Raw genomic sequence first — 57,671 nt, forward strand, 5'->3', positions numbered from 1 at the left:
TGTGGAAGCATAGTGATATGTTAAGCTAACTTGTACTAATTACCCGTGAGGCTTAACCATACAACGCCAAACGCGTTTTATGTGATAGTTGATAGCGCAAGAAGTTAATAGACTAAAGTAGATTTACTGAAAACTTTTATTATCAGAATTCCAAATTTATAAGGTGACTCTTAGCGCGTAGCGTTAAAGTTGAGGCACCTTGCGCAAAGGAAATGTAAGCACTACGTGCTTTGTCATTACTCCTTTGCACCGTATTTGCTTGGTAACAATAGCGTTTTGGACCCACCTGACCCCATGCCGAACTCAGTAGTGAAACGAAACAGCGCCGATGATAGTGTAGCATTTGCTATGTGAAAGTAGGACATTGCCAGGCTCCAAATTGAGAAAGCCGCTTCAGAAATGAAGCGGCTTTTTTACCTCTGTAGGAAAGTGAAAATGCAGGTGAAAGGTAAAAGGCATCAGGTAAAAGGAAAAGAATAAGAGCCTAAAGCCGACTCTATATATTTGCTATGTGGCTCTCTACCGCTGTGGGCACCACGACATCCTAAGGCGTAGCGCACCATGGCTCCAAATTGAGAAAGCCCGACTAGCAATAGTCGGGCTTTTTTACGTCTGTAGGAAAGCTAATGGCTTTGAGCTGTCAGTGTTAACCTTTGACATGCGTGCGCCATTTTTAATCTTGAGAAACTAGCGCCCTTTAAAAGGAACTGCTATCTAGAAAATGCACTTCTAAAACAACCCATATTCTGCTGTTTCTTCAGCATGTTGATGCATTAAGTGATCAGGTCTAAAGATTGCACTTGGGTCTATGAGTACGCTATGTTTATGCTCAAGTTTTATTAATCCTCGCATCATATTTTTGGTCTGCGGGTCAATGTCAAAACCTACATCTGTTAGCTTATCTAAAGGCTTGATATCTTCTTTTTTATAACTGATATTATCCTCGACTTTATCAACAAGTAGTCCTATATGTGGGTTTCTACCATCTTTAGTTGTGAAAATGATGATTGGTTTATAATCTAAAACAATTTGTTCTTTGGCTGATTCGAACAGTCTAATTAATTGCATAAAATTGCTGTTTCGCTCAATATTTAGGTCAATAAGAGCTTGCTTTGGATTACCTTTTTTTACTAGTTCAATTAGCTTATTAGCGCGACTATACAGGCGTGCATGAGGGATCTTAAATCGTTCTATAATTGCTTTAAGATCTTCATTTTCGGTTTTAAAGCTGCTGTACCATTTTGCAAAGTTAGATTGCTGAATGTCAGTGTTGTGATTAAAGGACTGATTTTGGCTAATACTATTTTCAAGTGCGAAAAACCATTCGTGTTGTTTTTGTTCCCACTCACTAAATAAATTCACTAATGATAAGTTGGTATCTTGTGTTGATTGTTTGTTGAGAATAATACCTAGATCAAATATTGGAGTGGGGGTTTCCATATAGTCTTTAACACCAATAAAACTTTTATTATCGTTAGGTAATGAGGTTAAATTATCTTCAAAGCGTTCAGTTAAAAGTATGTCGAGAATTTTTAATGAAATTGTTTTCTGGCCTACTCTAAAATTAATTAAGTCCATAGTGTCCTCACCTCCTAAATATATAACTTAATAATAGAACATTATTTAGAAAGCGCAGCTATTTTGTTAAAACACAGAGCGATAGATAATATGCTTATTTTTATCAGTTTTATTGACGAATAACGCGTTAACTTGTTTATCTTCACTGAAAATAATATTTAGGCGCTGCATTAAGCAATCATGTTGCAGTGGTTGCGGGCAGCGTTGTGCTGCGGCGCTAAACACCATTGCATTGAGATAGCCTTCAAAGTGCAGACGATTAGGTGTGTTAATTTGCGCTGCAGCCATATCTTTTAAGAATTCAGTGCACCAATAGGCGTCACATTTATTAGGGTTAGGGACTACTTCGGTCGCCATAAGTTTACTGGGGTATTTTAGGCGAGCAAATAAGTCATTGCTTGAGGCAAAAGATATGCTGGTGTAGTCAGGTATAAACTGTTGTTCATGGGCACTATTTATAAATTCAGCCAGTGGTTTATAAGTGCCTACTAAGCAAATGGCAGTAGCACCACTGGCTTTTAGTGCTTTGAGAGCATCCTTAATATCATTACTATTTCGTTGATAGCGCGCGACTTTAACTGGCTTTAGATTGTGTTTGGCGAGCGATTCTCGCAATCCAGATTCTACTACAAGACCAAATTCATCTGCTTGAATTAAAAATCCAATACGTGTGTGATTGTGTTCTTCGACTAGGTATTTTATTTGCTCGTTAGCTTCATCATCGTAGCTAGCTCGTATGTTGAATACATTAATTGTTGGCTGATAATGCAAAAATTTAGCGCCGCTATAAGGCATTAAATATGGAATTTGCAGTTGTTCAAGGATTGGTAAAACAGCAAAGCTTGTTGGAGTTCCCATTGCACCGAATAGCGCATCTACTTTGTCTTGATAAATAAAGCGACGAGTATTACTTACTGCGCGTTTTGGTTCATAGCCATCGTCGGCGACTATTAATTCTACGTGTGCTCCGTTGATACCTCCGTTTTTATTTAGCTTGTTAAAATAGATATTACTACCTAGGTAAAGTTGTTCACCAATTTGTTTAGCAGGTCCTGTTAACGCGGTAGACATGCCTAATTTTATCGCTGGCTTGTTCTCGGCATAGGCGAAATTGCTATGTGAAAATAAAAAGAAGAAAAGAACGCTAAGGTAATTTTTTAAGTAAGTATTGTTCATACCAATTAGTAACAGCCTGTTTGAATAGTTTATCGAGTGATTTTTTACCACGGATCTGTAAAACTATTTGTGCCTTTTGTGATGACCAGTTTTGTAATATTAGTCTAATAAAAAGACATTTGGTATTTTCATCGCAATTAGATAAGCTGCTTGGTGTGCACCAAAGTGTCCGCCACAATAAAGGTTTGATGGTAAAAATTTGGTAATCTGTTGTTAGTAATGCAGCTAGACGTGTATCTTGGATGTTATCAGCGTTATGTTGAGCACAGTCACGCAGTACTTGTTCGACTAATTGTTGATCTAACTGATTGAAATGATCAAGTAGTTGCAATGCAAAGTCTGATTGAAAATCAGTTTTCAGATTTTTAATTAGCGAGCTGCGATCAGTTAAACTTTTAGCCACAAGAGCTGCATGTTCTGCAGTCGCTTTATCTTGCACAAAGCCTAGTTTAACTAAACTAAATCCCGCCATTTGCCAAAACTTGAGTAGGCTCGCATTAGCGCCAAAGCTGGCTCCAAACCAGTCACAGCTTGATGCTAGTTGCTGTTCACAATGAGCAATAAGTTGTGAACCAATACATTTACTATGCTGTGATGGAGCTACAGCAATGCGCACAACACGAGCACACAACCTTGTTAGTACGTCAGCATTAGCACTTAACTGTGCTAATGTTTGCGCCATCAAATGCCCCTGTGGGCGACGTTGACCACTAACAACCTGTTGACTCAAGTCTGCGGTTAAACCGCCTTCAATCGCAATTAGGCATACTGCAATAATAACGCCTTGTTGCTGACATACAAAGATGCGTTGCTCTGTCGCGTCAAGTAAGTGACGCAAGTCATTCACGCTAGTTTGATAATGCGCTAATGCTAATAGCCCAATGACTTGACGCAGTAGTGCTTCATTTTCAGCAAGGTGTTGGGGAGTCAGTTCAGAATAGAGCAGAGCGCTGGTGTCTAGCGTAATATCTTGATAATCGGCGTCAAGTGCTAACAAATTACAAATATGCTGTTCTAGCGGATCATTCGCTGCGAAGCGAATTGGTTGCTCTAGAGTAACACTATGCATATTTTTATAATGTTGCTCTAGGTAACGTTTGAATTTTAGAGTATACCCGCGGCCATTCCCTTCATAACCTACCATAGTGCTGGCAAATATAATGCGGGGATAATGCGTGAGCATTTTAATTAATAATGGTACTGGGATCGCAGCAGCTTCATCAACCAATAATACATCACAGTCAGGTAGTTCATTTAGTAATTGATCCGGAGCGATATAATGCAAGTTGGCGAGTTGTTTATCCCGAGTTTGATAGCTTAATCCTCGTGCTGCGGCAAAGTGTTTAAAACAGCTGTGTAGGGCGTTAAACTGCTGTGCACAAATGAGTATTTTTTTATCGTTAAGTGTTGCAGCAGCAAGCCCTAAAGCCGCCGATTTTCCACGGCCACGATCGGCGCTGATCAATAAAGGCCGATTGGCTCTACCGTTGGCAGTTCTAATGATTTGCTCGATGCAAAATTGCTGTTCAGTTAGGTTTATTTTACCTGCTAGCTGGCTTGTTTCTGGTAACGTTTGCCAGCCTGATTGTTGGCTCAGGTGCAGATACAAATTACTCTGGAGTAAGCGTGCCAAGCGTTGGTTAAAATAACTCTGCTGTTGTTGTTGAGCAAATGATTGAAAGGCGGTCAGTGCTGGGTCACACCAATAGTGTAAATCATCAAGTTCTGGTAACAATACAATAAATAAACCGCCAGCCTGAACAGTGCCACTAAGAGCGGCAAATTTGTCTGGCACTAAGCCACTAAAACCGTCATAAATAACATGCTGAAATTCTTGGCCAAGAATTTGATGAGTATGTTCAGGCCAGCTACTGTCAGTGAGTTCGCCACTAGTTGATAATACCTTAACAAGCGGATGGCAAAGTTGCTTGAGTAACTCATTAGCCTGTTGATAACACCAGTTTTGTTCGCCAGTAATGAGTAGCAATTGCCTATGTTTAGCATAGGCAATTTGCGGTAGGATATTACTTATTAACGAGTTAAATGGCTTGTAGTCGTGCATAAACAGTTACTAACCACTTACTACCAAAGTCATCAAAATTCACTTGTACGCGAGATTGAGCGCCACTGCCTTCGTAATTAATAACCGTTCCCATACCAAATTTTGCATGTAATACGTGTTGTCCTAAGCTAAAGCCACTTTCTTCAAATACGGCATGACTAACTGATGAGCTAAATCGTCCTGCTGCGGGTGGTCGCGATACTTGAGTTTTAATACGAATTTCTTCAATACAATCTTCAGGCATTTCACGTAAAAAGCGTGATGGACTGTGGTACTTTTCTTGACCATAAAGACGGCGGCTCTCGGCATGGCTAATATAGAGTTTTTCCATCGCACGAGTCATCCCGACATAACAAAGACGACGCTCTTCTTCTAACCGACCTGATTCTTCATTACTTTGTTGAGATGGGAACATGCCTTCTTCAACACCAACCATAAATACGAGTGGAAACTCTAAGCCTTTCGCTGAGTGCAACGTCATCATTTGCACTGCATCTTCATGTTCTTCAGCTTGGCCATCACCTGATTCCAGTGAGGTATAAGCCAAGAATCCTTGCAGTGGTGAGCTAAACTCTTCATCTTCCGGGAGTTCGTATTGGCCACAGGCGCTGATCAGCTCTTCTAAGTTTTCTACCCGAGCGCGGCCCTTTTCGCCTTTTTCTGCTTGATACATCGCCATTAAACCAGATGTTTGAATAGCGTATTTCGCTTGCTCTTCTAAAGTGAGATCACCAATTTTATCTTCAATATGTTCTACCAGTTCAACAAACTTAGTAACAACCGTCGCCGCACGTCCTGATAAATGTTGTTGTTCTACGATGGCTTTGGCGGCGTACCATAATGGTAATGATTCGCTACGCGCACAATCGCGAATATGGCTTAAGGTCTTATCGCCAATGCCACGAGCAGGAGTGTTAATCACTCGCTCAAATGCAGCATCATCCTGACGATTACCTACGAGCCGTAAATATGCCAGTGCATCTTTAATTTCCTGACGTTCAAAGAAGCGCATACCGCCGTAAATTCGGTACTTCAAGCCTTCTTGTAACATCGCTTCTTCAAGTACCCGCGATTGCGCGTTACTACGATATAAAATCGCCGCATCTTGTAGGGCATTACCAGCGTTTAACCAGCTGCGTAATTTGCTGCTTACAAAGCGCGCTTCGTCTAATTCGTTAAAAGCGGCATAAACAGAAATAGGTTCACCATCATTGCCATCAGTCCAGAGGCTTTTACCCATTCGGTCTGAGTTATTTTGAATAAGTGCATTAGACGCTTTTAGAATAGTGGCAGTAGAGCGATAGTTTTGTTCAAGGCGAATAGTTTCGGCTTTAAAATCGGTCAAAAAGCGCTTAATGTTTTCAATTTTAGCACCACGCCAACCGTAAATACTTTGGTCATCATCACCTACGATCATGATGCTGTTGGTATCGCCAGCTAATAATTTAAGCCATGCATATTGAATGGTGTTGGTATCTTGAAACTCGTCTACTAGCATATGGGCAAAACGTTGCTGGTAGTGACGTAGTAAGGTTGGATTGTTTTTTAGTACTTCAAAACTACGTAATAAGATTTCGGCAAAATCAACCAATCCGGCTCGATCACATGCTTCTTGATAAGCGGTGTAAACTTTGAGCATCATTTGTTCGTTGATGTCGTAAGCTTGGATATCTTTGGGGCGCAGACCTTCATCTTTCTTGGCGCTGATATACCAGCCAAACTGTTTTGCAGGCCATTTTTTGTCATCAATATTCATGGCTTTTAATAAGCGTTTGATCATTCTAAGTTGATCATCAGAGTCTAAAATTTGAAACGCTTCTGGTAAGTTTGCTTCGCGATGGTGGGCGCGCAATATACGGTGTGATAAGCCATGGAAAGTACCAATCCACATACCACCTACTGGTGCCTGAAGGGCCTGTTCAACGCGCGTGCGCATTTCTTTAGCTGCTTTATTGGTAAAGGTTACTGCAAAAATACTATAAGCGGAGGCTTGCTCAACCTGCATTAACCATGCGATACGATGAACGAGTACTCGAGTTTTCCCAGAGCCTGCGCCAGCAAGCACCAGCATATTTTGGAGTGGGGCTGCAACTGCATCCCGTTGTTTATCATTTAAACCGTCGAGTAATTCTGAAACGTCCATCATCACGCCTTTTCAATCAATATTAAAAGCAGTATAACAGGTGTTTTTGTTAGGCTAAATAAAATACTGTTTTTATAACCAGTTAATTTAATACATAGTCTAAAGGCTTTAAAAACTTAATGATTCATTTATAGTCATTTTTTAGCTAAGCTAGGTCAATGGTGTGAAGTGATATCGCCAATTTGACTTATATTTAGTAAAAATCACGATTTTAGCTAGTTCTTTGTATTACTGTTGATTTTAACGTATTGATTTTTAATAACTAAATAGTTGGCATGAAGAATGTAGGTAGATAAGAATAAAATTAAATTAATAATTGAGGTTAACATGGCAGAGCAAGGTTCAGGCGGTAATGTTATCGCAGCGATTTGTAATATATTTTTCCCAGGTTTAGGGCAGTTAGTTCAAGGCCGGATCATGGCGGCAATTGGTTTCTTCCTAGCGTGGGTTATTAGTGGTGCGCTTATTTATGTTGCGATTGGTTTTATATTACTGCCGATCGTCTATATTTGGGCAATCATTGATGCCGCGCGGTTTAGATCTTATCGGTAGCTGTATCACTTCAAAGAATAGCGCTTTTTAGCGCTATTTTTGTCACTGGCTTTATTTATTCAGCACTGACTAGGGTATAATCCCGAGCATTAGTTGTATTTAGGTAAAGTTATGGAATACCAATTTATACGCGATCCAATAAGTGGCCTGCGGATTAAAATTAGCAGTGAACATGCGGTTATTGGCCGTTGGTTAAATGAAGAGATCGGCAAAGACAAAATTGCTATGGTACAAGCTTTAATAGCCTCAGTATCAAGTAGTTTTGAGCCGTTAACGCTACAGGGCCAAGAAATTGATTTGATCTTAAATAAAGATGAAGCCATTTTTGAAGCCCATGCCTTGCACCAAGACTCTGAAGATTTATTTGCTTATCAAGATGATGAGCTTATGCTCGAGGAAAATGGTTTAAGTAGTGGCTGTGGTTTTGAAGATTTTGTTGATCTGATTAATTCATGGCAAGAATTTACTACAGGCAGGTAGCCGTCAGTTTTCAGTTAGCAAAATATCCTCGGGTGCCGCGTAATGAAATGCCCTTAGCTATATTGGCAATATTTGTGTTAGCGACCTCTGCGTATTAACCACAATCAGTACGTAGAATCGATTTCATCGAAGAGTATTTATCTGTATTATTACGGCAATTAAAATAGTAACTGGAAGAGATATGTCTGCCAATTTAAACAAACTAGTGGTGATGCTAGAAATGCAAAATGCCATGAACACCAAAGTTCATGATCAATGGTTTAGCCAAGGCTTTGAATGGTATCGCGCTATTTGGGTTGAATGCGCTGAAATGCTTGATCATTACGGTTGGAAATGGTGGAAAAAGCAAACTCCAGATACCGAGCAAGTTATTTTAGAATTGGTTGATATTTTTCACTTCGGTTTATCGTTACGCATTGATGGTGAGACCAGTTATTTAGAGCTTGCTAAGCAGTTGGAACAACAGTTAAGTGCACCGCAACAAGCTGATGATTTCAAACAAACGTTAGAAATTCTCGCCGCGTCAGCCGTCGCTGAGAAAACCTTTAACGCCGCAGCCTTCGCTGGATGTATGGCGCAAATAGGTATGGATATTGATGATTTATATCGAGGCTATGTAGGTAAAAATACGCTTAATTTTTTCCGCCAAGATCATGGTTATAAAGATGGTAGCTACATTAAAGAATGGCATGGCAAAGAAGATAACGAGCATTTAGTTGAGGTCGTTAAAAGCCTGAATACGGAACATGCTGATTTTGCAAAGCTTGTATATCAAGGCTTAGAGGCTCGCTACCCTAAAAATTAAGGCAGCATGTCACGAAAATCAGTGACGCTCAAATAGTCACTGATTTCATTGTGCGGTTGTTTACTATCTGGGTTTGCAACCGCCAATAAATGGCCAATACCATATTCTTTTGCGGCGTTTAGTACCGCTAAACTGTCGTCAACGAACAGCGTACGCTGCTTATCAAAACCTAAATCGAGTTGTACTTGCTGCCATAAGCTTTGCTGCTCTTTACTCACACCATATTGATGAGTCGACACCACACCATCTAAATAGTTATCAATATTGGTTTTTTCAAACTTGAGCATGACACTTTCCGGGTGTGCGTTGGTAAGTAAAATCAACTCTTTACCCGCTTTTCGCAACGACGTTAAAAATGCTGGTACATCCTCACGCATTTTAATGAGGTGCTGATGCTGATATTTTAGCTCCATAATAGGTAAATTAAGTTGTTGTTCCCAGTAATCTAAGCAATACCATTGGATTTGACCGCTAACGGCTTGATAGCGTTTTAATATATCCGCTTGGGCTTGTGCCAAACTAATATTCTTTGCGATAGCGAGTTGCTCAGGGATCACTGTCATCCAAAAGTGATTATCAAAATGGAGATCGAGCAAAGTGCCATCCATATCTAGCAGCACAGTATCGATTTTTGACCAATTTAACATAGGAATTTCATCTTATAGGGTTTATTATTGAACTAACTGCCATGATAGCAAATTAATGCCAATGACACAGAAAAAGCACCCAACACCACCACAAATTCTTCGCACCGAAGTTGTTGCTAAAAGCCGATTATTTACGGTGGAATCACTTGAATTAAAATTTTCAAATGACGAACAGCGTCAATACGAACGGATCCGCGGCGGTGGCCGAGGGGCTGTAATGATAGTGCCATTAACAGCTGATAATGAATTACTGTTAGTACGAGAATATTGTGCTGGCACTAATGATTATCAACTAGGCTTCCCAAAAGGCTTAATTGATCCTGGTGAAACACCAGAACAAGCAGCAAACCGAGAATTAAAAGAAGAAGTTGGCTTTGGTGCTGAGCAACTTCAGCCACTTAAAGTGGTTTCAATGGCACCCAGTTACTTTAATGCGACTATGCACATATTGTTTGCGCAACAACTTTATCCGCAAACTTTAGTTGGGGACGAGCCAGAACCATTAGTGGTTGTTAAGTGGCCATTAACCGATTGGCAGTCATTATTACAACAATCAGACTTCACCGAAGCACGAAGCGTTGCAGCTTTGCTATTATTAACTAAGCATTTAGAATCAGGAGCTGCGAATGATTGAATTACTTGAGCCATGTATTGAGCTTGCGCAAAGCGCTGGTGCTGCGATTATGGCTATTTACAAGAAAGATGATATTGGCCAGCAAGAAAAGTCAGATCACACACCTGTCACTAAAGCCGATTTAGCCGCTAACGATGTGTTAGTTGCTGGATTAAAAGCACTAGCGCCAGATATTCCTATTATGTCAGAAGAAACACCAATCCCTGCTTTAGCAGATAGGCAAGATTGGCAGCGCTATTGGTTACTCGATCCAATGGACGGTACCGGTGAGTTTATTTTAGAAAGCGGCGACTTTGCGGTAAATATCGCTTTGATTGAAAACAATCGCCCAGTGCTTGGGGTGATTTATTGGCCAGCGAAAGAGACAACTTATTTTGCCAGTTATCAAAATGGTGCATTTAAGCGTGTTGATGGCGTAGAGCAGCAGATCAATGTTGCCACTCCAGATAACTTAACTTTGGCTGTTAGTCGTCGTCAAAAAATTGAAGCTGTTAGTCAATACTTGAACGCGCAGTTTACAACAGTTGCTGTAGGTTCATGCTCTTTAAAAGCATGTATTGTTGCTGAGGGTAAAGCTGACTGTTTTTTACGGATAGGGCCAACAGGTGAGTGGGATACGGGAGCATCGCAAATAATTGTTGAAGAAGCAGGTGGCTGTATTACTGATGCTGAATTTAATCCATTAACCTACAATCAGCGTGAGAGTACAGAGAACCCTGACTTTATAGTGATGGGTCACCCTGATTGGGAGTGGCAAAAAATGATCAGTCCACACCAAAGAGCGCTTTAATTACTCTATTTGTTTGCTTTTTGTTCGGTTGAACAGCTTTAAGCAGTTTAACTGTTGCATTATAATATGATTCCTATACTATAGCGCTCTCTTCGAAACAGGCTCGCAAATAACGCGAAACCGTTGAAAAAGAAATTACAGGCGCGGGATGGAGCAGCCTGGTAGCTCGTCGGGCTCATAACCCGAAGGTCGTCGGTTCAAATCCGGCTCCCGCAACCAATTTTCTTAAATGATTTGGTGCATTGGAAGTTTTAAAAGGTCGTCGGTTCACTCTTCACCTTTCACAGCTCCCGCAACCAATTCTTTTAAAGAAGCGGTTACTGTAAACTCTTGGTGAGAGTTAAAAATCACTAGTCGATAGACTTAAAATATACAGGCGCGGGATGGAGCAGCCTGGTAGCTCGTCGGGCTCATAACCCGAAGGTCGTCGGTTCAAATCCGGCTCCCGCAACCAATTCTTTAGTGAGTTGGCTGACTTCTTTAATTAATTAAGTAAGAAGTAAAATAACACTTAATATTTCAGGCGCGGGATGGAGCAGCCTGGTAGCTCGTCGGGCTCATAACCCGAAGGTCGTCGGTTCAAATCCGGCTCCCGCAACCAACTGAAATTACAATTTAGAATATTAAACAGACACGCCTAAAGCGTGTTTTTTTATGCCTGAAACTCAGTGAAATAAATAGCTCGTCGGTCTCAGCTCTACATTAGCCAGCAAAGGCCATCTATTTAAACAACCACTGAAATCAAGTAATAATGAATCGACACTCTTAATGAGTGTTTTTTTATGTCTGAAATTTAGTAACACGCATAAGTTGGGTTACTCATAACCCGAAGGTCGTCGGTTCGCTCTCCATAAACTCAGGCTCCCGCAACAACTGAAATAAAGTAAGACAAATTAAATAGGTATTGTTGATGAGTGCTTTTTCATGGCAGTATTTTGATAGAACCTAGAGCTTTGGCTATTTCCAAAGATCAGGATCTTCTTCTGGACGGGAATCTTTTCTGTCTAATAGCTGCGAAAAGCGATTAGCAAAGATACCTAAGTAGCCCCAAGCGGCGAAGAATAGTGCTATGGCTAAAATTACTAAGCCGATGATTTGTAAGCTGTAGTGGCTATAATAGCCGAGGGTGATTAATATCACGGCTAGCACAAACAGTGCTAGGCCGCGTAAAAAGCGCTTTAAGCTGAGCTTAGGCTCTGAACCTAAGCGATATATCAGCGGCTTTAGCATGACTGCTTACTATTAATAGTAAGAATGATCGCCAGCTTTGTGATCAGTAATATCAGCAACACCGGTGATTTCATCGAACTTAGCAATCATTTCTTTTTCAATGCCTTCTTTTAGTGTGACATCGATCATAGAACAACCATTACAGCCACCGCCAAATTGAAGAACAGCAATACCTTCAGCAGTTACTTCTACAAGGCTTACTTGGCCGCCATGGTTAGCAAGCTGAGGGTTAACCTCTGTTTCTAACATGTGTTGAATACGTTCGTTAAGTCCTGCATCATCACCGATTTTACGGGCTTTAGCATTGGGGGCTTTAAGTGTTAACTGGGTGCCCATTTTATCGGTAACGAAATCGATTTCAGCTTCTTCTAAAAATGGCGCGCTTTCTGTGTCAACTACAGCATCAAAGCCGTTAAAAGGAAGACGAATATCGGTGGCTTCTACTGCATCTTCAGGGCAGTAAGATACACCACATTCCGCTTGTGATGTGCCAGGGTTAACAACAAATACGCGAATATTTGTTTTTTCAGCTTGGTCAGCTAATAATTTTGCAAAATGCGATTGTGCGGTTTCGGAAATAGAAATCATAAAACAACTATACTTGACTAAATTACTCGGATACTGGTTATCATACTCCGCTCATCGCGTTGTCGCCAGTGTTGAGCGTAAAAATTTGGCATCTATTTTAAGCAATGGTAGCGTGCAAACATTGATCATTTACTGAGTGTTTTCTATGCGTTTGATAATAACAATCTTTACACTATTGCTAAGCTTTTCTTGTTTAGCACAACCGCTTTCATATTATTTCAATGATGATGTGAAATTTGATCCAACTATTCCCACTCCAGAGCAGGTTTTAGGCTATGAAGTCGGGCAGTGGCACGTACGTCATGATCAACTCGTTCGTTATATGGAAATATTGGCACAAAAAAGTGACCGTATTAATTTTGAAGTCATTGGTCGTACCCATGAGCAGCGCCCGCTCGTTATGCTAACTATCACCGCAGCTGATAAGTTGGCGAATGTGGAGCAAACACGTAAGGCGCACTTGGCGCGTTTAGCCGATCCAGAAAAAGCCAAAGAAACCGATCAGCCAGCGGTCGTTTGGATGGGTTATAGCGTTCATGGCAATGAATCTTCTGGTAGTAATTCAGCCTTGCTAGTGGCTTATTATTTAGCTGCGGCGCAAGGTAAAGAAATTGATACGCTATTAAATAACACGGTTATTTTACTCGATCCTTCATTAAACCCAGATGGTTTAGCACGCTTTGCGAATTGGGCGAATAGTAATCGCGGTATGAACTTATCGTCTGATCCACAAACTCGGGAGCATATTGAAAGCTGGCCAAGTAGCCGTACTAACCATTACTGGTTTGATTTAAATCGTGATTGGTTGCTGCTACAACACCCTGAATCACGTGCTCGTATTGCTAAGTTTCATTACTGGAAACCCAATATTCTTACTGATTTCCATGAAATGGGTCCCAATAGCACGTTTTTCTTTCAGCCAGGTATTCCATCACGTAAGCATCCGATCACCCCTGATGAAAATGTCAGTCTCACGAAGGCAATAGGTAACTATCATGCCAAAACATTGGATGAACACAACGCGTTATATTTTACCGAAGAAAGCTTTGATGATTTTTACTATGGCAAAGGTTCAACTTATCCAGATGTGAATGGTGGTGTGGGTATTTTATTTGAGCAAGCAAGTTCTCGTGGTCATCTGCAAGAAACCATAAATGGACCGCTGAGTTTTGCATTTACGATTAAAAACCAGCTGCTTACGAGCCTATCTACATTTCAGGCTGCGATAGATAATCGCCAAGCATTACTCGATTACCAAGCTAGTTTTTACAATAATGCTATAGAGCTTGCTAATGATGAAGATTATAAAGGTTATGTAGTGCAAGGCGGTGCAGATACAACACGTAGCGCACTTTTTTTAGATTTATTGAAACAGCATCAGATCAAAGCTTATCCACTTAATAAAGCAGTAAAAGCGGATGGTAAGAATTTTTCTGCTAAAAGTTATTTTGTGCCATTAGCCCAGCCACAATATCGCTTAGTTAAAGCCATTTTTAGTGAGCAAAAGCGTTTTGTTGATAACACTTTTTATGATGTATCCGGTTGGACGTTAGCCCACGCTTTTAACTTGGAGTTTGCAGCAATCAAAAGTGGCTGGGGCTTAGACGTTAGTAAAAATGCATGGCAACAGCCTGAAAAACCACAATTTGCTGAGTTAGATGCACAGTATGCGTTTGGCTTTAAATGGGATAATTATTTAGCTCCGAAAATGCTTAATAAATTATTACAGCAAGGTGTGCAAGCTCGTGTGGCGCTCAGCCCGTTATCAGCTAAATCGCTTGCAAGTACACAGGAATTTGCTGCGGGTAGTATTATTATTCCTGCTGGGATTCAAAAAAATCCGCAATGGGTGTCGTTATTAAATAGTGCACAAAATGAGTTTGGTATTGCGATTACGCCTATTACTTCTGGCTTAACGGCAAAGGGTGTCGATTTAGGCTCGCGGACGTTAGCGGTAGTTAAAGCGCCGAAAGTATTACTCGTTGGTGGCCAAGGGACTAGTCAATATGAAGTAGGTGAAGTGTGGTATTACTTAGATCGCTTTGTTGGTGTGGCACCTACCATTGTGGAAATGGAACGTTTTGGTGATCTTGAACTTAGTGATTACAGCCACATTGTTTTGGCTCATGGAAATTACAATAAGCTTTCAGATGCTGACAAAATAGCAATTAAAACTTGGGTACGTAAAGGTGGAGTTATTTGGGGCCACAAAGGTGGGGCTAAGTTTTTAGTCGATCAACAACTATTAAAAACCAGTTATTTATCACGCCGAGATGTTGCCAGCGCCTTCAAAACGGATGGCTTAAACTATGGTGATAAAGATCATCTAGCTGGGCGTCAACGTATTGCTGGAGCGATATTTAATACTAAAGCCGATTTAACGCACCCACTTACTTTTTCATTACAGCGTGACACCTTACCAGTATTTAAAAATAGTACTTGGTTACTTGAAATGTCGGCTGCACCATTTGTAAATGTGTTGCAGTATACTCAAAAGCCATTACTAGCGGGCTTTACCGATGATGTTAATGTTGAGCAAGTAGCGGGAGCGGCTGGTTTAGTGGCACATTCGTATGGTCGTGGCAGTGTGATTGGTATGACAGATGATCCGGTATTTAGGGGCTATTGGTACGGCACCAGTCGTTTATTGAGCAATGCATTGTTTTTTGGTCACACATTTAGAGCGAATGCCGATTAATTAGCTTAAGTATTAATGTCCTAATGGTGTTAAGCAGGTTACAAATGCCCAAACTTGCTTAGCACCAGCCTTTTTAAGGGCGACGGTAGCTGCATTAAGAGTTGCTCCTGTTGTCATCACATCATCAATTATAGCAACTGTTTTTCCGCTCATATCGGTATTACATATAAATGCGCCATGTAAGTTTTTTACTCGTTTAGCTTTGCTAAGTGATGACTGTGCTTTGGTTTTCTTTGTACGCTGTAAACTCTGAGAATCAATATTTTCATTTACTAAACATGGCAACCAGCATTGTGATACTTGGTTAAAGCCTCGCTTTAAAAAACGCTGCTGATGTAGAGGTAAAATAATAAATAAATCTGGCCATATTTCGCTATTTTTTTTACTAACAGTCAGTTGTTGGCTAATAATTAACGACAATGCGTTTTTATAATGAATCTGGTTACTAAATTTAAGTTGCGTGAGCCAACCATCAAAAGGGGGACGATACCACGCGCAAGCGAACAGGTAATCGAATTGGCAATCAGGAAATAACTCAACCACATCTGGGCGATACAGTAAATTAGCATGTGTGGTTATATCTAATAGCGGCAAATCAGCTAAACAATGTTCGCATAAACTATGTTTGGTACGGATAATACTTTGGCATTGCACACAAAAAGAAGGAAAAAACCAATCGCCCAGCTGTTGAAAACATTGATGAAAAGCAGTCATTGCATTCATTCCCTCAAACGCTATTATGAGCGCTAAGTTTGGAGCAAGGTTATAAAAAATGCAAAATGAGCTGGTGTTATTACATGGTTGGGGGATGAATCAAGGCGTATGGCAGTTGATCTTGCCGGAGCTTCAATTTATGCATAACGATACAGTACGCAGTGTTGATTTACCCGGTTACGGTAATAATCAAACATCGCCAAAGCCGTATACTTTGCATGCCGCTGCATTACAATTAAGCAATCAATTACAGCCAAACACTACCTTAATGGGCTGGTCTTTAGGTGGTTTATTTGCTCTTTATATTGCAAAGCACTGGCCTGAAAAAGTCGCGAAAGTGATATTAGTTGCTGCAACTCCATTATTTGCTGAAGGCGATGATTGGCCAGGAATAAAAGCAAATGTATTAGCTGCATTTAAAGAGCAGTTAGTCACTCATCGCGAGAAAACCATCGATCGCTTTTTGGCAATACAGGCGATGGGCAGTGAAAATGCCCGAGATGATATTAAACAACTTAAACAGTTACTCAATGAATTTCCGGCTCCACAAGAGTGCGCATTAACTGCTGGTTTGGATATTTTACAGCAAGATGATTTACGCGATGCTTTTGCCTGTTGTCCAGTGCCAATCCGTGCTGTATTTGGCCGTTTAGATGCATTGGTACCGTATCGCGCAGTAACCAAAATGAAAGTTTTAAAACACGATTTTGAGTATGAAGTGATCGATAAGGCGTCACACGCACCTTTTATATCCCATAAAAAAGAGTTTTTATCTGCCGTCAAATCAATGCTTTGAAAAGTAACTTTACGGTGGTTTGAAAAACTCTGCAGTAAAGCTTTATTTTGACTGTTTTATGAGCGATAATTAACCAATATATCATTGGTGGAGGTGTTGTATGCCAATCGGATCTGTGTTTAATAACGGTGTTGAAGGTTTTAATCGTGCCAGTCAGGGTATAGAGAAAGCCAGCGCAGAAATAAATCGCGCCAGCATTGAGCAACAAGACGACGCTCAGCTTGCCCAACAGCGCCAGCTGCAAGCTGCTCGTCCGGAAGAAGCGGTAACCGCTCCTGTGTCACAACCACCACGTATTGATGAAGCCTTGGTCAATTTAAAGGTCGAAGAGTTTAATGCCAAAGCCAATACGCAATCAATTCAAACCGCGGACGAAGTACTGGGGACTTTGATTGATATTCGTGTTTAATTTGCCATGAACATTGTCACGCCATTTCCAAATATTAATATAAACACCGCAAATGTTTATACGGAAACCGCTCGGCGTGACAACCAACTTCGGGAAGTTATCCCGCCACCTGCAGCTACAAAACCGACTAATGCTGAAAACAAAGCGCTCGGTGATAATGAAAAAACTAAACAACCCGGTACAACTGATACCGGCACTTATGATGCCAAGGGTAAACTTGCCGACGAAAAAGTAATTCAAGAGCGTCAGCAGGGAGATGCAGAGCAAAATCCAGAGCAAAATGAACAGCAACAACAAGATAAAGAGAAAGAGGCAAAGCAAAAAGAGCAAGTAGCTCAGCAAGAGCAACAAGACGCTGAGCAAATTAAAGAGTTAAAAGCGCGTGATACTGAAGTACGTATTCATGAGCAAGCTCATTCATCAGTTGGTGGTCAACACGCAGGTTCGCCAAGTTATGAGTACCAACGTGGACCTGATGGTACCAATTACGCTGTTGGCGGCGAAGTACAAATTGACGTTGCTGAAATAGCAGGTGACCCGCGAGCTACAATAGAGAAAATGCAAACGGTACGTGCTGCAGCTTTAGCGCCGGCAGAGCCTTCTGGTGCTGATCGTTCGATTGCTGCTGATGCCACTCAAAAGCTCGCTGCAGCGCAAGCAGAGCTTAGTAATATAGACAGTGATGATGAAAGCAGTACGCAATCAGCATCGTTCAAAGTAGATAACGAATTAACAAAGGATGAGAAAGTTGCAACTACTGCTGAATCAGAAACCGCAACGGCTAAGCGCGATATTGAAGTTGAGCAGCGTGCAGGTCGCATTGCGCAGTTTTATCAAGCCGCCACCTCGCCTTATGGACAGTCTGGCTTTTCTGCAACCATATAGTTGCTCCCTCGTAATATGTGTTTCCTCAATTTAAATCCAAATAAATCATTTTTTAAGTGTGGTTATTCACATTTATTTACCTAAAGATGTATGCAATTAATTGTGAAATATTACTGTAACTGCTATTTTCCCTACGATTTTTATTATGGAAGACAATTAAATGAAATATGCAGTAATCGCAGGTGCTTTATCACTTTTTTCAATAACAGCGGTGGCGAATGAAACGGCTGGCTTAAGTTATGACTATGTCGAAGTTGGCTATGCAAAAATGGACGTAGATGACTTGGATGAACTTAGCTTTGATGGTTATGCAGTTAAGCTTAGCAAGCAAGTAAGTAGTAATTGGTATCTAACCGGTTTATATGCAAGCACATCAGATGATCTGTCAAATAGTGTCTCTGAGGATTATCGTGATATCTTTCAAAACGGTGAGTATGTCGGAACGTCACAGTTATACACTGAAGGAAAGCTAGACGCTGAATTTACTAGATTAGAGCTCAGTGCGGGTTATATTCAACGTTTATCTGCAGTTACCAATTTAGATTACAGTATCAATCTAGGTAGACTGAAGTACAGCACTGACTTCATAAACCTAGTCGAAGAAAGGTTTAATGGCCAAGTATTCTCATCGTCAGAATCAGCTTACTCGGACTCAGATAGTGCTGATATCCTCTCTGCTAATGTGCAAGTTAGGCATTTAGTCACGGATAAATTCGAAGTAAATGCAGGCTTAGGTTACGAGCGTTTACATGATGAAGAAAGTGACAATAACGTTGTTTTAAAAGCGGGTTTTAATTACACCTTGACTGAAAAAGCAATTTTAGGTGCTTCATACCGTTACGTTGATGAGTATGCTGATATTGCAGCGACCTTACGTTATTACTTTTAAATCAGATTTAAATAGCAGAATTGCAAACGCCACAAACTGAGTTTGTGGCGTTTTTGCTTAAGCGTTATTTTTTCACTTTTGCATTTGCGAAGGCGTCTGCAAATGCATTACCCATCATTGCATTACCGGTATCGCGTGTTGGTTTTGCAGCGCGAGGTTGCTGAGCATTGTTACGATTATTGGCTTGCGGCTTTTGACTGACTGATGGAGCAGGTTTATTGCTGGTATCAATGTCATCGTCTAAACGCATGGTAAAACTAATACGTTTACGGGCAGCGTCAACTTCCACTACTTTTACTTTTACAATATCACCTGCTTTAACTACTTCACGCGGATCAGAGATAAACTTATTAGTGATCGCTGAAATATGTACTAAACCATCTTGGTGCACACCCACATCAACAAAAGCACCAAAGTTAGCTACGTTTGAAACCACGCCTTCTAAAATCATCCCTGGCTTTAAGTCACTGATTTTTTCAACACCTGCTTTAAACTCTGCTGTTTTAAAATCAGGACGAGGGTCGCGTCCAGGTTTATCAAGTTCACTGATGATGTCGGTAACCGTTGGTAAGCCAAATTTATCATCAATGTAGTCATTGGCAACTAACTTATTCAGCAGCTCTGAGTTACCAATTAGGTTATTTACATCGAGACTATTTTGTTCACAAATGCGTTTAACGATAGGGTAAGCTTCCGGGTGAACTGATGATTTATCAAGTGGGTCGCTGCCATTACTAATTTTTAAGAAACCGGCGGCTTGTTCAAATGCTTTTGGCCCTAAACGCTCTACTTTCTTTAGCTCTGAGCGTTTAGTGAATGAACCGTTAGCATCGCGATAATTAACAATATTTTGCGCTAAGGTTTTATTTAACCCTGAAACACGCGCAAGCAATGGCACTGAGGCCATATTTAAATCTACACCTACCGAGTTCACACAATCTTCAACAACAGAAGTCAGAGTTTGCCCTAGTTGGCTTTGTGATACATCGTGCTGATATTGACCTACACCAATTGACTTAGGCTCCACTTTCACAAGTTCAGCCAGTGGATCTTGTAAGCGACGCGCAATTGAAACCGCACCACGTAACGACACATCTAAATCAGGAAACTCATTAGCAGCAAATTCTGATGCTGAATACACCGATGCGCCAGCTTCACTGACCATAATTTTATTGAGTTTTAGCTCGCTATTTGCTTTGATTAATTCAGCAACCAGTTTGTCTGATTCGCGTGAAGCGGTGCCGTTACCAATAGCGATTAGTTCGACTTTATGTTGGCGGCATAACTGCTCTAGCGTTCGTACTGATTTATCCCAATGATTTTGTGGTGCATGTGGGAAGATAGTTTGTGTGGCTAATAACTTACCAGTGCTATCAACAACGGCAATTTTACAGCCAGTGCGCAGACCAGGATCTAGGCCCAATGTTATGCGAGGCCCAGCAGGGGCAGCCATAAGTAAGTCTTTTAAGTTTTTAGCGAACACATCGATAGCGCCTGTTTCGGCTTTTTCACGCATGGCTGCTAAAAATTCGTTTTCTAAATGTAAGCCTAGCTTAATTTTCCAGGCCCACTGCACGACAGTGAGTAACCAAGGGCTGGCTACTTGGTTGTTAATATCAAGGCGGTAATGATCGGCAATCATCACGGCACACATATGGGCCGGGTTTTCTGAACTTGGCTCAGGGTTGATTGTTAACTGTAGAATACCCTCGTTGCGCGCGCGCAACATAGCTAAAGCGCGGTGCGAAGGCACTTTTTTAAGCGCTTCTTGATGCTCAAAATAATCGCGGTATTTAGCGCCAGCTTGTTCTTGGCCTTTGATTAAGCTTGCTTCGATTTGACCGTGCTGACTGATGTGACTACGAAATTTGGCGAGCAGCTTGGCATCTTCAGCAAAGCGTTCCATTAAAATAAATTTAGCGCCATCCAGAACTGCTTTTTCATCAGCAAAGCCGGCTTCTGCATTTAGGTAGCCAGCGGCTTGTTGCTCAGGATCTAAAGAAGCATCATTAAATAAAGCATTCGCTAACGGCTCAAGACCAGCTTCAATAGCAATTTGTCCCTTAGTGCGGCGCTTAGCTTTGTAAGGTAAATATAAATCTTCAAGTTCAGTCTTGCTGTCCGCATTATTAATATCGGCAGCTAAGCTGGTGGTGAGTTTATCTTGCGCTTTAATCGTCGAAAGAATGAAGGCTCTACGTTCTTCCAGCTCTCTTAAATACGATAAACGCTGCTCTAACAATCGTAATTGGGTATCGTCTAAACCACCCGTTACTTCTTTACGATAGCGGGCAATAAAAGGCACTGTTGAACCTTCATCGAGTAATTTTGTAGCAGCTATAACTTGTTGCTCTTGAGCATTCAGCTCAGTGGCTAAACGTGCAGAGATATTGCTCATGCAAAAACCTTATTAAACAATTTGAAGACCAGAACGATAGTTTTGGCGTAATTAATTGCTTGAATAATATCACAGCAGGGCTTAATAAAAAGGCCTTAAAGTATGCTATTTATATACTTTAAGGCCTTTTAAAGAGGTGGTTCAATTAAACATGTATCAGTACTTAATGAGGGTGTTCAATATGTTGCATTACTTCACTAAAACTGTGCGCGATAGGGGTGATATGTAACGGAATTTGTAATGTTTTAGCAATTTCTCGAGCTGAAATTAAACCACAAATTTCATTATGCGCGGTAGTAACCAGTAAAAACATAATACCGTTTTGTTCCATTGTTTGTAGTGCATCACCAATACAAGCATAGCTTAAGCTTTGCATACTTACGCCAGTTAAGTGGCTAAGTGGTGTCATTACATGAAGTAGGTTAACTTCGTCGCGAGGTACATTTAAGCGCTGTGCTAAAATCATAATTTTTGAGCTTTGTAGATCAGCACTAGATGCTATACCAAGTAACTTTTCTTTGTCATCTACTACTAAAATAAAGTCTGTATGTTGGCTAGTGATCTGTTTTAATGCATCAACAATGCTGGTTTCAAAATGAGCGCGTAGCGGGTCTTTTTGAGTGAAATTATTGACCATTTTCAAAGCCGGAGACGTTAAATCAATTAACGGCTGAGTGTCACGGTAAGTGTGAGATAAAACGCCTTTAGAAATGTCTTGAGTACGAAGTTCTTTAAAGTTAGCCATAGTAATCACCAATTATGTTATTAAATTTAATCAAGTTTTTAAGCGATAAATTAAATAAAATAAGCCGGTGGTCCACGCTGATACGCATAGCTAAAAGGTTGTACGAAAGTGGTACTCACATAAAGTGATAAAATGTTTTCAGGGAGTGGTTGAAGCACCCTGATAGAGATCCCGTCAACGTGTGTGTCTAAGTCAACGTCAAGATTAGCTTGGTCAGGAATGTCACAAGCAACATAGTTTGCGGTTGGGGATAAATGGTCGTGGTCGTCAAAACCTTGAGCAATTACAGTCAAACTCACACTCATTAAGAGTGTAAATAACACGGCATTACTTACTATGCGATGTATTACGTTTGACATAACTACTACCTTCTAATATTCAACTCAAGCGCGAAATGCTTTACTTGAGTACTTTTATTTATAGTCTACAAATTCACTTTAGACAATCAATAATTAACCTTATCTGAATAATGATAAGCGAGGATCTATCGTTTTACTGAGGATTTATGAAGCTCCTGGATAACTGATACTGTTAACGTACCACTCTTTTTTGCCCTGCGGAGTTGTAACATAAAACTCATCATCCACTTGTTTTTTCAATAATGCGCGCGCCATCGGCGAATCAATCGAGATATAATCTTTGCGGTCATAAATCTCATCAGGGCCAACAATGCGAAACTTCAGCACTTCACCTTGTTCATTTTCTATTTCGACCCATGCACCAAAAAACACTTTACCAGCTTGCTGCGGCGAGTAATCAATTATTTTTAGATCTGGCATGCGTTTGCGTAAATACCGCACGCGACGATCTATTTGTCTTAACAAACGTTTATTGTACTGGTAATCAGCATTTTCTGAACGGTCACCAAGGCTAGCAGCCCAGCTCACTATTTTTGTGACTTCAGGGCGTTTAACATTCCATAAGTGATCGTGTTCTTGTTGCAGCTGTAAATACCCTTCGCGGGTGATTAAATTAGTTTTCACGTTTAAATTATTACCTTGAGAAACACCTAGGCAAGGTATAAAAATCTTGTTGGCTTGTCGAGCTGATTTTTGTTCTCGCCAGCATTTTTGTGGGCTTGAAATGTTCAGTAACAATCTAGTGACCTAATTAGTTTTTTATTATCATGTTTTTCATTTATATTAATCATAACAGTACAGAAAAATAAGAATGAAAGTAATGGGACATGAAACCACAAAAGTATTAGTCGTTGATGATGATATGCGTTTACGCAGCTTGTTAGAGCGCTACTTGGTAGAACAAGGATTTATTGTGCGTACAGCTGCTAATTCAGAACAAATGGATCGGCTGTTAGAGCGTGAAAACTTTCACTTGATGGTACTTGATTTAATGTTGCCCGGTGAAGATGGCTTATCTATCTGTCAGCGGTTACGTCAAAAAGAAAATGAAATTCCAATTGTCATGTTAACGGCTAAAGGTGATGAGGTTGATCGTATTATCGGTTTAGAGCTCGGTGCTGATGATTACATCCCGAAACCATTTAACCCGCGTGAATTATTAGCGCGTATTAAAGCTATTTTGCGTCGTCGTTCAAAAGAAGTGCCAGGTGCACCGTCAGCAGAAGAAAATCATATTTCGTTTGGTGAGTTTTCGCTTAATTTAGCCACCCGTGAAATGAGCCAAGGCGACAAAACTATGTCGTTGACCAGTGGTGAGTTTGCGGTATTGAAAGCGCTTGTTACACATCCACGAGAGCCGCTTAGTCGTGATAAGTTAATGAACTTAGCGCGTGGTCGAGATTACAGTGCATTAGAGCGAAGTATTGATGTACAAGTCTCACGTTTGCGTCGCATGATCGAAGTCGATGCCGCTAATCCACGTTATATTCAAACTGTATGGGGCTTAGGTTACGTATTTGTTCCAGATGGTGAAAAATAGCCATAATGAGTATGTTTCCCAAAAGTGCATTTGGACAAACGGTGTTTTTAGTGGCGGCACTATTGTTGATTAACCAAGTAGTGTCTTACATCACAGTTAGCCTTTACGTAGTTAAGCCTACTATTGAGCAAGTTAACCTTATTCTCGCAAAACAAATCAAAACTGTGTTTATAGACTGGGAAGATGGCGTTGAAATAAGTGATGAGGTGTCTGAAAAGTTTTTTGAAATAACCGGTATCGAAGTCATGACCCAGCGCCAAGCGATGAGCGAAGGTTTGGCGCAAACTCGTGAATATTCAATGTTGTCGCGTAGTATGTCAGAGCAACTAAATGGTTCAGCCCGAGTGCGTATTAGCCAAACAGATCCGCTTGTTTATTGGGTAGAAGCGCCGCAAGCACCGGGTTACTGGGTTAAAGTACCGCTAACTGGTTTTAAAGAAAATAATCTCGAATTTCTAACCTTTTATTTATCTAGTATCGGCTTTTTAAGTGTACTCGGTGGTTGGCTGTTCGCACGTCATTTGAATCGACCTTTAAAAGCGCTGCAACAAGCGGCGGTAAAAGTAGGGGTTGGAGATTTTTCTACAAAATTAGAGGAACACGGCTCAACTGAAGTCATCGAAGTAACCCGCGCATTTAATCAAATGTCACGTGGTATAGCAGCGCTTGAGAACGATCGCCGTCTACTTATGGCTGGGGTGTCTCATGATTTACGTACGCCGCTGACGCGCATTCGCCTTGCTACCGAAATGATGTCGGATGAAGAAGATTATCTGCGTGAAGGGATCATCTACGATATTGAAGACATGAATGCCATTATTGATCAGTTTATTGAGTATTTGCGTCATCACAAACGTGAGGAGTTAGCGCTTGAAGATCTCAACGCGATAGTGTCAGAAGTGGTGCATTCAGAACAAAAACATCAACGCACTATCACTTTTAGCGAAAATCCTAGTATTAGTAATATTCCTTTAAGTATGGTGGCAATCAAGCGAGTTATTACCAACATGATTGAAAATGCGATCCGTTATTCGGATGGTGATATTGATGTTGAAACTGCGCTAAGTCGTGATAAAAAATACGCTATGGTGATTGTAAAAGATCATGGCCCAGGTATTCCTGAAAGTGAACTTGAAACGGTATTTGAACCTTTTAAACAAGGCGATGCTGCGCGAGGCAGTGAAGGTAGTGGGTTAGGGCTTGCGATCATTAAGCGCATAGTTGATATGCATGGTGGTAAAGTAAAACTGGTTAATCGCCCTGAAGGCGGTTTAAATGCTGAGGTTTATTTACCAGTCAAAGTGAGTTAGCCGTATATACTTTTATACTACTCGGCTGCTGTCTGCGCTGCCAAAAAGGACTGTTTGACCAACGTTGCTCTTGAGCGTAAAAATAGCGTTTGTGATCTAAATAAAGATGCCAAATCTGTTCTATTTGTTGCTGGTATAGTTTTTTAAATTGTAGCTGGCTATCGTGTTCTATTTTATTGACTATCTCGAGTTTTTTCATCAGATCGGCAAGTTGCATGGCACTTGCCATCGCATTAAAAATTCCTTGCGATGAGATTGGATCAAAGCTCAGTGCTGCATCACCTAAAGCGGCCCATTGTTGGCCTGCAAAACACTCTAAGCGAGTGGAGTTCGCGCTGACGATACCGTGCAGTGTTATTGGCTGTTGGCATACATCGAGAATCTTCGCTTGATTGGCATAACATTGCGCATGTTGAGTAAATAACTTTGTATCACGTTGTAAGCCTTTGGTGAGTAAATCCGGATCCGTTTGAAATGCTAAAACACGACGTTGGTTTGGTAATGGTGCACTGTACCACCAGCCGTTTTGCGTGGCACAAATGCTGCCTAGTTGATTTTCAATAGTATTAGCCACGGTTGCCCAGCAAGATATGAGACGGTCATGTTGTTTGCGAGCGGTGTATTTTTTTGCAAAATGAGCCTCTCGGCCAGTGGCATCAATTACGAATTGACTCGCAATGTTGATTGTTTGCTCTTGTTGTAACTGTGTTAGTGTTATTTGCCAGCGTTGCCCTTGGTATTCGCTGTGTGCTAATTTGGCCGGCCAAATACAGCGGACACCCCGTTGCAGCGCTTTTTCGCGTAAAAAGCTCTCAAATACTTGACGATCCAAGCGCCAACCCAAACCATCCGTGTTACTGAGATTATCAGTAACATAGGGTGTTGATTGGCCCCAACTTATTTGCAATCCTGCATTGTGTAAATGCTGTGGGGTAAGTACGTTGGCCATCAGTTGGTTTTCAAATTCAGTTAACAAATCTAACTGTTGTAAAATACGCCGTGCGGCAGGGGCTAAGCATTCACCAATTCGCTCTTCGGGCATCTCAGACTTATCAATCAAAGTAACTTGATATGAATCACATAAAGCAAGTGCGGCGATACAACCAGCCACACCTGCACCAATGATCACAACATCCGTTTGTAATTCGGTCTCTTGCAGCATTGCTTTAGCGTCCTTTGTTGCGATGAAAACGGCTCGCTTTTTCGGTAACACCTAAGTTGGTTTGACTACGATGTGAAGCATGCTCAGCCGAGAGAGTCGCTTTTGTATGCTGTATCGCTTTACTCGCTAAGTTAACTTGTGCCTCATCTTGTGGATTGTTGGGCAATATACCAACCTGCATTGCGCTAGGAAATTGTGCATCGCCTATTACGCCGATATGCGGTTGTACAATCGCAAGTTCAGCAAAGTTGTCTATCATACTATTGATTTGGTTTGTATATGTGGCAGGATTACCGTGCAGAGGTAAATCATCAAGCCAATCAGTACGATAAGCAAAAGCCTGTTGACGAGTACTGTCAGGTAATGAGGTATCAAGCACTTGTTGATAGCGGAACTGATTCATTATTTGATTTGGCACTCGAGCAGGCCAAAATGTCGGTAAAAATGGATCGTACTCAGAGCTGTAGCCATCTCTACAGCTCGCGGTATCAGTTTGCCAAGGAATAGCCATCCAGCGTGTTATCCCGCCTGCTACTTGACCACCAAATAAAGGTCCTTGCGCGAGAGTATAAACGTCGCTATTCATCACAGGACCATAACGGTCACTTTGTAAGTCCGCTTGGGCGTGTTTGAGTCGAAATGCCGACATATACATGCCTGCAGTTCGCATTGGCCAAGTCATTTCACAGCCCGGGTGAAATGCATCAGCAAGGCAAAACTCCATCGCGCCGCGAGTAAGTAGTTCTGGCTGCTCAGCAATTGGATAATCATCTAACGCGGTTACATTTGCATGTGCCGGACAAGCTGATTGAGGGGTGTAATCATTAATAAAATCACCTTTCACCCATTGGTCTAAAAAGCTCAACTGCAAATTTGATAGCGTTGCATGCTGGCGCACTGAGCCCGTGGGAGGAATGCTAATCGCGTCGCCATACAGCCAAGGCCATAGTTGTGGAGCTTGCGCACCGGGAACATCAAAACGACGAAAGTTATTAGACAGTGTACGGCGTAATTCCTGATAGGCAGGAGAGGGATCGCTAAGCTTTTCTAGCCATTCATTGGTGGTGTAATTAAACTGACCCCCCCAGCCAAATGCGCCAGCAAATCCGTCATTAACCCATTGTAAATCCGTCATTCGGGCAAATATGGGTTGAATGTCGTTACTAAAGGAAGGTCGCTGTGGTCTTGCCAGCATACCAGCATCTACAGCAACGTCGCGCATTAAATCCCACATGGTGCGTACTGATTTTTGCATCGGTGCATAATCCGGTGGCGCGCAAATAACCCAAGCGGGCTCTACTCTTAGCGATATCCCCTGATATACAACCTCTGCTGTAATTGGGCCATCTGAGGTGTCATCATACCAGCCTTCATTATTTGCAAAGGTAATGGCTATATCGCCGTTTACGTTGCGTGACACGCCATGACCACCGAGCATGAGTAAGCGACCGTATTGATCACTGCGCATTTCGCCTAAGTACACATCCTGATCCATAAATTGGCCAATAAACTCATGCTTAGATTTTACGTTTTTGCCGCTTATACTGTGTTTACCCCCTTTGATTAACAGCTTGCTACGATCGGCTACATTGTTATTACGCAGTAACGATGGCGGCGCATCTGCGGCTTCTGGAATATCTAAAGCAATTTGAAATTCGTACCAGCAGGCTTTTTGATTTGCTAATTCAGCATGCCAAGTAATGTCTGCATTATCGAGGGTTAGTTCTTTTATCGCTTTACCAGCGGCATTAAAACCGTAAATTCTAAACTCAGCTGCTTGGCGCTTTAATGCACCTGTTTTATCTCGGTAACTGTATTCATCAGTATGAGCTATGGGCTGCGGTTGTTGCGGGCCAATAAAGTAGCCTTTTTTACTATTACCCACGCGCATTACACCAATAGGCGGATAAATACCGGCATAAACAATACACTCCGAGTCAGTATCTTGATCTTGCTGTGGCTTAAATTCACTTAACTGTTTAGGCTCTTGTAGCTGCTGACCGTTGGCTGTATGTCGGGCATGAGCACTGGCCGCATAGGCTGACTTTCGAGCCAATGCAATGCTACCTAGAGGCTCATGGGCGGCTAAAGTACGCCAAATATTAAACGCTAAGTTATTACCAAGCTCAGCTTGACCAATCGCGGTAATATTTTGTTGTGCTAAATGCAGCCGCGCAATACATACGTATGGGCTTTCTTCACAGCTCCACACGGCTTGTGCATCATCAAGTGGCATTGTTTTTGGGTTTGTTCTTAATTGTACTTCAAAGCGAAATGTTGCACTGCCTTGACGTAAACGTCGCTGCAAATCTAAAGCGAGGTAATTATTATCGACACTGGGTGCGCCAAGTTCACTGCCTTCAGGCACTAAGCGATATTTTACAATCTGTCGTTCGCCTAATTTGAACGGTAATATTGCCCAATAATTAGCGCTTAAACAGCTTGCTTCAACTTTTTGCATAGCCTGTAAAATATTGGCTGTTTGTATGTGTTTTGGATTATTTAAATAGGCATCATAGTTTTTATCGATCACGCCAGCGGTGGTGAATTGGCACATCTGTTGCGCATTTTTGGTGAAAAATCGATCCATGTTTTGAAAAATAAAATCTGCAGTATCACCTTCGCCAATCAGCTTTGGCCCATCTACTCCAAAGAGCTTCACTGCCAATCCTAATGTGCTGTGTAAATCTGGTGATGATGGTAACGTATCACTTGAAAAGCGCACTGCACATTCGTATTCTTTGTCTGCAAAAATGCCAATTTTAAATTGTGGGTCTATATCTGGATTGATAATAAAGTGGCCGTAAGCGATGCCATGTTGCTTTCTAAATACAGCTCGGTGTGCTGGCTGTTGACCTTTGTCTATACGCGGCACTTGACCAAGGCCAACAAACATTTCAGTTAACCGCTGGCAGGCTAATTCAACATCTTTGTCATTTGACCAACACGGCACATCGTTAGCAGTTGCTGGCGTTTTAGTACTGTGCTTTTTGGGTTTTTTAGCCATTATTATATTCCTTATAGTATTGAAGCGGCTCTAGAGGTATTAGCTCTAAAAGTCCTTTTAAGCAAGTTCACTATTATTGAGCTGACTGCCATTTAGTTGTTTATTAGTGCTGCGTAATTTTTCAAAATTATTAAATATATGGCTCACAGCCATGCTTGGTATTCCTACTGTTACTAATTAACTAACTTTTTAATCTGTAAAAGTAGAGCAATAATGGAAATAAAACTATTACACGGTATTTCACGTGCTATTTATAGGATGTGTTAGGTATTTTCAGGGGGTGATACAACAGAGCCATCAATATAAGCATAGTTGCTTTTGGTTGCAGTAATGATGATGCCAACAGTTTAACGAAGTCATGAACTGTAGCATTGAACAATTATTTTAAGGGTTAACTCATACGTTAACAGTATAAATTGGAAGCTCTTTATTTGCCGGTTGTTTATTAAAAAGAAGACGCGAGAGAAACTCACGCCTCCTATTTTCACTATCGACTTCGCGCTATTATAAAGCTTTAAATCTAATTGCTGTGCCGCCGCTGGTGGCAAGTTTAAGTGTTAACTTATCAGCAGCTGTGACTATGCGCTTTTCGATTTTTAAATCGTATGGGTTGTTTTTCCACTGCGCATTATTACCATCACGATAAATTTGTGCCTCAAACTTTTTACCTTGCTCTAAGAAGTCGAGTTTTATCTCTATGCTGCGAGCTTGCTCATCGGTTACTGCTCCTAAAAACCAGTCGTTACCAGAGTAGTTATCACGCTTACGCTCTTTGCGAGCAAACACCACGTAATCGCCAACCTCACCCGCTAGTGCGATACTTTGTTGCCAATCTGTTGGTACGTCTTGAATAAATTTAAATGCGTCCGGTTTGGCTAAATAGTTACGCGGAAGATCAGCGGCCATTTGGATTGGACTATACATTACGACATATAACGCGAGTTGTTTCGCAAGTGTGGTTTGTGGACGATTTGTATCACCACCTAATCCATTAAAACTCATATCAAAAATGCCCGGTGTAAAGTCCATTGGCCCAGCTAACATACGGGTAAAGGCGAGCATTGGAATATGCTCTGGTGGATTTGGCGGTGTGCCCCATGCATTAAACTCTTGGCCGCGAGCACCTTCGCGGGCTATCCAGTTCGGATAAGTACGGCGCAGACCTGTGTCTTTTATCGGTTCATGGGTGTTAATACTGATTTTATGTTTTGCAGCCAGTTGCACGCTGTGTAGGTATTCATTAACCATAAATTGGCCATCGTGCCACTCATGGCGAGCAATGCCGTTTTCATCAATGCGTTTGATGTTGCCGCCATCTGCTACGTAACCTGTTTTTACTTGGCTGACGTTAGATTTTTCGTACAGTGCGTAGGCGTCTTCCATCTGGTTGCGGTAGTTGGTTACGTTGCCAGACGTTTCGTGGTGGCCAATCAGCTGTACGCCTTTTTCTTTGCCATAGCGAGTTAGCTCTGCAATATCAAAGTCAGCGTAAGGTTTAGTAAAACTAAAAACATCACCATTGAAGAACCAGTCGCCATCCCAGCCAATATTCCAGCCTTCGACGAGTACCCCATCAAAACCGTATTTAGCTGCAAAATCCATGTAACGCTTGGTTTCTTTGGTGGTCGCACCGTGCTTTTCACCGCTGCCCCAAGTGTTCTCATTGATATGCATGCCCCACCAAATACCGACATATTTACCTGGTTTAACCCACGATACATCACCGAGTTTATTTGGTTCGTTGAGGTTTAAAATAATATCTGAGTTGATCAAATCAACGGCTTTGTCACCAATTTGAATGGTGCGCCACGGAGTATTAAATGCGCCGTGTTTTTTAACCGCAACACCATCAGACCAAGGCGTTAAGTCGGCTTGTAAAGTCCCTGGGCGACGTTGATTGAGCACCATCCCTGCATAATCAACTAATGCAGCTTCGTGAATGCTCACATGGACGCCATCAGCGTTTTTAAAGGTAAATGGAGTATGTGCAAGAGCAGCTTGTTGCAGTGGAGTGGTGTTATAAACATATTCATAACGGTTCCAACCACGAGCTGGGATCCACCATGCGGTGGCTTTATCCGCACCACTAATTGCAAATTCGGTTAGCTCCTTAGTGATTTCAATATTTTCAAATCCAGCTTGTTTAGGTACTTCGTAACGAAAACCGACGCCATCATTAAAAGCTCGAAAACGAACCGTGTAAGTGCCGCCTTGTGGCGCTGGCTTTTTAAACGTAACCGCGAGCTCATTATGTTTATCTATAATAGTTTGGCGTTCACCCCAAGGTTGCTGCCATTGGCTGTTATGTTGGGAGTTGTTAACGTCGGTGATTGTAAAACCTTCAGCAAAGGCGGCTTGTTGTTTAAATTCGAAGCCAAGAGCTGAATTTTCAATAACATCTTTGCCGTTAAAGCTGATTTTATAACTTGGTGTAGCTTGCTGATCCGAAATGGTTATTGTTATATTTCCGTTCGGGGATTGAATCGTCGCGTCTTTAGCAAAACAAGCACTTGAAAGTCCAAGCAGAAGTAGCAAAGGTAATCGCATAGCTGTTCCTTGAGGTGTAACCTAATTGAAGCATTTAGCATAAAGCGCAAGGGCCTAGATTACGAGATGACTGCATACGTATTCAGCTCATTAGTTAGCTTAGGTTAAATATTGAAAAATAATTAACGAGATATTTTTAACAGAATATAATTAACAAAAGATTAATCTAATTGGTTTATAATGAATGAAGTTAAATAAGAAGATATTAAAATGTTAAAGCAGACCTTCATTCTTTCATTGTGTTTAATGGTTTTTAATAGTTACGCTGGTATTATCACCATTAATGATCAACAGCAAAAACCGCTCGCTAATGCCGTCGTCTGGTTAACGCCTGCGGATAAAAGTGTTGAATTCCCCGCGCCAACTACACCCTTTATAATGACTCAAAAAGACCGGCAGTTTATTCCCCATGTGTTGGTGGTACCGCAAAATGCTCAAGTTGAGTTTCCAAATGCAGATTCAATCATGCACCACGTGTATTCGTTTTCCAAAGCTAAATCGTTTGAGCTAAAGCTATACCGAGAGCAACCACAGGATCCGATCAGTTTTGAGCAAACGGGCGTAGTTGAATTAGGCTGTAATATTCATGATTGGATGTTGGGGTATATTGTGGTGGTTGATAGTCCGTATTACGCAATGACCAATGATAAAGGACAAATTGAGCTGACGCTTGAGGCCGGAGATTTTACACTCAATATTTGGCACTCCGAATTTAGTGACATCAGCAAAACTGAAAGCAAAGCCATTGCACTAACTAGTGCGCCGGTTGTTTATCAAATAAAACAGGCGATTATTTCTCGTGTTGCGGTGGGTGTTGATGAATTTGACGACTATGAATAAAGCTTGCTTTTACCTAGGTGTAGTGGGGCTAACATTAACGTGCAATGCTTTTGCACAAGTAAAGGGCTTAGTGCAACTAAGTGCAGTTCAGGGTGATCAATACGTAAGTTGGCAACAAGGTAGCGTAGGGCTATACCGATACGATAGTGACAATGATGGCATTGTGCTTTCTCAGGGAGTCGTTGATTTTAGGACTGATTTAACCACCGCTTGGTCAGCACATGGGGTTATTAATGCTTATCAAGATCCGCAGCCGACTTTAGGTTTTAGCCAAGCATATTTGCAATATAAGCCGCTAACAGCGAGTAACTATAAATGGCATCTGCGGGTAGGTGGTTTTTACCCGTTATTATCATTAGAAAATCCAGATATGGGCTGGCTTTCACCATATAATTACACTAACTCAGCAATAAACTCATGGATAGGTGAAGAGGTACGTACCGTTGGGGTTGAGGCCACTATCAAGCGGCCAGGGCGCAGCTTTAACAGTACCCATAGCTTTGCATTGGTTGGCGCTACATTTAAAGGTAATGATCCTGCAGGCACATTATTAGCTTGGCGTGGCTTTGCAATGCATGACCGCCAAACGACCTTTAATGAAAGTATTGCGTTTGCGCCAATCGCTTCATTTAATAGCACCGAACTTCAGTATCAGGCAAATCAGGTCTTGCCCTTTGAGGAGGTTGATGGGCGCTTTGGTTATTATGCAGGAATTCACTGGGATTATTTAAAAAAATCACAATTTCGTTTTTATTATTACGATAATAATGGCGATCCTGCAGCACTAAATAGAAGTACTGGGCAATATGCATGGGATACTCGTTTTAGCAGCGTCGCGTGGCTATATAAATTTACTGCGAATACGCGCTTAATTGCGCAAATGATGTCGGGCACTACCGCTATGGGTGCTAAACGCGGTGTAAATAATAGCTTCTATAGTCACTTTATATTAGTAAGTCATAAAATGGCCAAGCATCGTATTTCAATGCGTTATGATTATTTTGAGGTAACCGATCATGACGACTGGCAATTTGATCCTAATGCCAGTGAAGGTGAAGGTATAACCGCGACCTGGCGCTATCAATTAACGCCGCAGTGGCAACTAGGGATTGAGGGCTCAGCATTACATAGCCAAGCAGATAATCGCATGGCGATGAATAATCCCAAAAACCTATCACAGCAACAAATTAGCTTAAATGTTCAGTGGCGCTTTTAATGGTAATTCAGATAGTTTGAACTATATTAAGTTGTGGCTGATGTTGTATTTTATGCAAAGGTGAAAAATGAACTTACAGAGTATTCGAATCAAGAGCTCGCTGCCAATTGTGTTACTTGGGATTGCGATAATAGTACTGATAGCAGGCTATACTCACTTAATTAACTTACAAAAAGATGCGTTAGAAGCACAATCTGAGCGATTTTTAAATGCTATTTCAGTAGTGGTTAATGGTGACCGTGATCTTTACCAAGCCAAAGTAGCTGAACTACACCTAGTAACCAATAAGATAGGTAATGCCGAAGAACTGCAAGATCATCAAGAAAACGCACAGCAAGTGACCGATCGTTTTAATCAATATTTACATTTTTTATCAGCCTACCCGCAAGTAACGGCGCAGTTTACTGGCTTTGATAGTGCCTTTGAAAAATGGTTATCAGCATCAAACGCGTATATCAATGACCCACAAAACAAGCAAAAAAATCAGCAGGCTAATACTGAGTTTGCAGCGCTGCGCGATATTTTAGATAAAGCAGGTGAACAAGCTGAATTGACGTCTAAACAAGAAAAACAAAAGCTGCTAGAGAAGATAACCACAACGAAACTGTTTTTACTGACTATGGTGGTGGTGCTGTTAGCCATTTCAGCTTGGTTCAGTTATATGATCCCACGTCAGTTAACGAAGCAAATGCATTACGTGACTGCGAGAATTAATGATATTGCCTCTGGTGATGGTAATTTAACAGAGCGTATTGTGGTAAAAAGCCAAGATGAATTTGCCGAGCTGGCAACGGCATTTAATCGTTTTTTAGATAATTTGCAGCAACTGATCCGTGATATTTTAGGCCAAGCTAATGAGCTTAACCATTTAGGTACTGATTTAAGTCAGTTCGCAAATCAAAATAATCAGATCACTCAAAAACTCAGCCAAGCATCAGAATCAATTGTCAGTGCGGTTCATCAAATGAGTGTCGCTAGTCGCGAAGTGGCTAATGTGGCGCAGCAGTCTTCAAAAGAAGCTGATAACTCACAGCAACTGGCTAAGCAAGGTTTAACGGCTGTGGCTAATTCGAGTGATAAAATAGTCGCGCTATCTGAAAATATGGAACATGCCAGTAACAAATCAACCGAACTGCAACAAAGCTCTGATAATATAGCTAAAGTGCTGGAAGTGATCCGCGCGATTGCAGAGCAAACTAATCTACTTGCGCTAAATGCTGCTATCGAAGCGGCGCGTGCTGGCGAACAAGGGCGGGGGTTTGCGGTGGTCGCCGATGAAGTACGCACCTTGGCAACGCGCACTCAAGAAAGTACCAACGATATTCAAAAAATGGTTGAGCAGTTTGCCAATAGTGTCGAGCAGTCTTTAACGGCAATTAATGGTGGCAAACGCTTTGCAGATGAAGCCGTAGCCTCGTTTACGCAAACCAATGATGTGCTTAATGCGATGCAAGAGTCATCAGTAAAAGTGAATGATATGGCTATGCAAACAGCCCAAGCTACCGATGAGCAAACCGCAGTAGCGGAAGAAATAAGTCATAATTTATCGTCATTGAACGAGCAAACCATGCAAGGTGGCGAGTTGGCACGTTCAACTGAAGAAGTTGCGGTAAGAATGAACCAATTAACCGATGAATTAAGCCGCCTAGTGCAGCGCTTTAAAGTTTAATTGTTTGCTGTAGGCAATAAAAAAGGGTTCGAGAGAACCCTTTTTTGCGTTGTTAGTATCTAATACCAATCGACTTAAATATTTAACCATTCTAGCGCGCTAAATAAAGCGCTAACTGCGTTAGTAATTTTTCATGTACGACTGCATGGATGCAAGAGGTAGAGCAATGCAGGAGCAATTGCCGAGAACAACTACATGTCAAAATCTCTGCCTTGTTACCACTGTATTTTTCTGTCGCTATAAATGGTCAGTAACTTAAAACGATTGGTATAACGTTTACTTTTTTTCGAAAGCGCGCTTCATAAAGTTTGGTGTTGCTAATGCGCCATGGTGAATACCATTATTGTAATACTCTGTAGTTTGCGTAAGCTCTGCTGCTGCGTCTTCTCTAAAACCAGCGAATGCTTCATCTTTACGAGCAAGTGTTACTGACCATAAGCCACTTGGGTAAATAGGTTGTGGGAATGGCAGTGTTTGTAAGTCGTTAAAGCCTACATCAGTCATCGCATCGCGCATTTCAACCAGTAATGGCATATGCATAAGCGGTGATTCACTTTGTTGTACCATAATGCCGCCAGGGCGTAGTGCATTTAAACAGCTCGTGTAAAAGGCATGGTTAAACAAACCTTCACCTGGACCGACTGGATCAGTGCCATCAACAATCACGATATCGATTGATTCTGCTGCAGCTTCACGCATGTATTTAATACCGTCGTCAAACATTACTGTAGCGCGAGGATCTTGGTTTGCTTCACATAACTCAGGGAAGTATTTAAGTGACATTTGCGTCACTACTTCATCGATATCGATTTGTGTAACAGACTCAACGCCTGGGTGCTTGAGTACCTCACGTAAAGTGCCGCAGTCACCACCACCAATAATAACTACATTTTTTGGGTTTGGGTGTGCAAGTAGTGCAGGGTGGCTGATCATTTCATGGTAAAAAAAGTTTTCACGGCTAGTTACCATAGTACAACCGTCAATAATCATTAGATTACCGAAGTCTGTTGTCTCGTACATTTCGACTTTTTGAAAAGGCGATTGCTGTTCTTCTAGCTTTTTGTTGATGCGCATAGAAAACGCACTGCCGTCACGTTCACTGATTTCTGTAAACCATTTACTTTGATCTAAATTTGCCATGTCGCTAGTTACACTTTTGAGTTGAGTATGAAAAAGGGGCAATTCTGCCAGTGCTTGGCGTTTTGCTCAATGAAATTTTATCAGTATAGCGAATATATTTTATCTTAGCTTTGGCTTAAAGGTCATTTTTTGTTAGCGTAGAGAGTTATGACGTACTAAAATGCGTGATTCCGCGAAACTTGTTAACTATAGAAGAATTTGCCATGACTTGGGGTTTAGATACAGCACGCTCTACATATAACGTTGCTCATTGGAGCGATGGTTACTTTGATATTAATAGCCAAGGTGAGCTGGTTGCTTTCCCTGATGGCGATCAAACGAAAGCCGCTATTTCATTAACCGAGTTAACGGAACAATTTAAAAAGCAGGGTTTAACGTTACCAGTATTAGTACGCTTTACCGATATCTTGCAAAATCGTGTAGATACTATGACCAGCGCATTTAGTAGCGCGCGCAATGCCCGTGCCTACCAAGGTCAATATACTTGCGTATATCCGATCAAAGTAAATCAGCAGCGTTCAGTAGTAAGTAAGTTATTGGCGCACCCGAGCGGCTTAGTCGGTTTAGAAGCCGGTTCAAAACCTGAGTTAATGGCGATTTTAGGTGTGGCAAAACAACCGATCACTATTGTTTGTAATGGATACAAAGACAGTGAGTTTTTACGTTTAGCATGTATTGGCCAAGCGATGGGCCATAAAGTTAAAATCGTCGTTGAAAAGCTATCTGAGTTAACAACGTTATTAGCCGAGATTGAAGATCTAGGCATCGAGCCTGCCATTGGTATTCGCATCCGTTTAAACTCAGTGGGTAAAGGGAAGTGGCAAAATACCGGTGGCGAAAAAGGTAAATTTGGCTTAACAGCTGGGCAAGTATTAACGGCCGTCGAAGTACTCAAAAAACACAATAAGTTGCATTTAATGCAAATGGTACATTTTCATATAGGCTCACAAATTGCCAATATTCGCGATATTCATCGTGCTTTACGTGAATGTTCACGCCACTTTGCAGAATTAAGCCAGCTAGGTGTGCCATTAAATACCGTTGATGTAGGTGGTGGTTTAGGCGTTGATTACGAAGGTTCTGGCTCGCGCAGTGCCTGTTCCATGAACTACACAGTCGAAGAATATGCTCGTAATGTGGTGAATGCGTTTGCTGAAGTGTGCGAACAGCATGACTTAGCGCATCCGGCTATTATTACTGAATCAGGCCGTGCGTTAACTGCTCATCACGCAGTGTTGATCACCGATGTGATTGATGTTGAGCAAGCACCAAATCACAGCAACCCTAGTGCACCTGAGCCAAATAGTGCGTTAGTGTTAGATGAAATGTGGCAATGTTTACAGCGTTTAAACCCGCGTATGGCATTAGAAATTTACCATGATGCAATGCACTTATTTAGTGAAGCGCACGACCAATACGTACATGGTTTAGTAAGTATGTTGGAGTGGGCGAAAATAGAGCAGCTGTATTTTACTATTTTGCATCGCGTGCGAGCGTCATTAAGCAATGCGCGTGCTCACCGTGAAGTACTGGATGATTTAAACGAAAAATTAGCCGACAAATTATTTGTGAATTTTTCATTGTTTCAGTCATTGCCAGATGTCTGGGGGATCCAGCAATTATTCCCGGTAATGCCGATTGAAAACCTTGATAAGCCGTTAACGCAACACGCTATCATTCAAGATATTACCTGTGACTCAGATGGGCAAATTCGTGAATATGTTGAGGGAGCAGGGATCGAAACAAGCTTACCTATTCCACAATATGTACCTGGGCAACAATACCACATTGCGATGTTTATGGTGGGAGCTTACCAGGAGATTTTAGGTGATCTACATAACTTATTTGGTGATACTGATTCAGTCCATGTAGAGCTCACCGAACAAGGTTATCAACTAACCAATGCGATCAAGGGTGATAGCGTTAAGGATGTATTAAAGTTTGTTGATTATGATAGCGATATTTTCTCGGATAACTTTGCTACCACAGTACAGCAACTCGACATTAGTGACTCTATTAAGCAGCAGTATTTAGCTGAGCTAAATGCGGGCCTTGAAGGGTATACATATTTTGAAGATTAATTGCGATACTCTTGTATTGCATTCTAAATTGCCGAACAGTTTTAATGAAAGGAATTAAGTAGTAATGTCTTGGATCCGTTGTGTTTTTAGTATTTTCTTTTACACCATAAATACACTAATTTGGTTTGTTCCCATTTTTATTTGTGGCCTAATTAAACTTATCCCTATCAAACCGTTAAAAAAGTTAATGAGTTGGACAGCTAAGCAATGCGCCTCTATTTGGGTTACGTTTAATACGTTAAATCAAAAGTTATTAACACCAACCAAGCTAAGTGTAACTGGCCTTGAAGAGCTCAAACTAAAAGACTGGTACTTAGTGATTGCCAATCATCAGAGCTGGGTGGACATTTTAGTTTTACAGCGTGTGTTTAATCGTAAAATTCCATTTTTAAACTTCTTTTTGAAAAAAGAATTGATATACGTTCCTGTTCTGGGGCTGTGTTGGTGGGCGCTCGACTTCCCTTTTATGACTCGTACCAGCAAAAGCCAATTAAAAAAGAATCCTAAATTACGTGGTAAAGATTTAGAAACAACCCGTAAAGCCTGTGAAAAGTTCAAAGAAATGCCGGTGAGTGTGGTTAACTTCGTTGAAGGTACTCGCTTTACCGCGCAAAAACATTCGCGTCAAAATAGCCCGTTTCCTCATTTACTCAAACCTAAAGCGGGTGGGGTGGCGTTTGTGATGCAAGCTATGGGTGAGCAAATCTCTAAAGTGGTAAATGTCACTATTCAGTATCCTGAGGGCATTCCTACGTTTATGGATTTTGCCAGTGGACGAGTAAAACAAATTAATATTCATGTAGAAGTGATGCCGGTAAGCCAAGAGTTGATAGGTGATTACACGGGAGATTCTGAATTTAGAGTACGTTTTCAATCAGAATTAAATCGCTTATGGCAAGAGAAAGAACAACAGCTTAGCGAGTTTGAGCAAAAACTTAAGTCATAGTCGCAAATGCTAATAGGTAACGGCCCAAATCAGTACTGTTAAGCTTGTATTGGTTTTGGGTTTGTTACAGTGTTAAGCAACAATCAATATAGCTAAAATGACTGTTATTGAGCCTCCCGCAGCAAGGAATTAGAATTATCATGACGACTCCAACTCATTTACAGCAATTTGTGCAGCCTTGGTTTCAGGGTATGCCTGACACAGTATTATTCAGTTCTCTTACAGCCACTGCAATTGGAGTGTTCTCGCTGTTAGTGGTGTATTTATTTACCCGCCGTTTAATGCTACCAGGTATTCAAAAGGTGGTGACTAAACTTTCTCCTGAGCGAATTGGGCTATTGGCGCCTATGCTGACAAAACTTAATCGTCGTTTTGCCGGGATGTTGTGCTGTGTATTATTCTTAGCAACATTTGATAGTGTTTATCCAGTTACTGAATTTGCTGCTGAAGTGCTGAAGACGATTGGCCAAACTTTATTAATTATTCATGTTGGCTTTATCATCAGCAGCATAGTAAGTATTGCAGGTGGCATTTATAACCAACTAGAGTTTGCTCGCGAAGTGCCGATTCAAGGGCTGATCCAAGTAGTAAAACTTATTACCTTTATGATTTGTGTGATTTTGATTGTCAGTATCGTACTGGAAAAATCACCAACCTATATTCTTTCAGGCTTCGGGGCAATTGCTGCGGTGACCTTGTTAGTATTCAAAGACACTATATTAGGTTTTGTAGCCAGCATTCAAATTGCAGCAAATCGTTTAGTAACCTATGGTGATTGGATCCAAGTAGATAACTATGGTGCTGACGGCGAAGTAATTGACCTTGGGTTAAATACCGTAAAAGTACGAAACTGGGATAACACTATCACCACTATCCCCACTTATATGCTGGTGGCCGGCTCATTTAAAAACTGGCGTGGTATGCAAGAATCTGGAGGTCGTCGGATCAAGCGCTCACTCAATATAGATATGAATAGCATTCGTTTAGCTGATGACGAGCTGACTAAAACGATTTCTCAAACTATCGCGTTAAAAGAATATATTAAGATGAATACCTTACCTGATCCGGTATCAAATTTAGGGTTATTTCGTCGTTATGCTGAAGGATATTTAAAGCAGCACAGTAAAATAAACACGTCACTGACATTAATGGTGCGGGAGTTACAACCGTTAAATCATGGCTTACCGATAGAGTTTTATTGTTTCAGTGAAGATAAGCGCTGGATATCGTACGAGCATCTGCAAGCAGAGATCATGGATCATCTACTTGCGGTATTACCTATTTTTGACCTACGCGCTTATCAAAGTGTCTCGGGGCAATTTAGTCCTGCAGCAATCACCCCAACCGCTATTAAACCTACCATTAAAGTGGCAAATAATACTGAAGTAGGCCAAGGCTAACAAATACGATTAATAGCCACCAAATAGGTGGCTTTGCTAACCTTAGCCATGCAAAAGCTGCAACAACAATCACAATATGCCAAATGTTGTGAACTGCGGATGTCCAAATTGGTGAATACAATGCAGCCGCTAAAAAACCCACTACAGCCGCATTAAGCGCGGCAATACAGCTGGCAAAGCGGGGGCGTTCAGATAATTGCAGCCAGCTTTTTTGAAATGCTAACATTAATAAAAAACCAGGAGTAAAAATCAGTAAGGTTGCAATCACCGCACCAACAAGCGGCTGCTCGCTATTAAGCTCTGCGCCTAAATAACTAGCAATGGTGAACATTGGCCCAGGCACCGCTTGTGCGCTGGCGTAAGCTGATAAAAATTGCTCAGTGTTTAAACTTGGTAAGCCAGCTTGAAGTATCGGCAATACCACATGACCGCCGCCAAAAACCATAGCCCCAGCTTGATAAAAGGGTGCAAAATCTGCAAATTGAGAACCTAGTGGGACAAAGCTCACTAGCAATAATAGTGCAAATAGAATGAGTGCAGGCCAGTTAACTGTGCGCTGCTTAGTTGCTGTTTGATTACTTTGAGCTAGATTAAGCAATGGCCATATTGCGCCAATAGCAGCGGCTGCTAATAGAACCAATATTTGACTGCTCAGGCTCGGTAATAAGATCAGCACTAAGGTACTTAACATAGCAAGCGCTTTGAGTACCCAGCTAGTACAAAAGCTTTTTGCCATACTCAGCGTAGCATCGGCCACAATTACTACGGCAAATAGTTTTAAACCGGCAACTATTGCAAAGTAAATAGCATCAAATTGGTGGGCGCTAATCGCTAATAAAGCCATGATCAAAAAGGAAGGTAAGGTAAAGCCAACAAAAGCAGCAATACCGCCTAATACGCCTGCTCGCTCCACACCAATAGCAAAACCCACTTGGCTAGACCCAGGTCCAGGCAGAGCCTGACTAAGACTGATTAGTTGTGCATAACGTTGAGCATTGAGCCATTGCAAGTTATCAACAAAATGACGTTTAAAATAACCTAAATGTGCAGCTGGCCCGCCAAAGCTCATGCAACCAAGTAAAAAAAACTGCTTAAAAATAGCTAGTAACATGAATTCTCTCGTTTCTTATTGCCGTAACAGCTTAGTATGACAAAATTTCGTGACAATTTTATGGTTTTTAATCTTTGTACCTGTCTACAATGTAAAAAAGGCTTTGTTAAAGTTAAGTAGTTATGCGATTTATTGTTTATATTTTTATAATTTTTGCCTTTATAAACTATGCCTATGCTGCAAATGAACCTAATGCGGCTGTGCAAAAAATATCGTTAGCCGTGGATCATGCACCACCGTATAGCCAAATTAATCAAAATGGTGAAGTATCAGGCGCGATTGTTGATATTTTTCGAGAGATGAAAAAGCAACTTCCTTTTAAGTTAGAGCTGGTTGGTTGCCCATTTTCACGCTGTGTAAGAATGTTAGAGCAAGGCGAAGTTAATGCGATGGGAGGTTTGATCCTCACACCTATGCGTCAGCAAGTAATGCAATTTGTAACCCCACCTTATATGGTTTTAACCTCGTCATTTGTATTTTATGCACGCGAAGATAGCCAATTACAAATCAACAACTATGACGATTTATATGGTAAAAAAATTGCGATTATGCGAGGTGCCGTACATTTTAAACGTTTTGATGAAGACGATGAACTGACTAAAATAGCTGTTTTAACAGAAAGCACAGCTATTAACCTATTATTGAAAGGGCGTGCAGATTTAGTTATTGCCGTTGAAGATACCGCGGATCATGCTATGAGTGTGCTGAATCAGCCAGCCAATAAACTAGTTAAAATGCAGTATCGTTTTAATGACATAATCTATGGTTATCTCGCTTTAAGTAAACAGTTTTCAGTAACCCCATTAGCGCAGCAGGTTGATGCGCTAATGAAAACAATGGCTGCCACTGGTCAGCTAAATACATTAATTGCTCCCTATGAACTTCCTCCTCTTAACGAGCAAGCGCTGAGCTTTTAACATCTTCTTCATATTTCGTTCATTACAATGTTTGCATACTAGCTGTTAATGAAAGAATTAATAACCAAGGAAATACCATGACTTTAACCAAACCATTACTAACAGCGACTATTGTTGGATTATTATTAACGGGTTGTGAGACCACCAATACAGGAATGGGAGCTGGTATTGGTGCAGCTACAGGCGCAGTACTTGGTAAGGCAACCGGAGATCATGATGATAAACGTATCTTCATTGGTGCCGCTATTGGCGCGCTAGCCGGCGCTGCGGTTGGTGACTATATGGATAAACAAGAAGCGGCTTTTCGTGATGAGTTAGCCGGCTCCGGTGTTGAAGTTGTGCGTGAAGGCGATAACTTACGTTTAGTGATGCCAGCTAATATAACTTTTGCCACCGATCAATCGTATATTTCTTCAGGCTTTCATAACACCCTTGATGCTATTGCTAAAGTGATGAATAAGTACGAAAAAACTTATTTAAGTATTGAAGGCCATACCGATAGCACAGGTAAAGATAGCTACAACATGACGTTATCGCAACAGCGTGCGCAGAGTGTGAAAGGTTACTTAGTGAATCAGCAAATTCTAGCTGGGCGTATTAGTACACGTGGTTACGGCGAAACTCGCCCAATTGCCAGTAATGACAGCGCCAACGGCCGCGCACAAAACCGCCGCGTGGAAGTTCAAATTGTACCAAATACTAAAGGTTAATGTTTTATCTCAATCATTTGCTACCTAAGCAAATGATTGAGATTATTTACCGCTTACCGCTTACCGCTTACCGCTTACCGCTTACCGCTTACCGCTTACCGCTTACCGCTTACCGCTTACCGCTTACCGCTTACCGCTTACCGCTTACCGCTTACCGCTTACCGCTTACCGCTTCAATCCCTATTAAACTGCAGCTCACATAATTTCTGATAAAGTGGATTACTCGCTAGCAATTGTTGATGAGTACCTGTTGCGATTATCTCTCCGTGCTCCATTACCACTATCATATCAGCATGTTTTACTGTGGCGAGGCGGTGGGCAATGATAAGCGTAGTACGGTTTTGCATTAAATGTTCAAGCGCAGCTTGTACATGATGCTCACTTTGCGCATCTAAAGCGCTGGTTGCTTCATCAAGTAACAGTATTTCTGGGTCTTTTAATATCGCTCTTGCTAATACAATTCGTTGTTTTTGGCCGCCCGATAAGCGCACCCCTTGCTCGCCTAAAAAGCTCTCGTAGCCGTTAGGTAATTGTGCAATAAATTCATCCGCGTGAGCATGCTTAGCGGCAGCATATACTTGTTCGTCGCTTGCATCTGGGTTGCCATAACGAATGTTATGCATCACATCAGAGCTAAATAAAATCGGGTTTTGTGCCACCATGCCCATGCTGTTTCTGAGTGTATTAAGGGATAGATCTTTGATATTAATATCATGAAACTTAATGTCGCCACCAGCAGGGTCATAAAAGCGTTGTAGTAATTCAAATAACGTGGTTTTACCAGCACCTGACGGACCAACGATTGCTACTGTTTGGCCTTGTTCAATCGTTAATGAAATAGTTTTTAAGGCGCTCACATCAGGACGAGATGGATAATTAAAAGTTACTTTATCAAGACTAATGGCTGGAGCGTTAGAGTTGTTATTTAATAACTGATCTTGTGGTGCTGTAGGGTTCGTGATCTCACTTTTAACCGCGAGCAGTTCAAGTAACCGCGCCGCAGCGCCCGCTGCACGTTGTAGCTCGCCATACACCTCCGCAACGGTTGCTACCGACATCGCGACCATAATGGCGTAAAACACAAATGCACCTAACTCACCGCCAGTCATTGTGCCTGCCAGTACATCACTGCCACCTACCCAGAGCATCACGCTAATTGCGCTAAAGGTCAAAAATATTACTGCAGCAATTAAAAATGAGCGCTGTTTAATACGGCTTTTCGCAACGTTAAAGGCTTTTTCGGTCTCTAGTGCAAAAGCGTGTTGTTCGCGTTGTTCGTGGCTATAGCTTTGCACTACTTTAATATTTTGAATTATTTCTCCCGCATAAGTGCTGATATCGGCAATCGCATCTTGGCTGGAGCTGGCAAGTTTGCGTACTTTTTTACCAAAAATCATCATGGGTACTAACACCAGCGGCACACAGGCAACTACAACTAAAGTGAGTTTTAAGTTAGTAAATAACAACATGGCTAAACCACCGACTAGCATCAGAGCGCTGCGCAGTGCCATTGAAAATGACGAGCCAATGATTGATTGCAACAAAGTGGTGTCGGTTGTTAAGCGCGACATTAATTCGCCACTGCGGTTTTCTTCAAAGTAACTCGGGTGCAGGGTGACTATGCGATCAAATACCGCTTTACGAATATCATTACTGACGCGCTCACCAATCCATGACATTAAATAAAAACGGCTGAATGTTCCTATGGCTAATAAGCTGATCAAGCCAATTAGCACGATTATGGCTTGTTTTAATTGTTCTTGAGAGCCAGCAATAAAGCCGTGATCAATAACAAATTTAACTCCTTGGCCCAATGATAAATTAACCCCGGCAGTAACAAGTAATGCTGCAAGAGCTGCAAAAACCACCCATTTATACGGCTTAATAAACTGAAAAATAGGAATTAAACTACTAAAAGCAGCTTTGTCTTTTTGCTCGGTTTTACTATTGCTCATAGTGGATTCTTTTAGATGAATAGGGTATAGATATGGTTACTTAAATCATAATTTCAATAACTAACTAAGGGACTAACCATGACAACTGAAAAAGTAACGGGCGAATTTAACGTTAAACTCAATCCTATTGAAGGTTATGCAAAGGGCATTGATGGCGTAAACCTGGGTCGTATGTCAATTGATAAAACGTTTACAGGTGGGCTTGATGCAACCAGCACTGGCGAAATGCTCAGTGCCATGACCGCAACTCAAGGCAGTGCCGGTTATGTGGCAATTGAACAAGTAGTTGGCACACTTGCAGGTCTTAAAGGCAGCTTTGTGCTGCAACATTTCGGCACTATGGATAAAGGCCAAGATTCATTAATTTTAAACGTGGTGCCAGATTCTGGCAGTAATGAACTTGCAGGCCTTAGCGGAAAAATGGCAATTCGCATCGAAGCAGGTATACACATTTATGATTTTGAGTATCAATTATAAGCGATACAGCCATGCAGAAAATAATTGAGTTTAAAAAGCAGCGTGGCTTTTTTAGAGGCGGTATTGATATTGACGCACTTAATGAGCGAATTTATCAATTAAACCAAGATGGCTGGAAAGTAATAAATGTTAGCGCCTCTGCAGGATTATACGGCCAAGTTTATTCATACATCTTACTTATTGAAAATGAAGAACTATAAGGAATATAAATGACGTTATCACTGTGGCTAAGCTTAGTCGCCATTTGTATGATGGGTGCAATGTCTCCTGGGCCAAGTTTGGCTGTGGTGTTAAAACACAGCATTCATGGCAGTATGAAGAACGGCATGTTGGCAGCGCTGAGCCATGGTGTTGGCGTCGGTTTTTATGCTGCAGCATCGTTACTTGGCCTCGGTGCACTAATGTTGCAATTTCCTACTGTGTATCAAGTGTTAGTTTACTTAGGTGCAGCGTACTTGGCATATTTAGGGGTTAAAATCTTATTAGCCAAACCAAGTAATAGTGAGTTAAAAGTGGCTCAGCAAAGTGGCAGTGCAAAACAAGCCTTGCAAGACGGCTTTGCTATTGCGTTTCTAAATCCTAAATTAGCGGTATTCTTTTTAGCCCTGTTTTCACAGTTTATAGATCCTGCCAATCTCAGTTTTAAGGTCGGTTTGATTATGTGCTTAACGGTTTTTACTATTGATACTGGCTGGTATCTGATTGTTGCAGCATTGACAGAGCTTTCAAAGAAGCGCTTTGCTTTTACTAAATCATCCCCATGGTTTGATAAAATATTAGCGGTGATTTTTATTGGTCTAGCAATAAGGGTGGTGCTAATGGTGTAGTTTATTAAACTTAACTAATCCTTACTACTTCCCTTTAAAGCTGTTTTTAGCAATTTCTAATTCACCTGTGTAATAGTGGCTTATGACTGAGTTATTCCGTTAGTCAGTCGATTTATTTCACGTTATCTACATGATCGCAGCACTTCTAAACTAAATTCCTCACCTTGCTAGCTATTGCCCTTACTGCTGCATACGTATTCATCACACTTATTTTACTTTTTAGTTACACTTTGTTGGTTTTATTTTATCCACAATTTCAAAACAAACAGCACACAATTATAAAATCAATAGGGTAGAAAGCTCATGGGGAAATTCAAACTAAGTGCGTTAATGCTCGCAATGTTTGCAACCAGCAGTGTACTAGCTGCAGTTGAAAGTGACGCGCAAAGTACCGTAAAAAAACCACAACTAGAAGAAGATCTTGAAGTCATTGAAGTGCGTGGCTTTAGTCGTAGTTTAATCCAATCACTTAATCAAAAACGCTTTACTGATACGGTATCTGAGCAGTTATCGGCGGATGACTTAGGTGCTTTGCCTGATGTATCTATGGCTGATGCGCTCACTCGGTTACCGGGGATCTCAGCGGTACGAACCGGCGGGCAAGCGGCAGAAATCAACATTCGCGGTATGTCCGGTGGATTTGTATTTTCAACTTTAAATGGCCGTGAACAGGTATCAACTAGTGGCAGCCGTAGTATTGAGTTTGACCAATATCCGTCTGAATTGATCAGCTCAGCAGCCGTGTATAAATCACCAAAAGCATCGCTTATCGAAGGTGGTGTTGCAGGTACGGTAGAACTGCAAACAGCTAGCCCGCTTGATAATGATCAGCAACATAAGTTTGTGGTTAACGCTAGAGGTATGTACAACGACCGAGCGTCAGAGGTGAACGATGCCACTGAGTTTGGCGACCGCATTAGTTTTTCCTATCAAGGTAAATATCTTGACGATACTTTAGGTGTCGCACTTGGTTATGCACGGTTATTTCAACCCAGCGTAGCAACACAGTTTATTGGCCTTGCCTATAACGATAATAAAGACGTTGATGGTGTTGCAAATGATACCAATGGCCCCGAACTTAAACCTGAAAATGAGTATATCAGCGAAGGTTTTGAGCTTCAGCATTTAGGTGGAGAAGAAACCCGTAACGGTTATATGGCGGCGATTGAATGGGCACCGGTGGATAATTTTAAATTAAAAGGGGACGTGTTTTTATCACGCTTTGACACTGAGTCATTTGCTCGTGGGTTACGAGTGAAATTAGGTGGCCCAACGGCCACTTATACAAACGCTCAGCTAGAGGGAAATTCAGTAGTTGGTGCCTCTGTTAATCGTACTTCAAAAGGCTACACTCGCGTTGAAATTGTCAATGATGATAACCAAGACTTTGATGAAGTAGATAGCTACGGTGTTAACGCCGATTGGCAAGTGACAGAACGTTTAAACGTTAATGTTGATGTGTCGCTGTCACGGGCTAAAAGTAACTTTCGCAATGGCTTATTGTGGGCGTTGGTTGCCGAAGACGCCTCAGCCGAAGAACCTGTGTTAGATAAAAACGTATCAATAAACTACCAACTTAATGGTTTAAATTTACCTGATGTAGGCTTTAATCAAGCGGCTGCATTTAGCGATATCGACCGAGTAATGGTTAGTAAATACGGTATTTACCCTTATCAAAATGAAGATGAAGTAAGCGCTTATCGCCTTGATTTTAAATACGAGCTGAATAACAGCTGGTTTAGCTCTGTTGAATTTGGCGCGCGTTATTCAGATCGCGAATACAGCAATAACCGCTCAGTGTTTGAATACGGTAATGATGGTGATTTTTCAGTGAGTGAGCCGCCACTGCGTTTAACCAATGACATGGTAAATGTTGTTGACTGGGAAGGTGACTTTAGTTATTTCCCATCATATTTGGCGATTGATTTAGACAAAGCGCTTAATGCTTGGTTTCCTGAAGGCGCACCAGAGCCAGTTAAAACTTGGGGTAATGCAGATGGGGTAGTTGACTCGCAAGGTTACACCACTAACTATTCGTGGACCATGCTACAAAGTGGCTCAGTATACGAAGAAGTACTTTCAGCCTACGCCATGCTTAATATTAATACTGAAATTGGTACTATGCCAGTACTGGGTAATATTGGTATTCGCCGTGTTGATACCGACCAATCGGCCACTATTTTAGAAAATGTTAATGGTGATTTATCACTCGGTGCACAAAACATTACCGACAGTATCGGCATCATAAATCAAAATTATTTACCTAATGTACTTGGCACAACTTATACCAATTATCTGCCATCCCTTAATTTAAACTTTCAGCTAACGGATAACACGCAATTACGCTTTGCGGCGGCTAAAGTAATGTCGCGTCCACCGATCAATCGCCTAGCTGGGGACGCCAGTGCGCAGGCTGATAAAACCAGCGGCAAAATTAACGGCTCAAGTACCAATAATCCATTCTTAAAACCATTTTATGCCGACCAATACGATATCTCTTACGAGCATTATTTTGATGAGTCAGATGGTGCGCTAGTGATCGCAGGTTTTTATAAAAACATCGATTCGTTTATCGATACCATCGCCATTGAAGGGTTTGACTTTAAAGGTAATGGTTTTAACGTCCCTGACTATATAGAAAATCCAGTCAGTGGTGAGCAAGTTGCCACAACTAACGGCACTTACACAACGGCGGTAAATAACGCCAATGGCGGTTATATTCGCGGTATTGAACTTGCCTACACGCAAGTATTTTCGTTTTTACCCGCGCCGTTTGATGGCCTTGGGTTTAACGGTAGCTATTCATACACCGAGAGCGAAGTTGAATCTATCACCAGCTTAGGTGGTGAAACGGTTACACAAGGTTTACCTGGTTTGTCTAAAAACGTGTTAAACGGCACTTTATTTTACAGCTTAGATAATTTTGAAACCCGCCTTAATGTGCGTTACCGCTCAGACTTTGTTTCAGAGCAAGTGGCGATCAATGAGCAAGTGGTTAATTTTGATGCCGAGACCGTGGTCGATTTTCAAACCTCTTATCAATTTACAGACTCATTTGGCATGTTGCTACAGGTTAATAATCTTACTGATGAACCAACCCAAAGTTACTTTGGCAATGAAAACATCACCGGTACTACCCAGTACTTTGGTCGTCAGGTTTATTTAGGTTTTACCTATAGCCACTAATAGCAAATTGGAGCATAAATAATGAATAAAATAACTAAATTGACTCATTTGCTATTAGCAGTGAGCTTAACACTACTGTTTGGCTGTGGAGGCTCAGGCAGTAGCGATGTAAAAGCAGGCCAAGCCTTATTGACTTGTGATGTACCGCAAGTCCCTAATGCAGCAGGCACTCAATGTGTTGCTCCTGAGCCTATCTCTTGTGACGCACCGCTGTTTCCAGATGCAAATAATGAAAGCTGTACCAGTGGCTATAACCCCGACTTACCAGACCCAGTGGTATTCGCCGGGGAAAATGAAGCCGTATTATTTTATAAACGTGATAAGAATGAAGGGTACGAAGGCTATCGTTTACACTCTTGGAATACCGACGGCTGTGATGCTTACGCGCCGCCGTTTGATGCCACCGATTGGGCTAATGGCCATGAATATAATGGTGTCGATCCAAACTATGGAGCTTATTGGATTGTCACGCTAAAAGACGGTTATACCGAGTGCGCTAATTTTATTATTCATATTGGCACAGAAGGTTCAGGTAAAGCCCATGGTGATGTGGATTTAACCATGCCACTGATGCAGGACGACGAGCGTTTTGTACGTATGAACTTTACCTTTGATGGTGAGCCAACAGTATTTGAATACCCAGTAGAAGCGCTTGGCGAACGCCCGGTTGCAATTGACGGTGCATCAGCACACTGGATTGATTTAAATACTGTGCTGTATAAGCCAAGCAATGAGCTTACGCAGATTATTAAGCTGCATTCATCAGCTGCTGCCGATTTGGTTGTTGATGTTGATACTGGCTTAAATGGTGAAACCGTTGAATTAATGGCAACGAGTTTAACCGATGCACAAGCAGCGAAAGTACCGCACTTAACAGATTGGACTGCCTATCAAGGTAATTGGGATGCCGCTACTGCAAAACAACTTATAAAACAACAGCTCGTTGTAGCGGGCTACGATGCAGAAGGCAAGCTACTTGAAGCAAGTTTTGTGCAAACCGCCAAAGCCCTTGATGCACTTTACACCCAAGGTGAAAACGACGCAAATGAAGCCATGCTAGGCGTGCATTATAATAACAATGCAATTGATGTTTCAGTATGGGCACCAACCGCTAGCAATATGATGCTTAATGTATTTGACGCCGATAAAGCACAAGTACATAGCACTGCCATGACGTTAGACAGCAATACAGGTATTTGGTCAGTGAGTTTAGACAGCAAATACGACCGTCATTATTACCGCTATGCGTTTGATGTTTACCACCCTACTACTCAAGCGATTGAAAGTTTATGGAGTACCGATCCTTACTCACTGAATGTATCAAGCAATGGCCTGTATTCGCAGTTGATCAACTTAAATGATGACGATACCAAACCACAAGGCTGGGATGAGCACAGTGTACCAACAATTACCAACCCGGAAGATGCCATTATCTATGAAGGTCATGTACGTGATTTTAGTATTCGCGATACGTCAGTAAGCGCAGCAAACCAAGGTAAATATTTAGCATTTACTGAGCTTGAAAGCATCCCTATGCAGCACCTTAAGCAACTAGCTGACAAAGGTTTAACGCATTTTCACTTACTCCCTGTAACAGACATTGGCACCATTGAAGAAGATGCGGATAAGCGCGTTGAAATCACTGACACCCTAGGTAAGTTATGTGAGCGAATAGACGATGCCGCCGATGCTTGTAAAATCGAAAATAAAAACAGCATCATTGCTCATTTAATGCAAAGCTACTTTCCGGGTTCTGATGATGCTCAAGCACTTGCCAGCGCGATGCGTGATTTAGACGGTTTTAACTGGGGTTACGACCCGCATCACTTTATTGCCCCAGAAGGTTCGTATGCATCAAGCAGTGAAGGGGTTGCCCGAGTTAAAGAGACACGCGCCATGGTACAGTCACTTCAAGAGATCGGCCTTCGCGTGGTTCTTGATGTGGTATACAACCATACAACGTCATCAGGCATTTGGGAAAAATCAGTGTTTGATAAACTCGTGCCGGGTTATTACCACAGATACAGTGAAATAACGGGGGATATCGAGCGTTCAACCTGTTGTGAAAACACCGCGACTGAACATGTGATGATGGACAAGTTTGTTAGCGATTCACTAGTCATACTTGCTCGTGATTTTGGTTACGACAGCTTTCGCTTTGATGTTATGGGGCACATGCCTAAATCATCAATTTTAGCAGCGCGTGAAGCGGTGCAAGCTGTTGACCCTGACAACTACTTTTATGGCGAAGGCTGGGATTTTGGTGAAGTCGCTAATAACCGATTGTTCACTCAAGCTAAGCAAGCTGATATGGCAGGCTCTGAAGTTGGCACATTCAATGACCGCATCCGTGAGGCTGTGCGCGGTGGGGCTATGTTTAGCAATAACCCGACCGATGGTAATTTAGCAGACCAAGATACTCTGCGTTTATCACTGGCGGGTAATTTACAAAACTATATCCTGAAAGACTTTAAAGGTAATTCGGCAAAAGGTAATAGCTTTAGCTGGAATACTCAGCCGACGGCTTATGCTTTAGACCCTGCTGACAGCATTAACTACGTATCAAAGCACGATAACGAAACCTTATGGGATCAACTGCAATATAAACATGCAACAAGTATGAGTATTGAGCAACGAGTGCGTGCGCATAATATGGCATTAGCAATTCCATTAGTAAGCCAAGGTATCCCGTTTATGCAACTTGGGGCTGATTTACTACGCTCAAAATCAATGGATCGTGACAGCTACAATGCAGGGGATTGGTTTAATGCGGTAGATTTAACGAAAGAAAATAATAATTGGAATATTGGTTTACCTAATGCTGAGAAAAACCAACAGGAATGGCCTGAAATCATTAAGGTCTCAGGTAATCCACAAGCTGCTGCACAGCCGCAAGATATAGCTTACGCAGGGGATGTGTTCCAAGAGTTTTTAGCTATTCGTAGTAGCAGCCCATTATTTAGATTAACCACAGAGCAAGATGTTATTGACCGTGTAGGTTTTCACAATGTTGGTAAAAACCAGCAACATGGTTTGATTGTAATGAGCATTGATGACGGTCAAGGTTTTGCAGATTTAGATAACCAAGTTGACGCGCTCGTAGTAGTAATTAATGCAACTGAGCAAGCGCTTTCACATACAGTACCAACCGCTGCTGGGTTTGAATTACATCCAATACTTAAAAACAGCACCGATAGCAGTATGTCTGGAGTGAGTTTTACTGCCAGTGAAACCGACGGTACATTTACAGTCCCAGCTTATACAATCGCGGTATTTGTAAAACCACAAGGCGAGAACCAAGGTGTAGGCTTAAGTGCGAATGCAACAGTGGGCGCGCCAGACGTAGTGCCTTTTGGCAGCACTACAGTATATGTGCGAGGTAGTTTAAATGATTGGGGCACAGCTGACAGCTTTGAGTATATGGGCAATGGTGAATACCGTATCGCTATTACTTTAACTGCGGGAGATTATGAATTTAAAATTGCCTCTGAAGATTGGTCGAGTGTGGATTTTGGCGCGCTGTCTGATGCTGATAAAGCAGTGTTGGAAAATCAAACCGAGCCTTTAATGCGCAGTGGCGCGAATATGACCTTTAATGCCGCAATTGATGCAACTTATGTATTCTCGTTTGATGCCAGCGATAAAGACAATCCAACGCTGAGAATTTATAACGAAGAACGATTCGTTGGCACGCCTGTATTTGTTCGTGGCAGCTTAAATGAATGGGGCACCAGTGATGAGTTAATCTATCAAGGTAAAGGCGTTTATACCTTTACTAAAATTCTCAGTGTAGGTAGTTATGAATTTAAAATTGCTTCTGAAGATTGGGATACCGTTGATTATGGTTCCGGTGAAGCGGATGCAATCGTAACCGTTGCCGAAGATAAGTTATTAGCTGTTAAAGGCGCTAATATGACGATGGATGTTGCAACCGAGGGCGAATATCAGTTCATTTTTGATGCCAGTGATTTGAATGCACCCACGCTGAGTGTATTTAATGCGCAAATGTTTGCAGACACTCAAGTTTACTTACGTGGCAGCTTAAATGGCTGGGGTACCGAAAACCCCCTAATCTATCAAGGGAATGCTATTTATAGTACATCACTTGATTTAGATGCCGGTGATTATGAGTTCAAAATAGCCTCTGAAGATTGGAACACTGTGGACTACGGCGGGGTAGGCGATGCACCAATAGTTAATATTAACGAGATAATGTTGCTTGAAGTGATAGGTGGCAATATAGCTCTGAGTATTACCGAATCAGGTAATTACACGTTTAAAGTGATTGGCCCAGATAAGGACAATATGAACCTACTTATTACTAAACAGTAGTGATCATATTTTCCTAAGCTTAAGCTGAGCATAACCCTGTATGCTCGGCTTTTTTAGTGCCTACTTATTTAAAATTGCATTAAAAGGCTTAACCTGAACTCTGGTAAAGATTTTTAATGCACTGATTTTAAATGTTTTTATTTAACTTAAATTGTTTACGGCTATACATAAATAGCATGATGCCAGGAATGTATAAAATAACAGATAGCAGCAGCGTGTTTAGCCCCGCAGCATATACTAACCATAGTCCATAAATACTGGCACCAAAGCCCATCAGCTTAATAGCAACAGAAAGCTTTTTTGCAAAGGCTACTTTTACCATGTAAGCGGCCACTAAAAAGTAAGGCACTAATATCATGGACGTAGAAACAAGAACTAAGGTGTTATAGCTTTTACCAGTAAATAAAATAAGCACTAAGCAAAGTTGAACAGTTAGGCTGGTTAAGGTCAGTGATGCAATAGATGTCCCATTGCTATTTTGTTGCTTAAATATGTTAGGAAATGCGCCATATTTGGCTGCGCTGTTAGGTACTTCTGCAGCATAAATAATCCAACTTAAATAAGAGGCTAATACAGATACAATAAGTCCCGCGCTAATAATAACTTTACCACTGGTCCCTGTTATCATTGCCATAATGCCTGCCATTGAAGGGTTACTAAGCTCTGTAATATTGGCCTGACTCATTAACCCAAATGCCAACATAGTGATGGCTATATATAAAATTAGCGCAGCAATCACGCCTATAAATGTGGCAAGGCCTATGTCTTTACGGTTTTTAGCTCGAGCGGAAAGGACTGCCGCACCTTCAATGCCAGTAAACACCCATAAAGTAATTAGCATAGTGTTTTTTACTTGTTCAATAAAATCAGTTTTCACGCTGACATTACTTTGATTTGCTTTAAATATTGCGGGGTCAAAGTACGCGTAAGCAAAGCCTATAAATAATAATAAGGGTATCACTTTAGCTATGGTGCCAAGTAGGTTTACAAAAGAGGCTTGCTTAATGCCTCTAACAATAATGAAATGCACAGCCCATAAAATAATAGATTCACCGATAAAGGCTGCAAAAGTATTACCATCGCCAAATAGAGTGCGTTCTGGGGTATCAATAAATGCACCTAAAGCAGCAAACGCCACAACTAAATAACCAACAACACCAATGGTGGCACACAGCCAATAGCCCCATGCAGATAAAAATCCAGCAAGCTCGCCAAAACCTTCTCGGGCATAAATATAAATACCGCCATCAAGTTCAGGTTTAGCGCGAGAGAGTTGCAAAAAACATCCAGCAAGTAGCAAAATACCAACACCAGTAATAAGCCAGCCAACTAACACTGCATTTACGCCCGCAACTTCAGCCATATTTTGTGGCAAACTAAATATACCCGCACCCACCATGGCGCTAAATACCAGCGCGGTTAGCGCTACTAATCCAATTTTATTTTCTTTCATTTGACTGCTTATACTGTGTTAATTACTAACCTTTTAAAGGCGCAAAGTGATGGTTTAATTGGGCTATATGCTCAGGTCCAATACCACAGCAACCTCCAATTAGGGTGGCGCCTTGTTGATGCCACTTTTTAGCCCACTCTAGATATGAAAGAGGGGTTAGATCTTCTCGTACTTCATCTAAACCTTCGTTAGCCGTAGCTTCTTTAGTTTGTGGTGCAAATGCATTCGCATACGCACCTATTTGTACGTGCTCTGCCTGCAGGTCTTTTAAAACATCTAAGGTTACGGTTAAAGCATGCTCAATAACCTCTGGTTGGCAGCAGTTAAATAAAATGCCCGTTACCTTTGCATTTAGCATGGCAGTTACTGCATCTTTTACAGATTCTCCTGAGCGCAGAGTTGCTTGATTACTTGGTTGTTCATCTTCAAGGGTAAAAGCAACCCATACCGGTTTTTGGTTGTTGCAGATCTGGTTAATTAACGTGTTTATATCTAGCGCTTCTTGAATAAGGCTTTGCGTTTCTATTAGCCATAAATCAGCATAAGGCACTAAACCTTCGATTAAAGGCGTTGCGATACGACTAAGTTGATCAGCTTGGTATAAATCTGGACGATAAGAGCCAAACATAGGTGGTAAACTGGCTGCGATTTTAGTTCCTATATTATTTTGTATTACAGCGTCTTTTGCGGCTTGGCCAGCTGTTGCAGCAAGTGATTTGGCTGATTGTGCAAAGCGCTCTTCGCCAATGTGAAAAGGTACTAACGCATAGCTATTTGTGGTAATAATATTGGCACCACTTTGAATAAAGTTACTGTGTGCTTGGGTTACTTTTTCAGGCGCCTCTATTATGGCAAGCGCAGACCACTCAGGCTGTTGAAAGGGAGCGCCAATGCGAGCGAGCTCTCGGCTCATGCCGCCATCAAGTAAAGTTAAGGTGTGAGTTGTCATTGCGCTTCCTCTGTATGAGATAATCTTGATGTGGATGTTTAGACGTCTATAAATCCGATTGCGAGAATATAGAACACACGACCTGTTTAAACAACCCTTTGTGTTAATCTTTTAGGTTTATTGGCAATACTTCGTAATAGGTTAACAATTTAGCTAAATTGCATTCAACTCAGTGATCACGTAATTTAAATGTTTAATCAAATTAAGAGTAAGCTATGAGTACCCCTATTTTAAAAAGTGCTAAATTCGACTCTAAAGTAAAATCATACTGGGTAGTGCTTGGAGTTATCACTTGTGTATTGTGTTTGGTGGGAATTC

Annotated in this window: 47 protein-coding genes, 3 tRNA genes and 1 rRNA gene (1 of these 51 running past the window's edge); 31 read left to right on the forward strand and 20 right to left on the reverse strand. The window is 41.4% G+C overall.

The window, feature by feature from the left end:
• Positions 1-258 precede the first annotated feature (258 nt).
• A 5S ribosomal RNA gene (rrf, locus tag PSR9079_RS20355) occupies positions 259-373 on the forward strand.
• A gap of 356 nt (positions 374-729) precedes the next feature.
• On the opposite strand, the gene PSR9079_RS20360 is transcribed toward rrf, so the two are convergent.
• From PSR9079_RS20360 to uvrD, 4 genes are all read right to left on the reverse strand, one after another.
• Positions 730-1,578, reverse strand: a complete 849-nt coding sequence (locus PSR9079_RS20360) for a chemotaxis protein (RefSeq protein ID WP_149983050.1) — start codon at positions 1,576-1,578, stop codon at positions 730-732.
• Positions 1,579-1,644: 66 nt separating this feature from the next.
• A complete protein-coding gene (locus tag PSR9079_RS20365) occupies positions 1,645-2,649 on the reverse strand; it encodes an ABC transporter substrate-binding protein (RefSeq protein WP_246175625.1) in 1,005 nt (334 codons plus the stop codon).
• Between the two features lie 73 nt (positions 2,650-2,722).
• Positions 2,723-4,816 carry a tRNA(Met) cytidine acetyltransferase TmcA domain-containing protein gene (locus tag PSR9079_RS20370; protein ID WP_149983052.1) on the reverse strand — a complete coding sequence of 698 codons (2,094 nt, stop codon included), beginning with the start codon at positions 4,814-4,816 and terminating at the stop codon, positions 2,723-2,725.
• Complete coding sequence (gene uvrD / locus PSR9079_RS20375; protein ID WP_145242582.1) at positions 4,794-6,959, reverse strand: DNA helicase II; 2,166 nt, start codon at positions 6,957-6,959, stop codon at positions 4,794-4,796. The genes PSR9079_RS20370 and uvrD overlap by 23 nt, the downstream gene beginning before the upstream one ends.
• A gap of 327 nt (positions 6,960-7,286) precedes the next feature.
• Here uvrD and PSR9079_RS20380 point away from each other — a divergent pair, with 327 nt between their 5' ends.
• The 3 genes from PSR9079_RS20380 (at position 7,287) to PSR9079_RS20390 (ending at position 8,796) form a co-directional block, all read left to right on the forward strand.
• On the forward strand, positions 7,287-7,511 hold the full coding sequence (locus tag PSR9079_RS20380; RefSeq protein ID WP_145242571.1) for a hypothetical protein: 225 nt from the start codon (positions 7,287-7,289) through the stop codon (positions 7,509-7,511).
• Positions 7,512-7,622: 111 nt separating this feature from the next.
• Positions 7,623-7,991, forward strand: coding sequence for a YacL family protein (locus PSR9079_RS20385; protein WP_145242569.1), 369 nt, complete (start codon positions 7,623-7,625; stop codon positions 7,989-7,991).
• 181 nt (positions 7,992-8,172) lie between these two features.
• Positions 8,173-8,796 (forward strand): dUTP diphosphatase, encoded by a 624-nt coding sequence (locus PSR9079_RS20390; RefSeq protein WP_149983053.1) that lies wholly within the window; start codon positions 8,173-8,175, stop codon positions 8,794-8,796.
• Here the strand turns inward: PSR9079_RS20390 and yrfG are convergent.
• A complete protein-coding gene (gene yrfG, locus PSR9079_RS20395) occupies positions 8,793-9,443 on the reverse strand; it encodes a GMP/IMP nucleotidase (protein ID WP_149983054.1) in 651 nt (216 codons plus the stop codon). The two genes, PSR9079_RS20390 and yrfG, sit on opposite strands and share 4 nt — an antisense overlap.
• Positions 9,444-9,504: 61 nt before the next feature.
• Here yrfG and nudE point away from each other — a divergent pair, with 61 nt between their 5' ends.
• The 5 genes from nudE to PSR9079_RS20420 all read left to right on the forward strand — a co-directional run bounded on the left by nudE (position 9,505) and on the right by PSR9079_RS20420 (position 11,468).
• On the forward strand, positions 9,505-10,077 hold the full coding sequence (gene nudE / locus PSR9079_RS20400) for an ADP compounds hydrolase NudE (protein WP_179959231.1): 573 nt from the start codon (positions 9,505-9,507) through the stop codon (positions 10,075-10,077).
• Positions 10,070-10,867 carry a 3'(2'),5'-bisphosphate nucleotidase CysQ gene (cysQ, locus tag PSR9079_RS20405; protein WP_145242561.1) on the forward strand — a complete coding sequence of 266 codons (798 nt, stop codon included), beginning with the start codon at positions 10,070-10,072 and terminating at the stop codon, positions 10,865-10,867. Before nudE ends, cysQ begins: the two co-directional genes overlap by 8 nt.
• A gap of 142 nt (positions 10,868-11,009) precedes the next feature.
• Positions 11,010-11,086, forward strand: a tRNA-Met gene (locus PSR9079_RS20410).
• A 158-nt stretch (positions 11,087-11,244) separates the two neighbouring features.
• Positions 11,245-11,321: transfer RNA gene (locus PSR9079_RS20415), tRNA-Met, on the forward strand.
• Between the two features lie 70 nt (positions 11,322-11,391).
• Positions 11,392-11,468 (forward strand) — tRNA-Met (locus PSR9079_RS20420).
• A gap of 356 nt (positions 11,469-11,824) precedes the next feature.
• Here the strand turns inward: PSR9079_RS20420 and PSR9079_RS20425 are convergent.
• Together PSR9079_RS20425 and nfuA are read right to left on the reverse strand one after the other, a co-directional pair.
• Entirely contained in the window at positions 11,825-12,097 is a 273-nt protein-coding gene (locus PSR9079_RS20425; RefSeq protein WP_149983055.1) for a hypothetical protein, read from the reverse strand.
• A 12-nt stretch (positions 12,098-12,109) separates the two neighbouring features.
• Entirely contained in the window at positions 12,110-12,685 is a 576-nt protein-coding gene (gene nfuA, locus PSR9079_RS20430; RefSeq protein WP_145242549.1) for a Fe-S biogenesis protein NfuA, read from the reverse strand.
• Between the two features lie 145 nt (positions 12,686-12,830).
• Between nfuA and PSR9079_RS20435 the strand changes: the two genes are divergently transcribed.
• A complete protein-coding gene (locus tag PSR9079_RS20435) occupies positions 12,831-15,383 on the forward strand; it encodes a M14 metallopeptidase family protein (RefSeq protein ID WP_149983056.1) in 2,553 nt (850 codons plus the stop codon).
• Between the two features lie 12 nt (positions 15,384-15,395).
• Here the strand turns inward: PSR9079_RS20435 and PSR9079_RS20440 are convergent, their stop codons facing one another.
• Positions 15,396-16,097: a ComF family protein gene (locus PSR9079_RS20440; RefSeq protein WP_149983057.1), complete on the reverse strand. Its 702-nt coding sequence runs from the start codon at positions 16,095-16,097 to the stop codon at positions 15,396-15,398.
• Between the two features lie 58 nt (positions 16,098-16,155).
• Between PSR9079_RS20440 and bioH the strand changes: the two genes are divergently transcribed.
• From bioH to PSR9079_RS20460, 4 genes are all read left to right on the forward strand, one after another.
• The gene (gene bioH, locus PSR9079_RS20445; protein WP_145242543.1) at positions 16,156-16,893 is read left to right on the forward strand and encodes a pimeloyl-ACP methyl ester esterase BioH; all 738 of its coding nucleotides are present in this window, start codon (positions 16,156-16,158) and stop codon (positions 16,891-16,893) included.
• 100 nt (positions 16,894-16,993) lie between these two features.
• On the forward strand, positions 16,994-17,302 hold the full coding sequence (locus PSR9079_RS20450; protein ID WP_145242541.1) for a hypothetical protein: 309 nt from the start codon (positions 16,994-16,996) through the stop codon (positions 17,300-17,302).
• Between the two features lie 6 nt (positions 17,303-17,308).
• Positions 17,309-18,187 (forward strand): putative metalloprotease CJM1_0395 family protein, encoded by an 879-nt coding sequence (locus tag PSR9079_RS20455; protein WP_149983058.1) that lies wholly within the window; start codon positions 17,309-17,311, stop codon positions 18,185-18,187.
• Between the two features lie 160 nt (positions 18,188-18,347).
• Positions 18,348-19,076 carry a hypothetical protein gene (locus tag PSR9079_RS20460; RefSeq protein ID WP_145242537.1) on the forward strand — a complete coding sequence of 243 codons (729 nt, stop codon included), beginning with the start codon at positions 18,348-18,350 and terminating at the stop codon, positions 19,074-19,076.
• 64 nt (positions 19,077-19,140) lie between these two features.
• On the opposite strand, the gene PSR9079_RS20465 is transcribed toward PSR9079_RS20460, so the two are convergent.
• From PSR9079_RS20465 to greB, 4 genes are all read right to left on the reverse strand, one after another.
• Positions 19,141-21,474 carry a Tex family protein gene (locus PSR9079_RS20465; protein WP_145242535.1) on the reverse strand — a complete coding sequence of 778 codons (2,334 nt, stop codon included), beginning with the start codon at positions 21,472-21,474 and terminating at the stop codon, positions 19,141-19,143.
• A 163-nt stretch (positions 21,475-21,637) separates the two neighbouring features.
• Complete coding sequence (locus tag PSR9079_RS20470) at positions 21,638-22,219, reverse strand: CBS domain-containing protein (protein ID WP_149983059.1); 582 nt, start codon at positions 22,217-22,219, stop codon at positions 21,638-21,640.
• A 50-nt stretch (positions 22,220-22,269) separates the two neighbouring features.
• Positions 22,270-22,578: a hypothetical protein gene (locus tag PSR9079_RS20475; protein WP_145242531.1), complete on the reverse strand. Its 309-nt coding sequence runs from the start codon at positions 22,576-22,578 to the stop codon at positions 22,270-22,272.
• 144 nt (positions 22,579-22,722) lie between these two features.
• The gene (greB, locus tag PSR9079_RS20480) at positions 22,723-23,202 is read right to left on the reverse strand and encodes a transcription elongation factor GreB (RefSeq protein ID WP_149983060.1); all 480 of its coding nucleotides are present in this window, start codon (positions 23,200-23,202) and stop codon (positions 22,723-22,725) included.
• 196 nt (positions 23,203-23,398) lie between these two features.
• Between greB and ompR the strand changes: the two genes are divergently transcribed.
• On the forward strand, positions 23,399-24,118 hold the full coding sequence (gene ompR, locus PSR9079_RS20485; protein WP_145242004.1) for an osmolarity response regulator transcription factor OmpR: 720 nt from the start codon (positions 23,399-23,401) through the stop codon (positions 24,116-24,118).
• 5 nt (positions 24,119-24,123) lie between these two features.
• Positions 24,124-25,428 carry a two-component system sensor histidine kinase EnvZ gene (gene envZ / locus PSR9079_RS20490; protein WP_149983061.1) on the forward strand — a complete coding sequence of 435 codons (1,305 nt, stop codon included), beginning with the start codon at positions 24,124-24,126 and terminating at the stop codon, positions 25,426-25,428.
• Here the strand turns inward: envZ and PSR9079_RS20495 are convergent.
• The 3 genes from PSR9079_RS20495 to PSR9079_RS20505 all read right to left on the reverse strand — a co-directional run bounded on the left by PSR9079_RS20495 (position 25,415) and on the right by PSR9079_RS20505 (position 32,144).
• A complete protein-coding gene (locus tag PSR9079_RS20495) occupies positions 25,415-26,590 on the reverse strand; it encodes a tryptophan 7-halogenase (RefSeq protein ID WP_149983062.1) in 1,176 nt (391 codons plus the stop codon). The two genes, envZ and PSR9079_RS20495, sit on opposite strands and share 14 nt — an antisense overlap.
• 4 nt (positions 26,591-26,594) lie before the next feature.
• On the reverse strand, positions 26,595-29,597 hold the full coding sequence (locus PSR9079_RS20500) for a LodA/GoxA family CTQ-dependent oxidase (protein WP_149983063.1): 3,003 nt from the start codon (positions 29,595-29,597) through the stop codon (positions 26,595-26,597).
• 504 nt (positions 29,598-30,101) lie between these two features.
• Entirely contained in the window at positions 30,102-32,144 is a 2,043-nt protein-coding gene (locus PSR9079_RS20505; RefSeq protein ID WP_149983064.1) for a glycoside hydrolase family 97 protein, read from the reverse strand.
• 210 nt (positions 32,145-32,354) lie between these two features.
• On the opposite strand from PSR9079_RS20505, the gene PSR9079_RS20510 reads away from it, so the two are divergent.
• The 3 genes from PSR9079_RS20510 to PSR9079_RS20520 all read left to right on the forward strand — a co-directional run bounded on the left by PSR9079_RS20510 (position 32,355) and on the right by PSR9079_RS20520 (position 35,869).
• Complete coding sequence (locus PSR9079_RS20510) at positions 32,355-32,984, forward strand: methylamine utilization protein (RefSeq protein ID WP_149983065.1); 630 nt, start codon at positions 32,355-32,357, stop codon at positions 32,982-32,984.
• A complete protein-coding gene (locus PSR9079_RS20515; protein ID WP_179959233.1) occupies positions 32,977-34,200 on the forward strand; it encodes a hypothetical protein in 1,224 nt (407 codons plus the stop codon). The genes PSR9079_RS20510 and PSR9079_RS20515 overlap by 8 nt, the downstream gene beginning before the upstream one ends.
• A gap of 67 nt (positions 34,201-34,267) precedes the next feature.
• Positions 34,268-35,869: a methyl-accepting chemotaxis protein gene (locus PSR9079_RS20520; protein ID WP_149983067.1), complete on the forward strand. Its 1,602-nt coding sequence runs from the start codon at positions 34,268-34,270 to the stop codon at positions 35,867-35,869.
• 276 nt (positions 35,870-36,145) lie between these two features.
• Here PSR9079_RS20520 and speE read toward each other — a convergent pair whose 3' ends face one another.
• Complete coding sequence (gene speE, locus PSR9079_RS20525) at positions 36,146-37,009, reverse strand: polyamine aminopropyltransferase (protein ID WP_149983068.1); 864 nt, start codon at positions 37,007-37,009, stop codon at positions 36,146-36,148.
• 203 nt (positions 37,010-37,212) lie between these two features.
• On the opposite strand from speE, the gene speA reads away from it, so the two are divergent.
• The 3 genes from speA to PSR9079_RS20540 all read left to right on the forward strand — a co-directional run bounded on the left by speA (position 37,213) and on the right by PSR9079_RS20540 (position 41,436).
• Complete coding sequence (speA, locus tag PSR9079_RS20530; RefSeq protein ID WP_149983069.1) at positions 37,213-39,090, forward strand: biosynthetic arginine decarboxylase; 1,878 nt, start codon at positions 37,213-37,215, stop codon at positions 39,088-39,090.
• 64 nt (positions 39,091-39,154) lie between these two features.
• On the forward strand, positions 39,155-40,036 hold the full coding sequence (locus PSR9079_RS20535; RefSeq protein WP_149983070.1) for an acyltransferase: 882 nt from the start codon (positions 39,155-39,157) through the stop codon (positions 40,034-40,036).
• A gap of 140 nt (positions 40,037-40,176) precedes the next feature.
• A complete protein-coding gene (locus PSR9079_RS20540; protein ID WP_145241985.1) occupies positions 40,177-41,436 on the forward strand; it encodes a mechanosensitive ion channel family protein in 1,260 nt (419 codons plus the stop codon).
• Here PSR9079_RS20540 and chrA read toward each other — a convergent pair.
• Positions 41,399-42,547: a chromate efflux transporter gene (gene chrA / locus PSR9079_RS20545; RefSeq protein WP_149983071.1), complete on the reverse strand. Its 1,149-nt coding sequence runs from the start codon at positions 42,545-42,547 to the stop codon at positions 41,399-41,401. The genes PSR9079_RS20540 and chrA overlap by 38 nt on opposite strands.
• A gap of 122 nt (positions 42,548-42,669) precedes the next feature.
• Here chrA and PSR9079_RS20550 point away from each other — a divergent pair, with 122 nt between their 5' ends.
• From PSR9079_RS20550 to PSR9079_RS20560, 3 genes are all read left to right on the forward strand, one after another.
• Complete coding sequence (locus PSR9079_RS20550) at positions 42,670-43,464, forward strand: substrate-binding periplasmic protein (RefSeq protein WP_149983072.1); 795 nt, start codon at positions 42,670-42,672, stop codon at positions 43,462-43,464.
• A gap of 77 nt (positions 43,465-43,541) precedes the next feature.
• Entirely contained in the window at positions 43,542-44,174 is a 633-nt protein-coding gene (locus PSR9079_RS20555) for a YiaD family glycine zipper/OmpA-like lipoprotein (protein WP_149983073.1), read from the forward strand.
• Positions 44,175-44,206: 32 nt separating this feature from the next.
• Positions 44,207-44,377: a hypothetical protein gene (locus PSR9079_RS20560; protein ID WP_218939797.1), complete on the forward strand. Its 171-nt coding sequence runs from the start codon at positions 44,207-44,209 to the stop codon at positions 44,375-44,377.
• Here the strand turns inward: PSR9079_RS20560 and PSR9079_RS20565 are convergent.
• Positions 44,348-46,129, reverse strand: coding sequence for an ABC transporter transmembrane domain-containing protein (locus PSR9079_RS20565; RefSeq protein WP_149983075.1), 1,782 nt, complete (start codon positions 46,127-46,129; stop codon positions 44,348-44,350). The genes PSR9079_RS20560 and PSR9079_RS20565 overlap by 30 nt on opposite strands.
• A gap of 78 nt (positions 46,130-46,207) precedes the next feature.
• On the opposite strand from PSR9079_RS20565, the gene PSR9079_RS20570 reads away from it, so the two are divergent.
• From PSR9079_RS20570 to PSR9079_RS20590, 5 genes are all read left to right on the forward strand, one after another.
• Positions 46,208-46,606 carry a DUF3224 domain-containing protein gene (locus PSR9079_RS20570; protein WP_149983076.1) on the forward strand — a complete coding sequence of 133 codons (399 nt, stop codon included), beginning with the start codon at positions 46,208-46,210 and terminating at the stop codon, positions 46,604-46,606.
• A gap of 11 nt (positions 46,607-46,617) precedes the next feature.
• Positions 46,618-46,806, forward strand: coding sequence for a hypothetical protein (locus PSR9079_RS20575; protein WP_149983077.1), 189 nt, complete (start codon positions 46,618-46,620; stop codon positions 46,804-46,806).
• Between the two features lie 9 nt (positions 46,807-46,815).
• A complete protein-coding gene (locus PSR9079_RS20580) occupies positions 46,816-47,433 on the forward strand; it encodes a LysE family translocator (RefSeq protein ID WP_145241971.1) in 618 nt (205 codons plus the stop codon).
• A 303-nt stretch (positions 47,434-47,736) separates the two neighbouring features.
• The gene (locus PSR9079_RS20585) at positions 47,737-50,619 is read left to right on the forward strand and encodes a TonB-dependent receptor (protein WP_149983078.1); all 2,883 of its coding nucleotides are present in this window, start codon (positions 47,737-47,739) and stop codon (positions 50,617-50,619) included.
• A gap of 21 nt (positions 50,620-50,640) precedes the next feature.
• A complete protein-coding gene (locus PSR9079_RS20590; protein WP_149983079.1) occupies positions 50,641-54,951 on the forward strand; it encodes an alpha-1,6-glucosidase domain-containing protein in 4,311 nt (1,436 codons plus the stop codon).
• A 127-nt stretch (positions 54,952-55,078) separates the two neighbouring features.
• On the opposite strand, the gene PSR9079_RS20595 is transcribed toward PSR9079_RS20590, so the two are convergent.
• Entirely contained in the window at positions 55,079-56,404 is a 1,326-nt protein-coding gene (locus tag PSR9079_RS20595) for a basic amino acid/polyamine antiporter (RefSeq protein WP_149983080.1), read from the reverse strand.
• Positions 56,405-56,429: 25 nt separating this feature from the next.
• Positions 56,430-57,353: a homocysteine S-methyltransferase family protein gene (locus PSR9079_RS20600; RefSeq protein WP_179959232.1), complete on the reverse strand. Its 924-nt coding sequence runs from the start codon at positions 57,351-57,353 to the stop codon at positions 56,430-56,432.
• Between the two features lie 215 nt (positions 57,354-57,568).
• On the opposite strand from PSR9079_RS20600, the gene PSR9079_RS20605 reads away from it, so the two are divergent.
• Positions 57,569-57,671: the 5' portion of a PH domain-containing protein gene (locus PSR9079_RS20605; protein WP_149983081.1), read on the forward strand. The gene runs 443 nt beyond the window's last position; only the first 103 of its 546 coding nucleotides appear in the window; the start codon lies at positions 57,569-57,571; its stop codon lies off the right edge, out of view.

Origin of the sequence: Pseudoalteromonas rhizosphaerae, from assembly GCF_902498845.1 — a bacterium.
Taxonomy (GTDB): domain Bacteria; phylum Pseudomonadota; class Gammaproteobacteria; order Enterobacterales; family Alteromonadaceae; genus Pseudoalteromonas; species Pseudoalteromonas rhizosphaerae.

Coding starts and splice junctions, on each gene's coding strand:
- envZ (WP_149983061.1), top strand. CDS start 24,124: ATGAGTATGTTTCCCAAAAGTGCATTTGGACAAACGGTGTTTTTAGTG.
- PSR9079_RS20475 (WP_145242531.1), bottom strand. CDS start 22,578: ATGTCAAACGTAATACATCGCATAGTAAGTAATGCCGTGTTATTTACA.
- PSR9079_RS20380 (WP_145242571.1), top strand. CDS start 7,287: ATGGCAGAGCAAGGTTCAGGCGGTAATGTTATCGCAGCGATTTGTAAT.
- PSR9079_RS20460 (WP_145242537.1), top strand. CDS start 18,348: ATGAAATATGCAGTAATCGCAGGTGCTTTATCACTTTTTTCAATAACA.
- PSR9079_RS20385 (WP_145242569.1), top strand. CDS start 7,623: ATGGAATACCAATTTATACGCGATCCAATAAGTGGCCTGCGGATTAAA.
- PSR9079_RS20580 (WP_145241971.1), top strand. CDS start 46,816: ATGACGTTATCACTGTGGCTAAGCTTAGTCGCCATTTGTATGATGGGT.
- speE (WP_149983068.1), bottom strand. CDS start 37,009: ATGGCAAATTTAGATCAAAGTAAATGGTTTACAGAAATCAGTGAACGT.
- PSR9079_RS20455 (WP_149983058.1), top strand. CDS start 17,309: ATGAACATTGTCACGCCATTTCCAAATATTAATATAAACACCGCAAAT.
- nfuA (WP_145242549.1), bottom strand. CDS start 12,685: ATGATTTCTATTTCCGAAACCGCACAATCGCATTTTGCAAAATTATTA.
- PSR9079_RS20585 (WP_149983078.1), top strand. CDS start 47,737: ATGGGGAAATTCAAACTAAGTGCGTTAATGCTCGCAATGTTTGCAACC.
- PSR9079_RS20465 (WP_145242535.1), bottom strand. CDS start 21,474: ATGAGCAATATCTCTGCACGTTTAGCCACTGAGCTGAATGCTCAAGAG.
- PSR9079_RS20515 (WP_179959233.1), top strand. CDS start 32,977: ATGAATAAAGCTTGCTTTTACCTAGGTGTAGTGGGGCTAACATTAACG.
- yrfG (WP_149983054.1), bottom strand. CDS start 9,443: ATGTTAAATTGGTCAAAAATCGATACTGTGCTGCTAGATATGGATGGC.
- PSR9079_RS20560 (WP_218939797.1), top strand. CDS start 44,207: ATGATTGAGATTATTTACCGCTTACCGCTTACCGCTTACCGCTTACCG.
- nudE (WP_179959231.1), top strand. CDS start 9,505: ATGACACAGAAAAAGCACCCAACACCACCACAAATTCTTCGCACCGAA.
- PSR9079_RS20520 (WP_149983067.1), top strand. CDS start 34,268: ATGAACTTACAGAGTATTCGAATCAAGAGCTCGCTGCCAATTGTGTTA.
- PSR9079_RS20555 (WP_149983073.1), top strand. CDS start 43,542: ATGACTTTAACCAAACCATTACTAACAGCGACTATTGTTGGATTATTA.
- PSR9079_RS20505 (WP_149983064.1), bottom strand. CDS start 32,144: ATGCGATTACCTTTGCTACTTCTGCTTGGACTTTCAAGTGCTTGTTTT.
- uvrD (WP_145242582.1), bottom strand. CDS start 6,959: ATGGACGTTTCAGAATTACTCGACGGTTTAAATGATAAACAACGGGAT.
- PSR9079_RS20575 (WP_149983077.1), top strand. CDS start 46,618: ATGCAGAAAATAATTGAGTTTAAAAAGCAGCGTGGCTTTTTTAGAGGC.
- PSR9079_RS20600 (WP_179959232.1), bottom strand. CDS start 57,353: ATGACAACTCACACCTTAACTTTACTTGATGGCGGCATGAGCCGAGAG.
- cysQ (WP_145242561.1), top strand. CDS start 10,070: ATGATTGAATTACTTGAGCCATGTATTGAGCTTGCGCAAAGCGCTGGT.
- PSR9079_RS20595 (WP_149983080.1), bottom strand. CDS start 56,404: ATGAAAGAAAATAAAATTGGATTAGTAGCGCTAACCGCGCTGGTATTT.
- PSR9079_RS20570 (WP_149983076.1), top strand. CDS start 46,208: ATGACAACTGAAAAAGTAACGGGCGAATTTAACGTTAAACTCAATCCT.
- PSR9079_RS20590 (WP_149983079.1), top strand. CDS start 50,641: ATGAATAAAATAACTAAATTGACTCATTTGCTATTAGCAGTGAGCTTA.
- PSR9079_RS20495 (WP_149983062.1), bottom strand. CDS start 26,590: ATGCTGCAAGAGACCGAATTACAAACGGATGTTGTGATCATTGGTGCA.
- PSR9079_RS20440 (WP_149983057.1), bottom strand. CDS start 16,097: ATGACTGCTTTTCATCAATGTTTTCAACAGCTGGGCGATTGGTTTTTT.
- PSR9079_RS20540 (WP_145241985.1), top strand. CDS start 40,177: ATGACGACTCCAACTCATTTACAGCAATTTGTGCAGCCTTGGTTTCAG.
- PSR9079_RS20360 (WP_149983050.1), bottom strand. CDS start 1,578: ATGGACTTAATTAATTTTAGAGTAGGCCAGAAAACAATTTCATTAAAA.
- PSR9079_RS20365 (WP_246175625.1), bottom strand. CDS start 2,649: ATGTCTACCGCGTTAACAGGACCTGCTAAACAAATTGGTGAACAACTT.
- PSR9079_RS20435 (WP_149983056.1), top strand. CDS start 12,831: ATGCGTTTGATAATAACAATCTTTACACTATTGCTAAGCTTTTCTTGT.
- PSR9079_RS20450 (WP_145242541.1), top strand. CDS start 16,994: ATGCCAATCGGATCTGTGTTTAATAACGGTGTTGAAGGTTTTAATCGT.
- PSR9079_RS20550 (WP_149983072.1), top strand. CDS start 42,670: ATGCGATTTATTGTTTATATTTTTATAATTTTTGCCTTTATAAACTAT.
- PSR9079_RS20510 (WP_149983065.1), top strand. CDS start 32,355: ATGTTAAAGCAGACCTTCATTCTTTCATTGTGTTTAATGGTTTTTAAT.
- PSR9079_RS20500 (WP_149983063.1), bottom strand. CDS start 29,597: ATGGCTAAAAAACCCAAAAAGCACAGTACTAAAACGCCAGCAACTGCT.
- chrA (WP_149983071.1), bottom strand. CDS start 42,547: ATGTTACTAGCTATTTTTAAGCAGTTTTTTTTACTTGGTTGCATGAGC.
- ompR (WP_145242004.1), top strand. CDS start 23,399: ATGGGACATGAAACCACAAAAGTATTAGTCGTTGATGATGATATGCGT.
- PSR9079_RS20535 (WP_149983070.1), top strand. CDS start 39,155: ATGTCTTGGATCCGTTGTGTTTTTAGTATTTTCTTTTACACCATAAAT.
- PSR9079_RS20470 (WP_149983059.1), bottom strand. CDS start 22,219: ATGGCTAACTTTAAAGAACTTCGTACTCAAGACATTTCTAAAGGCGTT.
- PSR9079_RS20425 (WP_149983055.1), bottom strand. CDS start 12,097: ATGCTAAAGCCGCTGATATATCGCTTAGGTTCAGAGCCTAAGCTCAGC.
- PSR9079_RS20565 (WP_149983075.1), bottom strand. CDS start 46,129: ATGAGCAATAGTAAAACCGAGCAAAAAGACAAAGCTGCTTTTAGTAGT.
- PSR9079_RS20370 (WP_149983052.1), bottom strand. CDS start 4,816: ATGCACGACTACAAGCCATTTAACTCGTTAATAAGTAATATCCTACCG.
- PSR9079_RS20390 (WP_149983053.1), top strand. CDS start 8,173: ATGTCTGCCAATTTAAACAAACTAGTGGTGATGCTAGAAATGCAAAAT.
- speA (WP_149983069.1), top strand. CDS start 37,213: ATGACTTGGGGTTTAGATACAGCACGCTCTACATATAACGTTGCTCAT.
- bioH (WP_145242543.1), top strand. CDS start 16,156: ATGCAAAATGAGCTGGTGTTATTACATGGTTGGGGGATGAATCAAGGC.